At 72.9% G+C, this 41,656-nt stretch carries 32 protein-coding genes; 6 read left to right on the forward strand and 26 right to left on the reverse strand.

The genetic code is table 11. The annotated features are described in order from the left end of the window. Window positions 1-123: 123 nt before the first annotated feature. The 6 genes from ACFQ6N_RS32650 to ACFQ6N_RS32675 all read right to left on the reverse strand — a co-directional run bounded on the left by ACFQ6N_RS32650 (window position 124) and on the right by ACFQ6N_RS32675 (window position 8,882). Window positions 124-1,383: an MFS transporter gene (locus ACFQ6N_RS32650; RefSeq protein WP_380657049.1), complete on the reverse strand. Its 1,260-nt coding sequence runs from the start codon at window positions 1,381-1,383 to the stop codon at window positions 124-126. Beyond that, on the reverse strand, window positions 1,376-2,095 hold the full coding sequence (locus tag ACFQ6N_RS32655) for an HAD family hydrolase (protein WP_380657052.1): 720 nt from the start codon (window positions 2,093-2,095) through the stop codon (window positions 1,376-1,378). The genes ACFQ6N_RS32650 and ACFQ6N_RS32655 overlap by 8 nt, the downstream gene beginning before the upstream one ends. A gap of 159 nt (window positions 2,096-2,254) precedes the next feature. Then, window positions 2,255-3,994, reverse strand: a complete 1,740-nt coding sequence (locus tag ACFQ6N_RS32660; protein ID WP_380657055.1) for a carbamoyltransferase — start codon at window positions 3,992-3,994, stop codon at window positions 2,255-2,257. A gap of 549 nt (window positions 3,995-4,543) precedes the next feature. Next, a complete protein-coding gene (locus ACFQ6N_RS32665; protein WP_380657057.1) occupies window positions 4,544-5,131 on the reverse strand; it encodes a dienelactone hydrolase family protein in 588 nt (195 codons plus the stop codon). Between the two features lie 119 nt (window positions 5,132-5,250). Then, complete coding sequence (locus ACFQ6N_RS32670; protein WP_380657059.1) at window positions 5,251-6,108, reverse strand: ABC transporter permease; 858 nt, start codon at window positions 6,106-6,108, stop codon at window positions 5,251-5,253. Beyond that, a complete protein-coding gene (locus ACFQ6N_RS32675; protein WP_380657061.1) occupies window positions 6,105-8,882 on the reverse strand; it encodes an alpha/beta fold hydrolase in 2,778 nt (925 codons plus the stop codon). The genes ACFQ6N_RS32670 and ACFQ6N_RS32675 overlap by 4 nt, the downstream gene beginning before the upstream one ends. Before the next feature lie 185 nt (window positions 8,883-9,067). Here ACFQ6N_RS32675 and ACFQ6N_RS32680 point away from each other — a divergent pair, with 185 nt between their 5' ends. Next, on the forward strand, window positions 9,068-10,087 hold the full coding sequence (locus ACFQ6N_RS32680; protein ID WP_380657064.1) for a mechanosensitive ion channel family protein: 1,020 nt from the start codon (window positions 9,068-9,070) through the stop codon (window positions 10,085-10,087). 71 nt (window positions 10,088-10,158) lie between these two features. Here the strand turns inward: ACFQ6N_RS32680 and ACFQ6N_RS32685 are convergent, their stop codons facing one another. The 4 genes from ACFQ6N_RS32685 to ACFQ6N_RS32700 form a co-directional block, all read right to left on the reverse strand. Beyond that, on the reverse strand, window positions 10,159-10,620 hold the full coding sequence (locus ACFQ6N_RS32685; RefSeq protein ID WP_380657067.1) for a GNAT family N-acetyltransferase: 462 nt from the start codon (window positions 10,618-10,620) through the stop codon (window positions 10,159-10,161). Window position 10,621: 1 nt separating this feature from the next. After that, window positions 10,622-11,560, reverse strand: coding sequence for an RluA family pseudouridine synthase (locus tag ACFQ6N_RS32690; RefSeq protein WP_380657070.1), 939 nt, complete (start codon window positions 11,558-11,560; stop codon window positions 10,622-10,624). A gap of 105 nt (window positions 11,561-11,665) precedes the next feature. Then, window positions 11,666-12,301: a signal peptidase II gene (lspA, locus tag ACFQ6N_RS32695; protein ID WP_380657122.1), complete on the reverse strand. Its 636-nt coding sequence runs from the start codon at window positions 12,299-12,301 to the stop codon at window positions 11,666-11,668. A 159-nt stretch (window positions 12,302-12,460) separates the two neighbouring features. Further along, complete coding sequence (locus ACFQ6N_RS32700) at window positions 12,461-12,925, reverse strand: TraR/DksA family transcriptional regulator (protein ID WP_380657073.1); 465 nt, start codon at window positions 12,923-12,925, stop codon at window positions 12,461-12,463. 651 nt (window positions 12,926-13,576) lie between these two features. Between ACFQ6N_RS32700 and ileS the strand changes: the two genes are divergently transcribed. Further along, a complete protein-coding gene (gene ileS / locus ACFQ6N_RS32705) occupies window positions 13,577-16,708 on the forward strand; it encodes an isoleucine--tRNA ligase (RefSeq protein ID WP_380657075.1) in 3,132 nt (1,043 codons plus the stop codon). Window positions 16,709-16,887: 179 nt separating this feature from the next. Here the strand turns inward: ileS and ACFQ6N_RS32710 are convergent, their stop codons facing one another. From ACFQ6N_RS32710 to rsmH, 16 genes are all read right to left on the reverse strand, one after another. Next, window positions 16,888-18,285, reverse strand: coding sequence for a DivIVA domain-containing protein (locus ACFQ6N_RS32710; protein ID WP_380657077.1), 1,398 nt, complete (start codon window positions 18,283-18,285; stop codon window positions 16,888-16,890). A gap of 59 nt (window positions 18,286-18,344) precedes the next feature. Beyond that, window positions 18,345-18,626, reverse strand: coding sequence for a YggT family protein (locus ACFQ6N_RS32715; RefSeq protein ID WP_030060143.1), 282 nt, complete (start codon window positions 18,624-18,626; stop codon window positions 18,345-18,347). Window positions 18,627-18,725: 99 nt separating this feature from the next. Beyond that, complete coding sequence (locus tag ACFQ6N_RS32720) at window positions 18,726-19,340, reverse strand: cell division protein SepF (RefSeq protein WP_207815484.1); 615 nt, start codon at window positions 19,338-19,340, stop codon at window positions 18,726-18,728. 228 nt (window positions 19,341-19,568) lie between these two features. Next, window positions 19,569-20,357, reverse strand: a complete 789-nt coding sequence (locus ACFQ6N_RS32725; protein ID WP_380657080.1) for a YggS family pyridoxal phosphate-dependent enzyme — start codon at window positions 20,355-20,357, stop codon at window positions 19,569-19,571. After that, a complete protein-coding gene (gene pgeF, locus ACFQ6N_RS32730; RefSeq protein WP_380657083.1) occupies window positions 20,357-21,088 on the reverse strand; it encodes a peptidoglycan editing factor PgeF in 732 nt (243 codons plus the stop codon). Before pgeF ends, ACFQ6N_RS32725 begins: the two co-directional genes overlap by 1 nt. Then, on the reverse strand, window positions 21,085-22,311 hold the full coding sequence (ftsZ, locus tag ACFQ6N_RS32735; RefSeq protein WP_380657086.1) for a cell division protein FtsZ: 1,227 nt from the start codon (window positions 22,309-22,311) through the stop codon (window positions 21,085-21,087). Before ftsZ ends, pgeF begins: the two co-directional genes overlap by 4 nt. Before the next feature lie 364 nt (window positions 22,312-22,675). Further along, window positions 22,676-23,452: a cell division protein FtsQ/DivIB gene (locus ACFQ6N_RS32740; protein WP_380657089.1), complete on the reverse strand. Its 777-nt coding sequence runs from the start codon at window positions 23,450-23,452 to the stop codon at window positions 22,676-22,678. Further along, window positions 23,445-24,551, reverse strand: coding sequence for an undecaprenyldiphospho-muramoylpentapeptide beta-N-acetylglucosaminyltransferase (murG, locus tag ACFQ6N_RS32745; protein WP_380657091.1), 1,107 nt, complete (start codon window positions 24,549-24,551; stop codon window positions 23,445-23,447). Before murG ends, ACFQ6N_RS32740 begins: the two co-directional genes overlap by 8 nt. Before the next feature lie 6 nt (window positions 24,552-24,557). Beyond that, window positions 24,558-25,865 (reverse strand): putative lipid II flippase FtsW, encoded by a 1,308-nt coding sequence (ftsW, locus tag ACFQ6N_RS32750; protein ID WP_380657093.1) that lies wholly within the window; start codon window positions 25,863-25,865, stop codon window positions 24,558-24,560. 127 nt (window positions 25,866-25,992) lie between these two features. Then, window positions 25,993-27,450, reverse strand: a complete 1,458-nt coding sequence (murD, locus tag ACFQ6N_RS32755; protein WP_380657096.1) for a UDP-N-acetylmuramoyl-L-alanine--D-glutamate ligase — start codon at window positions 27,448-27,450, stop codon at window positions 25,993-25,995. Then, the gene (gene mraY, locus ACFQ6N_RS32760; RefSeq protein WP_380657125.1) at window positions 27,447-28,508 is read right to left on the reverse strand and encodes a phospho-N-acetylmuramoyl-pentapeptide-transferase; all 1,062 of its coding nucleotides are present in this window, start codon (window positions 28,506-28,508) and stop codon (window positions 27,447-27,449) included. The genes murD and mraY overlap by 4 nt, the downstream gene beginning before the upstream one ends. Beyond that, window positions 28,508-29,911: a UDP-N-acetylmuramoyl-tripeptide--D-alanyl-D-alanine ligase gene (gene murF, locus ACFQ6N_RS32765; protein ID WP_380657099.1), complete on the reverse strand. Its 1,404-nt coding sequence runs from the start codon at window positions 29,909-29,911 to the stop codon at window positions 28,508-28,510. Before murF ends, mraY begins: the two co-directional genes overlap by 1 nt. Then, the gene (locus ACFQ6N_RS32770; protein WP_380657102.1) at window positions 29,908-31,473 is read right to left on the reverse strand and encodes a UDP-N-acetylmuramoyl-L-alanyl-D-glutamate--2,6-diaminopimelate ligase; all 1,566 of its coding nucleotides are present in this window, start codon (window positions 31,471-31,473) and stop codon (window positions 29,908-29,910) included. Before ACFQ6N_RS32770 ends, murF begins: the two co-directional genes overlap by 4 nt. A gap of 93 nt (window positions 31,474-31,566) precedes the next feature. Then, a complete protein-coding gene (locus ACFQ6N_RS32775) occupies window positions 31,567-33,786 on the reverse strand; it encodes a penicillin-binding transpeptidase domain-containing protein (protein WP_380657105.1) in 2,220 nt (739 codons plus the stop codon). A gap of 73 nt (window positions 33,787-33,859) precedes the next feature. Continuing rightward, window positions 33,860-34,363, reverse strand: coding sequence for a hypothetical protein (locus ACFQ6N_RS32780; RefSeq protein WP_380657108.1), 504 nt, complete (start codon window positions 34,361-34,363; stop codon window positions 33,860-33,862). Between the two features lie 156 nt (window positions 34,364-34,519). After that, window positions 34,520-35,494, reverse strand: coding sequence for a 16S rRNA (cytosine(1402)-N(4))-methyltransferase RsmH (rsmH, locus tag ACFQ6N_RS32785; RefSeq protein WP_380657111.1), 975 nt, complete (start codon window positions 35,492-35,494; stop codon window positions 34,520-34,522). 538 nt (window positions 35,495-36,032) lie between these two features. On the opposite strand from rsmH, the gene ACFQ6N_RS32790 reads away from it, so the two are divergent. The 4 genes from ACFQ6N_RS32790 to ACFQ6N_RS32805 all read left to right on the forward strand — a co-directional run bounded on the left by ACFQ6N_RS32790 (window position 36,033) and on the right by ACFQ6N_RS32805 (window position 41,588). Further along, window positions 36,033-36,575 (forward strand): beta-class carbonic anhydrase, encoded by a 543-nt coding sequence (locus ACFQ6N_RS32790; protein ID WP_380657114.1) that lies wholly within the window; start codon window positions 36,033-36,035, stop codon window positions 36,573-36,575. Window positions 36,576-36,899: 324 nt separating this feature from the next. Next, window positions 36,900-37,844, forward strand: a complete 945-nt coding sequence (locus tag ACFQ6N_RS32795) for an AAA family ATPase (protein ID WP_380657128.1) — start codon at window positions 36,900-36,902, stop codon at window positions 37,842-37,844. A gap of 1 nt (window position 37,845) precedes the next feature. Further along, complete coding sequence (locus ACFQ6N_RS32800; RefSeq protein WP_380657117.1) at window positions 37,846-39,168, forward strand: DUF58 domain-containing protein; 1,323 nt, start codon at window positions 37,846-37,848, stop codon at window positions 39,166-39,168. Beyond that, window positions 39,165-41,588, forward strand: coding sequence for a transglutaminaseTgpA domain-containing protein (locus ACFQ6N_RS32805; RefSeq protein ID WP_380657120.1), 2,424 nt, complete (start codon window positions 39,165-39,167; stop codon window positions 41,586-41,588). Before ACFQ6N_RS32800 ends, ACFQ6N_RS32805 begins: the two co-directional genes overlap by 4 nt. Window positions 41,589-41,656: the final 68 nt, after the last annotated feature.

The raw sequence follows: 41,656 nt of genomic DNA on the forward strand, positions 1-41,656 counted from the left end.
ACCCGCCCCCCCCCGAGGTCCCCCCGCCCCCCCCCCCGCCCGTTCCCGCCCCCCCGCCGCACCGCGGTGCCCTGGAAGTCGGCCCGTCCGACTTCCTGCGCACCCGCGCCTACCGCCTACCGCCTACCGGCGAGCGGCCCGCAGCCACACCGCGAGCCCGAGGCAGAGCAGGCACGCCCCGGCCAGCACCACCGGGATCACCACCGCCCCGCCCGACCCGCTGAGCGCCCCGACCACGGCCGGTACGACCGCGTTGCCGAGCATGCAGCAGAGCGTCAGCACGGAGGTCGCCCGCTGCGGCACCTCCGCCACGCCGGAGACCCACGCGATCAGGGTCGGCAGCACCGGCGCCAGCGCCAGCCCTGCCAGCGGGTAGGCGACCACCGCGAAGTGCGGCACCGCCGCGAGCGCCAACGCGCCGAGCCCGGCCGCCAGGTAGGCCGGCAGGGTGGTGCGGCCCGGGATCCGCCTGGTCAGCTGCGGGACGACCAGGCGCCCGATGGCCATCCCGGCCCAGAACCCGGAGGCCGCCGTGGTGGCGGCCTGGGTGCTCCAGCCGTCGCGGACCAGTTGGGTCGACTGCCAGGTGCCGATGCTGGTCTCCATGCCCGCGTACACCAGGCCCACCAGCAGGAACGGGAGCAGCTCCAGCCCGGCCCCGGCCCGCCGGCCCTCCCGCCGGCCCTCCCGCGGGCCCGAGCCGGACCGCTCGGGCGCGGCCCGCTCCGGTGCGGTCGCGAGCACCGCCCCCGCCCGCCCGACCAGGAAGCACGGCAGCGCGCAGACCGCGGCCGCCAGGGCGAGGAGCCGGATGTCCGTGTGCCCGACGGCCCCCGCGGCCAGCGGGCCCAGCATCGCGCCGATCCCGAAGACCGCGTTCAGCCGGTTGACCATCACCACGCTGTTCCCGGCGAACCCCCGCGCGAACGCGGTGTTGAGGGTGAGCGCCAGCCCGCCGTACCCGATGCCGGTGACCGCCGCGCAGCCGAGGTAGGCCGTCCAGCCGGGGCTGGCCGCCATCCCGGCCGCGCCCGCCGCGAAGACCGCGAGCAGGACGGGCGGCGCGGCCCGGACGTTCAGCCGCCGACCGAGCAGTCCGATGCAGACAGTCGCGGCGAGCGCGCCGAGGTTGTACGCGGAGACCACCCGGCCGACCTCGTGCTCGGCGCCGAACCGCTCCCGCAGGAAGGGGAGCGAGGCACCGAGCGAGGCGGTGAGCACGCCCAGGACGAGGAACACGCCGAACGCCGAGACCGCCGCCGACCGGGCCATCACCGGCGCGGCCGCCGCGCCGGCCCGCTCCGGGGCGGGGGCGGCGGGCTCCCGCTCCGGCACGGAGTCGGCGAGCACCGGGTCCGGTGCGGCCCGGCCGGCCTCAGCCACCGTCGGGCCCGAGGGCGAGCTCCACGGTGACCAGCCCGTCCGGGTCGGCCAGCGTGATGGAGCCGCCGCCGCCCGCCACCACCAGCGCGGTGAAGTCCGGTACGGAGACGACCGCGCCGGCGTCCACCAGGGCGGCCCCGCCGATCCCGACGCACACCGCTCCCGCCGCGACCGCCGAGCGGACCCCGCTGACCGAATCCTCGAAGACCAGGGTGCGCTGCGGGCGGATCCCGAGCTCCCGGCAGGCCGCCAGGTACGGGTCCGGGTGCGGCTTGCCGTGCTCGACGTCGTCCCGGGTGACCCGCACCCGGAAGACGTCGAGCAGCCCGAGGCCGCCCAGCGCGTTGTCGATCTTCCGGGTCCAGCTGCTGGTGGCCAGGCCGACCGGCACGCCCGCGTGCCAGAGCCGGGTGGCGAGCCCGTCGGCGCCGGGAACGGCCTGGTAGGGGGCCTCTTCCTCGACGGTGTCGACCTCGGCCCAGATGGCCTTCCGGTCGGCGTCCGAGTGGTCCGGGAAGATCAGCCGTACCGTCTGGTCGCCGGTCCGCCCGTGGACGTACTCCTCGACCTCCGGGTCGGCCAGCACCCGGCCGTGGCGCCGGGCCACCGACCGCCAGGCCTCCTCGATCACGGGCCTGGAGTCGATCAGGACGCCGTCCATGTCGAAGACGACGGCCTCGACCTCGTACCGCGTTCCGGCTTGCGGCTGCATCGGTCTCCTCACTCGGCGCTTACGCCATACGGTCTGACGATAGTTCAATTCTCACCGGCCAGAGGGGTCAAGTGGACTGGACCTCGCCACTTGACCCCCCGGGCCGACCGACCGGCCAAGCGATCAGCCGATCAGCCGACCGACCAAGCGATCAGCCGGTCAGGACGCCGCCTGGCCCGCCTGCGCCGCCATGAAGCTGTTGGCCGAGTCCTTCCAGACCAGGTACACGTCGTCGACCAGCAGCAGGTCGATCACCTCGTCGTCCAGCGGGTCGAGCGCGTCGCGGTGCGACCCGACGATCGGCTCCTCGTGCTTGTTGAACGAAGTGTTCACCAGCGCCGCCTGGCCGCTGCGGTCGTACCAGGCCATCAGCAGCCGGTGCAGGAACGGGTCGTCCTGGGCCCGGACGATCTGCGGACGGGCCGTGTTGTCGACGTGCACGACGGCCGGGCAGGCCTTGGCGAACGCCTCGTGGCAGTCGTAGGTGAGCGTCATGAACAGCGCGGCCGGCTGCTCGGGCTCCCAGCCCACGTAGCAGTCGGACGCCAGGTCCTCCGCGGTGATCGGCGCGAAGGGCATGAACTCGGTACGGTTCAGCCGCTTGTTGAGCCAGTCGTTCATGGTCACGTCGGCGGTGCCGTAGATGACGCTGCGCCGGCCGAGCGCGCGCGGGCCGAACTCCATCCGGCCCCGGTAGGTGCCGATGACCTGGTCGGCGGCCAGCGCGGCGAGCAGCACCTCCTGCATGTCCTCGCCGACCCGCCGGTAGCGCAGCTCGGGGTAGTCCTGGAGGACCTCCTCCAGCCGGCCCTCGGAGATGGCCGCGTCCGGCCCGAGCGCCATCGAGGGCACCCGGGGCCGCTCGCCGGTCTCCCGGTGGGCCACGATCACGGCGGTCTGGAGCGGCAGGCCGCCGTCGCCCATCGGCGGCAGCACGTAGATGTTCCGCACGCCCGCGGTCTCGAAGATCCGCTGGTTGAGCTTGACGTTGGCGAACACGCCGCCGGACAGGCAGACGTTGCCGCTGGTCACCCGGCCGATGTGGCGCGCCACCACGGCCGTCAGCAGGTTCTCCACGTGCCGCTGGGCCGCGGCCGCGACGTCGGCGGGCTCGTGGGTGGCGATCTCGGCCAGCAGTTCCTCGGAGTAGCCCTCGTAGGACGGCTGGTACCAGTCGCCGCAGCGGGCGCGGATCGCGCCGTTCTCCTCGACGTCGATCATCCGGCGCATCAGCGGGAGCAGCTTGTCCGGGTCGCCGTTGGCGGCCAGGCCGGTGATCTTGCCCTCGTGGCGGTTGGGGCGGAAGCCGAGCAGCTTGGTGATCCGGCCGTAGAAGTAGCCGAGGCTGTCGATCGAGGTCTCGCGCTGGAGCACCTCCTCGCCGCCGGGGAAGTAGTGCGTGACGGTCAGGGACTGGAAGTCCCCGCGGCCGTCGCAGGTGACCACGAGGGAGTCGTCGAACGGGGAGCAGAGGAAGGCACCCAGGCCGTGCGACTCGTGGTGGTCGACGTGAACCACCTTGCCGCGCAGCCCGTTCTCTTCAATGAAGGCATCGAACTCGCCGCGCTTCTCGCGGTCGTTCTGAATTTCGTCGGATATCCGCTTGCGAAGGTGCGGAAGCGCCTCGGGGCGCAGCCGGGCCTCCTCCGCAATGCGGTCCACATAGAGCAGCAGGTGCTTTTCGGCGCTGAATCCCGCCTGCCATCCGTAGGCCACCCGGTCGACATCGGAAAGGCTGACCCCGGCCTCCTTCAGGACGTAGTCGATCGACTGCTCCGGCCAGGCCTTGTGGTCCTTGACCCGGGAGAACCGCTCCTCGCTGACGGCCGCGAGGACCGTTCCGTCCTGAACCAGGCAGGCGCCGGCCAGGTCGTTGTTGGTGATTCCGAGAACAAGCATGTGCCGCTCCATTTGCTTGAGTCACGGGAAATGGCTCGACGGCATTTCCACGGATTAGACGAGCTGGTGAGGTCGGAGTGCACGGCGACTCTATGGAGTGTTTTCCCGGGAGATCAACGACGCCCTAGGCAATCCGGTCAACCTGACCTGCCGTCAGACTGTGACGCCGGGGCGGCCGTTCGGTTAACAACAGTTCGTAGTGTGATCATCACTGCTGGCAGGGTGGCATATGCCCGACAAGAGGTCTGGACCACTCCCCTGTCGATCACTGTGGGTAGCTGTCCGGAAACAGTCCTTCCGGCCTGCAACCGGTCGGCGACCGGCACTTCCGCCGCCTCCCGACCGTCCGCCCGGCGGCTCGTCACACCCGTCCCACAGGCCTCACCGGCCCCTCGACGACACCCCCGCCGCACCCCCGGCGGCACCCGACAACACCCCGGCAGCACCCCGGAAACGCCGAAGGCCAGGCCGGGCTTCCGCCTCGACCTGGCCTTCCGGGCCCCGCCCGGAGAGCGCCCGCGGAGCAACCGCGCAGCGCCCGGAGAAGACCTACTCCTCCTGCTCGTCGACCTCGGCCAGGAAGTCCAGCGACGCCGCCCAGGCCCGCTCCGCCGCCTCGGCGTCGTGGTCCGGCAGCTCCGCGTCGGTGAACAGGTGCCCGGCGCCCCGGTAGCGGTGCACCTCGACCTCGGCCCCGGCCCGGCGCATCCGCAGGTACCAGGCGTTCAGCCAGTCCTCCGGCTCGAACGGGTCGGGCTCCGCGATGTGCAGCTGCACCGGGATCGAGGTGGCGGCGTCCTCCCGCAGGTCGGAGGTGCCGTGCAGGAGCAGCAGCCCGCGCGCCTTCTCGTCGGCCAGGGCCAGGTTCTGCGCGATCGCGCCGCCGAGCGAGAAGCCCGCGTACACCAGCCCGCCCTCGGACAGCGGCGCCGCCGCCGTCACCGCGCGCCGGAGCATCTCCTCGCTGCCCCCGGCCTCCTCCTGGTAGGCGCCGCCGTCCTCGATCGAGTCGAAGGTCCGCCCCTCGAAGAGGTCCGGGGTGTGCACGGTGTGCCCGGCGGCGCGCAGCCGGCCGGCGGCGGCGTGCACGGCGGGGCGCAGTCCGTAGGCGGAGTGGAAGAGGACGATCTGGGCCACGGTTTCGGGTCCTTCACCAGCGGGGGTCAGCTACCCACCCATGATCCCCCATGTCCCACCCGCCCCACCGCACCACGACGCGGCCCCCGGCCCGACACCGCCACCCACCGGCCCCGCCGCTAGGACACCACGTCCTTGCGGGCGAACCCCCGGAACGCCAGCGCCAGCAGCACCGCCGCGTACGAGAGCGACAGCGAGACGCCCTGCACCATGCCGCCCCACTCCAGCTGCGGCTGCAACGCGTCCGCCCACGCGTACTGCCAGTGCGCCGGCAGCCACTCCCGCAGGTCCCCGAGCGCGGTGACGGCGTCCAGCACCCCGGTGATGATCGACACGAACACCGCGCCGCCGACCGCGCCCAGCGGCGCGTCCGTGGCCGTCGAGAGCCAGAACGCCAGCGCCGCGATCACGATCTCGGCGAGGAACACGAAGGCCACCGCGATCGCGATCCGGGGCAGCGCCTGCCCGGCCGGCAGGCTGACCCCGGCGGGCAGCTTGAGGTCGCCCCACCCGTAGGCGGCGGTCCCCACGGCGAGCCCGATCAGGGGCAGCATGACCACCGCGACCGCCGAGAACGCCAGCCCGACCGCGAACTTGCGCACGAGCAGCCGCGCCCGGGGCACCGGCGCCGCCAGCAGGTACCGCAGCGAGGACCAGCTGGCCTCGGAGGCGACGGTGTCCCCGCAGAACAGCGCGACCGGGATCACCAGCATGAAGCCGGTGCCGACGAACAGCATGGTGACCGCGAAGTTGGCCCCCGAGGCGGTGGCCAGGTCGATGAAGGTGGTCCGGTCCGGGCGGCCGGGGGTGCCGCCGATCTGGAAGGCGGCCAGGATGACGAACGGCATGGCGGCCAGCACCGCGCCGATCACCAGCGTGCGGCGGCGGCGCAGTTGCCGCATCGCCTCGACCCGCAGCGGCAGGGTCCGGCTCGCCCGGTACCCCTGCGCGTGGTCGGCGGAGACCGTCTGACTCACTCTGCACCACCTCCGATCAACGACAGGAACGCGTCTTCCAGGCGCCTCTGCGGTCCGGCGCTCTCCACCGGCACCTCCAGCCGCACCAGTTCGGCCAGCAGGCCGCTCGCCGCCAGGCCGTCCAGCCGGACGAGCAGTCCGCCGTCGACCGCCTCCGCCGAACCGACCCCGGCCAGCGCGGCCACCTTCCCGGCGACCGCCGCCGGGTCGTACGGGTCGGCGATGCCGATCATCAGCAGTTCGCCGGCGCCGACGATCTCCCCGACGGGGCCCGCCGTGACCAGCTGCCCCCGGTCCATCACGACCAGGTCCGTGCAGCTCTGCTCGACCTCGGACAGCAGGTGACTCGAAACGATCACCGTCCGCCCGCCCGCCGCGTACCGGATCATCACCTCGCGCATCTCACGGATCTGCGGCGGGTCAAGCCCGTTGGTCGGCTCGTCCAGGATCAGCAGGTCCGGCATCCCGAGCATCGCCTGCGCGATCGCCAGCCGCTGCCGCATGCCCTGCGAGTACGTCCGCACCGCGCGGTCCAGCGCCTCCCCGAGCCCGGCGATGGCCAGCGCCTCGTCGAAGCACGCGTCGGCCTCCGGCCGCCCGGTCGCCTGCCAGTACAGCCGCAGGTTGGCCCGCCCGGTGAGGTGCGGCAGGAAGCCGGCGCCCTCCACGAACGCCCCGACCCGCGACAGCACCGGCGCACCGGGCCGCACCAGGTGTCCGAAGATCCGGATCTCCCCGGCGTCCGGCCGGATCAGCCCCATCAGCATCCGCAGGGTGGTGGTCTTGCCCGCGCCGTTCGGCCCGAGCAGTCCGAGCACCTGGCCCCGCTCCACCCGGAAGCCCAACTCCCGTACGGCGTAGCGGTCCTGGGCGCCCTTGTAGCGCTTGCTCAGCCCGCTGATCAGCAGCGGCACCCCGGCCAGCTCCGGGTCGAAGGCCGGCCCGCCGGCCGCCCGGCGGCGGCGCAGCCGGGGCGAGAGCACCAGGCCCGCGGCCAGCACCACGGCGATCACCGGCAGCAGCCAGGTCCGCGAGGGCAGCGGCGCCGACTCGGTGACCAACTGATCGACGGTCGGCACGGTGAGCACCCCGGCCGGCGCGACCTGGTAGGTGGCCGGCTCGACGGGCGAGGCGTACGCCAGGTCGGTGCTCGCCAGCACCAGCCGCACCCGGTGCCCGGCCGGGAAGGTGTGGTCCACCGTCGGCAGCGCCACGGTGACGGTCCGCCCGGCGTCCGCGCCGGTGACCCTCAGCGGCGCCGCGAGCTGCTGCGGCAGCACCGACTTGCCGTCCGGCCCGACGTCGTACAGCTTCGCGAACAGCACCGCGTCCGGCCGGTCCGCCGTCACCCGCACCGGGACGGTCGGCTGCCCGGTCAGGTGCAGCGGCGAGTCCAGCGGCGCCGAGTCGAAGGCGGCGTTCTGCCCGGGGAAGTCGAGTGACAGCCCGGCGCCCAGCGAGGCCGCCTGGCTCAGCGCGCCGATGCCCGGCAGCGTGGAGATCCCGGGCGGCGCCCCGCCGGGCGGGTTGGCGATGGTCTTCTCCCCGCCGGTCAGCGCGACGGAGCGGGTGCCCGTCCCGCCCAGCCCCGGGTAGCGGTCGGCGGTGGCGCCGCGCAGCACGGCCTGGAAGCCGGTCGAGTCCACCCCGCCGGTCCGGGTCACCCGGAACCCCGGGCCGGTGTCGTTGCCGCGTCCCCGCAAGTAGTGGTCGAACCAGGCCGTCACCCGGTCGTCGACCCGGGCACTGGTGTCCGTCCCGCCGTCGTGCCCGCCCGCGAACCAGTCCACCGCGACCGGCGCGCCGTTCGCGGCGATCGCCTGCGCGATCCGGTCGCCCTGGTCCAGCGGGAACAGCGAGTCCTGCTGCCCCTGCACCACCAGCGTGGGCGCCTTCAGCTGCGCGGCCACCGAGGACGGGCTGGAGCGGTCCAGCAGCGCGACGGCCTCCGGGTCGGCGTGCCCGGCGGTCGCGACCCGGTCGTACATCTGGCAGAGCGAGTCCAGGAACCGCCCGCAGCCGACCTGCCCGTCCGCCTGCGGCTTGGCCTCCCCGCCCTCCCGCGGCGCACCGCCGGACGGCCCGAGGTCACCTGCCGAGCCCGTGGTGAAGAAGATCCCGGCCCACAGCTTCTTGAACACGCCGTCCGACGCCCCGGAGCCCTGGACACCCTGCGGGAACAGCGCGTCGGCCAGGTTCCACCAGGTGATCTGGGTCGCCACCGCGTCGATCCGGTGGTCGTACGCGGAGGCGAGCAGCGAGATCGCCCCGCCGTACGAGGCGCCGGTGATGCCGACCCTCGGGTCGCCGGGGCCGTCGAGCTGCACCTCGGGCCGCTGGGCCAGCCAGTCCACCAGGTGCCGGACGTCCTCGACCTCGCGGTCGGGCGCGTTGAGGCCGATCTTGCCGCCCGAGCGTCCGAACCCGCGCGCCGACCACGTCAGTACCGCGTACCCCTGCCGGGCGAGCTGCTGGGCGCGTTCGCGCTCGCCCTCCTTGGAGCCGCCGAAGCCGTGCGCGAGGAGCACGGCCGGCCGCGGACTGCTGCCGGTGGTGAAGAACGAGGTGTCCACCTGCACCTGTTGCGCGCTTCCGGGCGTCTCCGGCATGCCGAGGAAACGGTCCTCCTCGCGGACCGTCTGCTCACCGCCGGACGCCATCGTCGCCGTACCGACTCCGGCCACCACCACCAGGGCGACCGCACCGGCCACCACCCTGCGTCCGACCGTCGTACCCCGGCCGCGCCAACGGCGCCATGCCCCACCGAACTCCATGGCCGCTGATCGTATCCGCCGTCCGGGTATGCGCCCGATAAGACCACCCCCGAAGCCGCCCCCGAAGCCGCCGCCGAGGCCGCCGCCGAGGCCCCCGCCGCCCCCCGCCCCCGAAGCCACCGACGCCGGGCCCGACGCACCTTCAAGCCCGTTTCGCCCCACTGTGCCCGAGTATCGTACGCCCCATGCTCTGGCCGCTGATCATTCTGCTCGCCACCGTCGCCGCCACCCTGGCGATCGGCTGGGCCGTCGACCAGGCCCTCCAGCGCGTCGGCGCCCGCCACCCCGACGTGCCCGTCTGGGCACTGCTCCGCCGCTGCCGGATCCCCCTCCAACTCACCGTGGTGTCGGCCCTGCTGCTCGCCGCCGACCCGCTCAGGCGGATCTTCCACGTCCAGGGGGAGGAGGGCCCGCGCCACCTGGTCCTGCTGCTCCTGCTCGCCTCCCTCGGCTGGCTCACCGTCCGCGTGGTGGCCGCCGTCCTGGAGGGCCTGCTCGACCGCTACGAGGCCCGCGTCGACGACCCCGCCCGCGTCCAGCGGGTGCACACCCAGATCAGCATGCTGCGCCGGGTGGTCAGCGCGGTCATCGTCGTGGTCACCGTCGCCGTGATGCTGCTGACCTTCTCCGCCATGCGCAGCATCGGCGCCAGCCTGCTCGCCTCGGCGGGCCTCATCGGCATCGTGGCCGGCATCGCCGCCCAGAGCACCCTCGGCAACTTCTTCGCCGGCCTGCAGATCGCCTTCGGCGACACCGTCCGGATCGGCGACACCGTGGTGGTGGACGGCCAGCAGGGCACGGTCGAGGAGATCACCCTCACCTGCCTGGTGGTCCGGCTCTGGGACTACCGCCGGCTGATCGTCCCGGTCTCCTACTTCGTCAACAAGCCCTTCGAGAACTGGACCCGCCGCGACCCGGGCCTGCTCGCCGCAGTCCTGCTCCACCTGGACCACACCACCCCGGTGGACGAGCTGCGCACCGCCCTGCGCACCCGGCTCGACGGCCACCCGCTCTGGGACGGCGCCGAGTGGGCCCTCGACGTCACCGACACCACCCCCAGCACCATCGTCGTCCGGGCCACCATGACCGCCCGCTCCCCCGACGACGCCGCCCGGCTGCGCTTCGACATCCGCGAGCAGCTCATCGCCTACCTGCGCGACGAGCACCCGCAGGCCCTCCCCCGGCTGCGCACCACCGGCACCTGACACCCCCCGAAACGCGTGTTCCCCGTGCCCCCGAGGAGGCACGGGGAACACCCGTCGTCGGTACCGGCGCCCTACAGCGCCCGCGTCATCGTCCGGTGCGGCATCCCGGCGTCGTCGTACACCGGCCCCTCGGCCGCGTACCCCAGCCGCTCGTAGAACCCGAGCGCCTGCACCTGGGCGTGCAGCTCCACCTCCACGGCCCCGCGCTCGGCCGCCGCGGCCTCGATGGCCCGCACCAGCCCGGCGCCGAGCCCGGTGCCCCGGGCCGCCGCCAGCACGGCGAGCCGCCCGAGCAGCGCCCGTCTCTCGACGCCCCCGGTCAGCTGCCGCGCCTGGTCCCCGAAGATGAGCCGTCCGGTGCCCAGTCCGGTCCCGTCGGCGCCCACCGCCAGCAGGTGCACCGAGGTCCCGTCGTACTGGTCGTACTCCAGCTCCTCGGGCACGTTCTGCTCGACGATGAACACCTCGCGCCGGACCGCCCGCACCAGCTCCAGGTCGGACTCCCCCCGGGCGACCCGGATGTCGACGCTCATGTCAGCTCTCCGCCGCGATGATGTCCAGCGAGTTGCGCAGGTCCTCCGGGTACTCGCTGGAGAACTCGACCCACTGGCCGTCCGCCGGGTGCTCGAAGCCGAGCGAGACCGCGTGCAGCCACTGCCGGGTGAGCCCGAGCCGCTTGGCGAGCGTCGGGTCGGCGCCGTACGTCAGGTCGCCCACGCAGGGGTGGCGCAGCGCGGACATGTGGACGCGGATCTGGTGGGTGCGCCCGGTCTCCAGCTTGATCGCGAGCAGCGACGCGGCCCGGTACGCCTCGATCAGGTCGTAGTGCGTGATGGACGGCTTGCCCTCCTGGGTCACCGCCCACTTCCAGTCGGAGCTGGGGTGGCGCCCGATCGGCGCGTCCACGGTCCCGCTCATCGGGTCCGGGTGCCCCTGCACCAGCGTGTGGTAGCGCTTCTCGGTGATCCGGTCGTGGAACTGCCGCTTGAGGTCGGTGTACGCGCGCTCGGACTTGGCGACGACCATCAGGCCCGAGGTGCCGACGTCCAGCCGGTGCACGACGCCCTGGCGCTCGGCCGCGCCCGAGGTGGAGATCCGGTACCCGGCCGCGGCGAGCCCGCCGATCACGGTCGGGCCGGTCCAGCCGGGGCTGGGGTGTGCGGCGACGCCGACCGGCTTGTCGACCAGCACGATGTCCTCGTCGTCGTGGACGATCCGCATGCCCTCGACGTGCTCGGCGACGATCTGCACCGGCGCGGCCGGGGCGGGGATCTCGACCTCCAGCCAGGAGCCGGCGGTCACCCGGTCCGACTTGCCGGCCACGGCGCCGTCGAGCGTCACCTTGCCGTCGGCGGCCAGTTCGGCGGCCTTGGTGCGGGAGAAGCCGAACATCCGGGCCAGGGCGGCGTCGAGACGCTCGCCCTCCAGGCCGTCGGGTACGGGGAGGCTTCGGATCTGCGCTGCGGTACTCACCCGTACGAGTATGCCGGAAACACGGCCCTCCCCCGCCCGCCGCACTCCCGGCCCGCCCCTCCGGGAGGGGACGGGGACGGCGCGGGGGCCGGTCCGGGGCCGGGGCTACTCCCCCTTGCCGCCCTGCTGGTGGACGGTCCCGTCCGGGTTGCTGCCCCGGAAGGAGAGCAGGACCACGAGGATCCCGCCGCAGACGATCGCCGAGTCGGCGAGGTTGAACACCGCGAAGTGCTGGACCGAGATGAAGTCCACGACGTGCCCGCGGAAGACGCTCGGCGCGCGGAACAGCCGGTCGGTGAGGTTGCCGAGCGCCCCGCCGAGCAGCAGCCCGAGCGCGATCGCCCAGGGCAGGCTGTACAGCCTGCGGGCGATCCGCCAGATCACCACGATGACGGCCGAGGCGATCATCGTGAAGACCACGGTCAGCGCCTGCCCCATCCCGAAGGCCGCACCCGAGTTGCGGATCACCTGGAGGGTGACGACGTCGCCGACCACCTTGATCGCCGCGTGGTTCTCCAGCCTCGCGACGACCAGCAGCTTGCTGCCGAGGTCGATCAGGAAGGCGAGCAGCGCGACGGCCAGCAGCACGCCGATCCGCCGGGGACCCATCGGCTTCTCCGCCACCGCCGGTTCGTCCACGGATGCCGCCTCGGACGGTTCGGCCACGGGCACCTCCACGGCATCGCCGGGGGACGGGACGGCGTCGTCCCGGGTCTGGGGGGAACCTTGCGTACTGATGATCCGCTCCGCTGCCGATGGAGCTCCCCCGGCCGTAGGAGGGGGAGGGTGGTGGGCCGGTGACGGCCTGGACGCGTCCGCAGCCGTGCGGGCGCGTCAGGCGACGTTACGGGGTCGAGCGTACGGCAAGCCCGACCCCCTGCGTCGCTTCGGCCGCCCTGTTCAGCGGCGTTCCTGCTTGGCCTTGCACTGCACGCAGAGCGTCGCCCGGGGGAAGGCCTGCATCCGGGCCTTGCCGATGGCCTGCCCGCAGGACTCGCAGGTGCCGAAGCCGACGCCCTCCAGCCGGTTCAGGGCGCGCTCGGTCTGGGCGAGGCTGTCCCTGGCGTTGTTGGCCAGCGCCAGCTCGCTCTCCCGCGAGATGTTCTTCGTACCGGCGTCCACCTGGTCGTCGCCGGCTCCGTCGTTGGAGTCGCGCATCAGGCCGGAGATGGCCGCCTCCGCGGCGTCGATCTCGCCCTGCAGCCGCTCCAGCTCGCTGATCAGCTCGGTGTGCAGCTCGTGGACCTCCTCGGCGGTCCACGGGTCCTCGCCCGGTCGGACCGGCAGCGTGGCCGGGTCCACCGATTCGGCCCCCCGCGGCACCGTGACGGTGTCGGTGCTGCTCTTCGGTGCGGTAGTGGTCATGGTCCCCTCCCCTGGATCGACCGCCACGGCCTTGCGTGCCCGCTTGGTGGCGGTACCCGCGCCGGTTCCCTTCTCAGCCATGGCTTCGACCCCATCTACGAACGAATCGAGCCGCCGGTTCCCGGCGGCTCCCAGTGCCGGAACGATAATCCCGATCAAAACCGGTCACAACATGACATACCGGCTCCTCACGACGATCCCACCCAGGCAGCCGCCCCAGCCGCCACGCCCCGCACACTCACAGGGTTGTGCCCAGATCACCCCCGCCTAACCACCACCCGGGCACCGCCCTGACCAGCCCCGTCGGGCTCCCGGCAGCCGCCCGGCCGAAACGGTTTGGACAAACCGACTCGCCCGGCCGATACACTGGCCGTGCAAGGCGCAGATGGGACGAGTACCGACGTACGCAGCCACCAGCGACCCGGGGACGGTGCGAGCCCGGGGGTGTGCACGGCGGGAAGATCACCCCGGAGCCGCCGGAAGAACGGCCGCAGCGAAGCCCGCGACGGCCCGGTAGACCCGGCAGCAAGCCCAAACAAGAGGGCCGCAACGCAGCACCGCGGCCAAGGAGGGTGGTACCGCGGGGCGGCTCGCCGCCTCGTCCCTCCGGAGGATCCAGTCCCACGTATCCGCCGGAGGTCGACGCCCGCGATGAGCAGCACCTACAACTCCGTCCCCGCACAGGTGGACCTGCCTGCCCTGGAGCACGGCATCCTGTCGTTCTGGCAGGACAACAAGATCTTCCAGCGCAGCCTGGAGCAGTCCGAGGGCCGCCCCGAGTGGGTGTTCTACGAGGGCCCGCCGACCGCCAACGGCATGCCCGGCGCGCACCACATCGAGGCCCGCGTCTTCAAGGACGTCTTCCCCCGCTTCCGGACGATGAAGGGCTACCACGTCGCCCGCAAGGCCGGCTGGGACTGCCACGGCCTCCCGGTCGAGCTCGCCGTCGAGAAGGAGCTCGGCTTCTCCGGCAAGCAGGACATCGAGGCCTACGGCATCGCCGAGTTCAACGACAAGTGCCGCGACTCGGTGACCCGCCACACCGACGCCTTCAGCGAGCTCACCACCCGCATGGGCTACTGGGTGGACCTGGACGAGGCCTACCGGACGATGGACCCCTCGTACGTCCAGTCCGTCTGGTGGTCGCTGAAGCAGATCTTCGACAAGGGCCTGCTGGTCCAGGACCACCGGGTCGCCCCCTGGTGCCCGCGCTGCGGCACCGGCCTGTCCGACCACGAGCTGGCCCAGGGCTACGAGACCGTGGTCGACCCCTCGGTCTTCGTCCGCTTCCCGCTGACCAGCGGCCCGCTGGCCGGCCGGGCCGCCCTGCTGGTCTGGACCACCACCCCGTGGACCCTGGTCTCCAACACCGCCGCCGCCGTCCACCCGGACGTCACCTACGTGGTGGCCACCGACGGCGAGGAGCGGCTGGTCGTCGCCGAGCCGCTGCTCGCCAAGGCCCTCGGCGAGGGGTGGGAGGCCACCGGCGAGTCCTTCACCGGCGCCGAGATGGAGCGCTGGGCCTACCGCCGCCCCTTCGACCTGGTCGAGATCGAGGACGCGCACTACGTCCTCAACGCCGACTACGTCACCACCGAGGACGGCACCGGCATCGTCCACCAGTCGCCCGCCTTCGGCGCGGACGACCTCGCGACCTGCCGCAAGTACGGCCTGCCGGTGGTCAACCCGGTGCTCGCCGACGGCACCTTCGCCCCCGAGGTCCCGCTGGTCGGCGGCCAGTTCTTCAAGAAGGCCGACGAGGCCCTGGTCGCGGACCTCAAGGAGCGCGGCCTGCTCTTCCGCCACCTGCCGTACGAGCACAGCTACCCGCACTGCTGGCGCTGCCACACCGCGCTGCTCTACTACGCGCAGCCGTCCTGGTACATCCGGACCACCGCCGTCAAGGACGCGCTGATCCGCGAGAACGAGGCCACCAACTGGTACCCGGAGACGGTCAAGCACGGCCGCTTCGGCGACTGGCTGAACAACAACATCGACTGGGCGCTCAGCCGCAACCGCTACTGGGGCACCCCGCTGCCGATCTGGCGCTGCGAGGAGGGCCACCTCACCTGCGTCGGCTCGCTGGCCGAGCTGTCCGAGCTCACCGGCACCGACCAGAGCGGCCTCGACCCGCACCGCCCGTTCATCGACGCGGTGACCTTCGACTGCCGCGACTGCGGCGGCACCGCCACCCGCGTGAGCGAGGTCATCGACGCCTGGTACGACTCGGGTTCGATGCCCTTCGCCCAGTACGGCTACCCGTACCAGAACAAGGAGCTGTTCGAGAAGCGCTACCCGGCGCAGTTCATCTCGGAGGCGATCGACCAGACCCGCGGCTGGTTCTACACGCTGATGGCGATCGGCACCCTGGTGTTCGACAAGAACAGCTACGAGAACGTCGTCTGCCTGGGCCACATCCTGGCCGAGGACGGCCGCAAGATGTCCAAGCACCTGGGCAACACCCTGGAGCCGATCCAGCTGATGGACCAGCACGGCGCCGACGCCGTCCGCTGGTTCATGGCGGCCGGCGGCTCGCCCTGGTCGGCCCGCCGGGTCGGCCACGGCACCATCCAGGAGGTGGTCCGCAAGACCCTCCTCACCTACTGGAACACCGTCGCCTTCCAGGCCCTGTACGCCCGCACCTCGGGCTGGGCCCCGTCCGCGGCCGACCCGGCCCCGGCCGACCGCCCGCAGCTGGACCGCTGGGTGCTCTCCGAGCTGAACACCCTGGTCCGCGAGGTCGACGCGGCCTTCGAGGCGTACGACACCCAGCGCGCCGGCAAGCTGCTCTCCGGCTTCGTCGACGACCTGTCCAACTGGTACGTCCGCCGCGGCCGCCGCCGCTTCTGGCAGGGCGACGCCGCCGCGCTGGCCACCCTGCACGAGGCGCTGGAGACAGTCACCCGTCTGATGGCCCCGCTCACCCCGTTCATCACCGAGCAGGTCTGGCAGGACCTGGTCGTCCCGGTCACCCCGGACGCCCCGGCCTCGGTCCACCTGGCCGGCTGGCCGGTCGCCGACGAGTCGCTGGTCGACACCGACCTCTCCCGGCACATGGCGCTGGTCCGCCGCCTGGTCGAGCTCGGCCGGGCCACCCGCGCCGAGTCCGGCGTGAAGACCCGTCAGCCGCTCTCCCGCGCGCTGGTCGCCGCCCAGGGCTGGGAGGAGCTGCCCGCCGACCTGCGCGCGCAGATCGCCGAGGAGCTCAACGTCTCCACCCTGGAGTCGCTGGCCGAGGTCGGCGGTTCACTGGTCGACACCAGCGCCAAGGCCAACTTCCGCGCGCTGGGCAAGCGTTTCGGCAAGGGCGTGCAGGACGTCGCCAAGGCGGTCGCCGCCACCGACGCCGCCCGGCTGGCCGCCGAGCTGCGCGCGAGCGGCGAGACCTCGGTCGAGCTGAACGGCGAGACGGTGACCCTCTCCCCGGACGAGGTGATCATCACCGAGACCCCGCGCGAGGGCTGGGCCGTCGCCAACGAGTCCGGGGCCACCGTCGCCCTCGACCTGGCCATCACCCCGGAGCTCAAGCGCCTCGGCATCGCCCGCGACGCCATCCGCCAGATCCAGGAGGCCCGCAAGAACTCCGGCCTGGACGTCGCCGACCGGATCGTCCTGCGCTGGCGCGCCACCTCGGAGGAGACCGCCGAGGCCATCGCCGAGCACGGCCCCCTGGTCGCCGAGGAGGTCCTGGCCACCGACTTCGCCGCCGGCGCGGCCGACTGGGACTCCGAGAGCTTCGCCGACGAATCCCTCGGCCTCGCCTTCCAGCTCCGCAAGGCCTGACCGACCGGCGAAGCCGCCGTCACCCCGTGGGTGGCGGCGGCTTCGCCGTACCCGGCACCAGGACGCCCGGCGCCAGGCCCCCGTCGCGACAGCCCCGGCCACGCGGACACACGAAGAAGCGCCCCCGCCCGGACCCGTGGGTCCGAGCGGAGGCGCTCTCAAAAGGCCGTGCTACAACCTCAGTTGTCGCCGTCCTCGTCGATCAGGAAGCCGCGCATCGGCGCCGGGGCCTGCTGCATCGGCTGCGGCGGCTGCGGACGGACGGCCGCCATCGGCTGGGTCATCCCGGCCGGCTGCATCTGCGGAGCACCGCTGTTGCCGCCGTTCGACTGCCCGCCGAAGCTCGGCGCCGAGGAGTTGCCACCGAAGGAGGTGTTCCCGCCGAAGGACGGCTGGCCGCCGCCGAAGGACTGCTGGCTGCCACCGAAGCTCGGCGCACCGCTGCCCATCGCGCTCGCACCGGCGGGCGCCATCGACGAGGCCGCCGGCGGCAGCGACGCGGTGGCGGGGATCCGCGGCGGGGCGAGCGAGTCGTCGGCCTGCGACTCCAGCTGGCGCAGCTGGGTCTCCAGGTACGACTTCAGACGCGTGCGGTACTCACGCTCGAACGCCCGCAGGTCCTCGACCTTGCGCTCCAGCGTGGCGCGAGCGGACTCCAGCGAGCCCATCGCGACGCGGTGCTTCTCCTGCGCGTCCCGCTCCAGGGCGTCCGCCTTGGCACGGGCGTCGCGCTCCAGGCCCTCGGCCCGGCTGCGCGCCTCGCCGACGATCTTGTTGGCCTCGGAACGGGCCTCGGAGATCGCCTGGTCGGCGGTCTGCTGAGCGAGCGCCAGCACCCGGGCGGCGCTGTCGCCACCGGGGCCCTGCTGCTGCATCGGGGCACCCATCGGGTTGCCCATCTGCTGCTGCGGACCGCCCATGGGGCCGCCCATCTGCTGCTGGCCCATGCCCTGGCCCATGCCCTGCTGGCCCATGCCCTGGCCCATACCCTGCTGGCCCATACCCTGGCCCATCGGGTTGCCCATCTGCTGCGGGCCACCGGGACCGCCCATGGGCTGGAGCATCTGACCGCCCATCGGCTGGACCAGCTGCTGCTGGCCGCCCATGGTCTGGTTCATCTGCTGCTGCTGGCCGCCGGCCGGCGGGAGCTGCGGCGCGGAACCGGCGGGCAGGCCGAGGGGCTGGTTGCCCATCTGCTGCTGCTGCGGGCCGGGACCCATCTGCTGCTGCGGACCACCCGGGCCCATCTGCTGCGGGCCGCCGGGGCCCATCTGCTGCGGGCCGCCCGGGCCCTGCTGGCCGGGGACCGGCGGGCCGGATATGGCGGCCGGCACCGGGGCGCCGCCCTGGCGGGGGGCGTCCTGCTGCGGCTCCTTGCGCAGGTTGGCCTGGTTCTGCGCGGCGGCACGAGTCGCGGCGGCCAGCTTGGCGCGCAGGTCCTCGTTCTCCCGGAGGAGGCGGGTCAGCTCCGCCTCGACCTCGTCGAGGAAGGCATCGACCTCGTCCTCGTCATAGCCTTCACGCAGGCGGACGGTCGTGAACTGCTTGTTCCGAACGTCCTCGGGGGTCAATGGCATCTCTTCACCTCAACGTGATCGTCGGCACACCGGCATCCTGTCGCATCGCTCACCTACGACTAGGGGTGCACAAGCGAGATCAGGACATACACAATGATCATCAGTACGAAGAAGGACAGGTCGAGCGCCACGCCCCCGAAACGCAACGGCGGAATGAGCCGCCGAAGAAGCTTGAGCGGCGGATCCGTGACAGTGTACGTGGCCTCCAGGACCAGGACCATGGCCTTGCCGGGCCGCCACGAACGCGCGAACTGGAAGACCCAGTCCATGACCAGTCGCACGAGCAGGAACACCAGGAAGACGGTCAGGGCGTAGTAGAGCACCGCCCACACGATGTCCATCGCGTTTTCCCTCTCCCCGGTCCCGGGCCCTCGGGCCCGCCGCTCGTCACCTGTCGCCAACCACTGTTGATCAGATCCACACGTAAAGTCGTGGCCGGGTCAGCTCTGGTTGAAGAACCCACCCTCGGCGATCCGAGCCTTGTCCTCCGCCGTGACATCGACGTTAGCAGGCGACAGCAGGAACACCTTCTGTGTCACGCGCTCGATACTGCCGTGCAGACCGAAGACGAGTCCAGCCGCGAAGTCTACGAGCCGCTTGGCGTCGGTGTCGTCCATCTCGGTCAGATTCATGATCACGGGAGTGCCGCCACGGAACTGTTCCCCGATGGTACGGGCCTCGTTGTAGGTCCGGGGGTGCAGCGTGGTGATGCGGTAGGGCTCTCGTTCGTTCACTACCTTGGGCATGATCACCGGGGCGCTCTTCTCCAGGTTGTGGCGGCGTTCGGGTGTGATGGACGACACGGGGGCCATCCTCGGGGTCTCCTGTCGGATCGGCACCGCCGCCGGCACCGGCTGGGGTGTGATCGAGGAGACCGGGGCGGGCGCCGCCGCGGCCGCGGCGGCCGGCCGGGGGATGTCCTCGGTCCGCTGTCCCGTCCGGATCGGCTCGGGGTCGGCGTCGTAGTCGTCGTCGGGGTCGTACCCCTGGCCGTCGTACGTCTCGTCCTCCACGAGGCCGAGGTAGACCGCCATCTTGCGCATTGCGCCGGCCATGCTCCTGTCTCCTCCGCTGTGGTGGACCGGCTCCGTCCCGGCGGCCAGGCCGCACGGCCCTGCCTGCGGATTCCGCGGTCCATCCACGACGGCGCGTCAGGCCGACGGCCTGTCAGGATTCGTGGAGTGGGGGCCGCGGAGCTGCGATCCACGGTTCACTAGCGCTCCGGAGAGCTGCTAGATTCTGTCCTATTTTGTCCTGCAGTCTGATCTACTTACCCGGTGACGTTACCTGAGGGGTGACCTCACTCCGAGTACCGCCGTTCCGACGCGCACATGTGTCGCCCCGGCGGCAATCGCCTGCTCAAGGTCACCGCTCATCCCTGCGGAAACCATGGTGGCAGCAGGATGGGCCGTCCGTACGGCGGTTGCGATTTCCGTCAGCCGATCGAAGGCCCGGGCCGGGTCCCCGGCCAGCGGACCGGCCAGCGGAGCGACGGTCATCACACCGTCCAGCCGCAGCCCGGGCGTGTCGGCGATGGCGTCGACCAGTTGCGCGACGTCCTCCGGTGCGACCCCCGCCCGGTGCGCGCCCTCCCCGTGCTCCTTGTCCAGCGCGACCTGCACCAGGCAACCGAGCTCCGGGCGCTCCGACTTGAGCACCGCCGCGGAGAGCGACTCGACGAGCCTCAGCCGGTCCACCGAGTGCACGTGGTCGGCGTACGAGACCACCGAGCGGACCTTGTTGGTCTGCAACTGTCCGACGAAGTGCCAGTCAAGAGGAAGGTTTCTGCACTGTTCCGCCTTGGGTGCGGCGTCCTGGTCGCGGTTCTCCGCGACATCCGTCACACCCAGTCCGGCCAGCAGCGCGGTGTCCTCGGCGGGGTAGGTCTTGGTGACGACGATCAGGGTGACCTCGTCCCGGGCGCGCCCGGCGGCCGCACAGGCGGCCGCGATCCGGCGCTCGACCACCTCCAGATTGGTGCCGAGCTCCTCGTACCGGGCCCGCCGGCCCTCCGTCAGCCCCGCGAGGAACTCAGGGCCACCCGGGAACGGTCCGTAGATGTCGTTCGTCATCAGTGATCAGAGCCCAACCAGACGTAGCTCGCGAGTCGGCCGGTGCGCTGCTCGCGACGGTAGGAGTAGTGATCGGCGGATTCGAGGGTGCAGACCGGTGAGCGCACCGGCTCGCTGACCCCCAGCGCGGCCAGCTGGGCCGCGACTCCCCCCGCCACGTCCAGGGCCGGCGTCCCCCATGACGTCTCGGCGAAGGCCTCGGGCACCACGGCGGCGACCTCGGCCCGCAGGTCCGCCGGCACCTCGTAGCAGCTGCCGCAGACGGCGGGGCCGGTCGCGGCGGTGATCCGCCCGGGCTCGGCCCCCAGTGCGACCATGGCCCGCACGACGGCGGGCACCACCCCGGCCGCCAGTCCGGGCCGGCCCGCGTGGGCCGCGCCCACGACGCCCGCCACCGGGTCGGCCAGCAGCACCGGCGTGCAGTCGGCGGTCAGCACCGCCAGCGCGAGCGGCCGGTCGGTGACCACCGCGTCCACCATCGGGGCCTGCCCTTGCGGCTGGCGCTGCGTCACCACGGCGACCTCGGCGCCGTGCACCTGGTTCATCCACACCACGTCGGCCGGTTCGAGCCCCAGCTCGCGGGCGACGAGCGCCCGGTTCGCCCGGACGGCCTCCGGGTCGTCCCCGACCGCCCCGCCGAGGTTGAGCTCGCCGTACGGCGAAGTGCTCACCCCGCCCCACCGGTCGGTGAAGGCGAAGTGAGCACCCGCGTGTGCCGAGCGATCGATCACTTAAGGAAGTCCGGGACGTCGAGCTCCTCGGCCGGGCTCTCCACGAACGGCTGACGGGCCGGCTGCACCTGCGGCGGGACCGGGGCCGAGGCGGTCGCGGCCGGGGCCTCGCTCTGCCGGCCCGCGGCCGGGGACTCGCCCTCCGAGCGGGAGGTCACCGAGCCGATGGTCCCGTAGGCCGGACGGCCGGACGGACGGTCCGGGGCGGCCGGCGGCGCGGCCGGGCGGTCCGGGGTGGTCGACTTGACCACCGGGTCGCGGACGATCGCCGGCGGCTGCCCGCCGTCGAAGCCGGCCGCGATGACGGTGACCCGGACCTCGTCGCCGAGCGCGTCGTCGATGACCGCGCCGAAGATGATGTTGGCCTCGGGGTGCGCGGCCTCGCTGACCAGCTGGGCCGACTCGTTGATCTCGAACAGGCCGAGGTCGGAGCCGCCCGAGATGGAGAGCAGCACGCCGCGGGCGCCGTCGATCGAGGCCTCCAGCAGCGGCGAGGAGATCGCCATCACGGCGGCGGCCTTGGCGCGGTCCTCACCGCGGGCCGAGCCGATGCCCATGAGCGCCGAGCCGGCCTCCGACATGACGGACTTGACGTCCGCGAAGTCGAGGTTGATCAGGCCCGGGGTGGTGATCAGGTCGGTGATGCCCTGGACGCCGGACAGCAGGACCTGGTCGGCCGAGCGGAACGCGTCGAGGACGCTGACCTGGCGGTCCGAGATGGACAGCAGCCGGTCGTTGGGGATCACGATGAGGGTGTCGACCTCTTCGCGCAGGCTCGCGATGCCGTCCTCGGCCTGGTTGGCCCGGCGGCGGCCCTCGAAGGTGAAGGGGCGGGTGACCACGCCGATGGTCAGGGCGCCCAGCGAGCGCGCGATGTTGGCGACGACGGGCGCGCCGCCCGTGCCCGTGCCACCGCCCTCACCGGCGGTCACGAAGACCATGTCGGCCCCCTTGAGGACCTCCTCGATCTCCTCGCGGTGGTCCTCGGCGGCCTTGCGGCCGACCTCGGGGTTGGCGCCGGCGCCGAGGCCCCGGGTGAGTTCACGGCCCACATCGAGCTTGACGTCGGCGTCGCTCATGAGGAGGGCCTGCGCATCGGTGTTGATCGCGATGAACTCGACGCCCTTGAGACCGACCTCGATCATCCGGTTGATGGCGTTGACACCACCGCCGCCGATACCGACGACCTTGATGACTGCGAGGTAGTTCTGCGGTGCTGCCACGTCGAAGGCCTCTCGCCTCGAATTTCCGGGTCGGCACGGCCCGGCGAGGGTCCGTTCCGACGGATGTCGATGGGTAGGGAGCCTGGTTTCTGACTGAATGTCCGAAATGCCGACCGCCGACCCCAACCCTAAACTTGACCTTTAGGGTTAGTCCTGTGCCTCCGTCACATCACCAACGGACACAGCCTGGTGACACAGGACACTAGGTCGCCCCGGGCACGTGTTTCAACGAACACGCCGAGCTTCCCTTTTTCTTTTGAGCCTATGTGATCATCAGCCGGCTTAGGAAACCGGGGGTGACCACCAAGGGTCGGGCCGACACTTCGAAGCGTCAACCCCTCCCTCAGGGACTGAACCTACCGGATCATCCGGACACCGCCGGCGCCTCCGGCGCCGTCACGTCGAAGTTCGTGCCCTTCTGAGCCATCAGCGCGACCAGGACCCGGGCCTTGCGGTCGATCTGCTCCGGACTCCCCCAGCGCACCGTCGCACCCCCGCTGAGCTGCAGCTCGATGTCGTCGTACGAGTGCACCAGCACCGCCCCGGCCCGCTTGGCGACCTCCGGAGGCAGCCCGGCGGCCACCGCGACCGCGCCCTGGACCAACTGCGGACGGGAGATCACCCCGTCCGCGTCGTTCGCCTGCTGACTGAGCCGCAGCTCCACCACCGGCACCCCCGCCGGCGGGGCCGCCTCGGTGGCGAAGCTCACTCCCCCGGCATCCACCTGGGTGAACTGCCCGTCATCCCCCTTGACGGCGGCCACCGCCGTGCGCTGGGCGACCTTCACCTGAAGGGTGTGCGGCCAGCCCCGCCACACCTCGGCCTTCGCCACCCGGGGGATCGCCTCCACCCGGTGCCGGACGACGTCCAGGTCCACCCGGGCCAGCGGGCCGTCGCCGAGCCCGCCGATCACCTCGCGGACCTGGACCGCCGTCAGCTTGTCGTCGGTCGTTCCCTGGACGGCGACGCTGCGCACGTCCAGCACCGACGAGAAGAACACCAACCAGGCCAGCACGCCGAGCACCGCGGCGCCGAGCGCGCCCAGCACCGCGATGCCCCGCCGGGAGAGCCGGAGGCGAGGAGCGGACTCCTCGTCCTCCAGCTCCGCTTCGAGCGGGTCGGCGAGCCGGCCGTCAGCCACGGCGGCGGCCGCCGCGGTGTGCCTGGATAGCCTCGTAGACCATGCCGACCAGCAGGTCGTCGGCGTCCCGGCGGCCGAACTCGGCGGCCGCGCGGCTCATGTCCCAGAGCCGCTGCGGGTCGGTGAGCACCGGCAGCACGTTCTGCAGCACCCAGTCCGGGGTCAGCTCGGCGTCGTCCACCAGCAGGCCACCGCCGGCCTTGACCATCGGCTGGGCGTTCAGCCGCTGCTCGCCGTTGCCGATCGGCAGCGGGACGAAGGCGGCGGGCAGGCCGACGGCCGCCAGCTCGGCCACCGTCATGGCGCCGGCCCGGCAGAGCATCATGTCGGCCGCCGCGTAGGCGAGGTCCATCCGGTCCAGGTACGGCACCGGGCGGTACGGCGGCATCCCGGGGACGTCCGCGACCTGCGGCAGCTCGTTCTTCGGGCCGACCGCGTGCAGGATCTGGACGCCGTACTGCTGGAGCCGCGGGGCGATCGCGGTGATCGTCTCGTTGAGCCGGCGGGCGCCCTGGGAGCCGCCGGTGACCAGCAGGGTGGGCAGCCGCTGGTCGAGGCCGAAGTAGTGCCGGGCCTCCGGGCGGGCCGCGTTGCGGTCCAGCGTCGCGATGGTCCGGCGCAGCGGGATGCCGATGTACCGGGAGTCGCGCAGCTTGCTGTCGGGCGTGGAGACCGCCACGAAGTCGCTGTAGCGGGCGCCGATCTTGTTGGCCAGGCCCGGACGGGCGTTCGCCTCGTGCACCACGATCGGCACGCCGGCCCGCTTGGCGGCCAGGTAGGCCGGCATCGCGACGTAGCCGCCGAAGCCGACCACGGCGTCCGCGTTCACCCGCTCGATGATCTCCTGGGCGGCCCGCACGGTGCCGCGCAGCCGGCCGGGAACGGTGATCAGTTCCGGGGTGGGCTTGCGCGGCAGCGGGACGGCCGGGATGAGCTCCAACTGGTAGCCGCGCTCGGGTACCAGCCGGGTCTCCAGACCGCGCTCGGTGCCCAGGGCGGTGATCCCGATGGACGGGTCGTGCCTGCGGAGTGCGTCCGCGAGGGCCATGGCCGGCTCGATGTGACCGGCGGTCCCCCCGCCGGCGAGTACGACATGCACCGAAATTCACCGCTCCCTGCGTGCCGGCCCCGGGGCCGGGCGCGCTGTGGTTCGTCGTCGTGGCAGCACCCGGGCCAGTCGCTTCCTGATCCGGGAGTTCTTGCTCCGGGCGGCCAGGGCCGCCTTCGCTCCGGAGGTGCTGCGTGCCAGGCACAGCAGCACACCGATCGCGGACATGGCCGACAGCATGGCGGAACCGCCGTAGGAGAACAGCGGGAGCGGGACGCCCGCGATGGGCAGCAGTCCCAGCGCCGACCCCAGGTTGACCATGGCCTGCGCCATGATCCAGGTGGTGGCGGCTCCCGCGGCGTACCTGACGAAGGGATCCTTCGTGCCGATGGCCACACGGATACCCGCGTAGCCTAGTGCCGCGAAGAGACCGATCACCGACAGCGTCCCCACCAGGCCCAGTTCCTCGCCGGTCGCGGCGAAGATGAAGTCGGTGTGCGCCTCGGGCAGCTGGCCCCACTTCTCGACGCCGGCGCCGAGGCCGGTGCCGAAGCCGCCGCCGTTCGCGAACGCGAAGACGCCGTGCAGGGCCTGGAAGCAGGCGCCCTCGGGGTCGAGCTTGGTGACGCCGATGCAGCCCAGCCGCTCGGCGCGGTGCGGGACGGTGACCACCAGGGCGGTGCAGACCACCACCGCCACCCCGAGGGTGGCCACGAACAGCCGCAGCGGCGCGCCGACCATCCACAGCAGCGCGAACACCATCGCCACCAGGATCATCGAGGTGCCCATGTCGCCGCCGAACATGATCAGCGCGAGCAGCAGCAGGGCGCCCGGGACCAGCGGCACCAGCAGGTGCTTCCAGGAGTTCAGGGTGCCGGCCTTCTGCTTGCGGGCGAGCAGGTCGGCGGCCCACAGCACCAGGGCCAGCTTGGCGAACTCGGACGGCTGGAACTGGAAGAAGCCGAAGTCCAGCCAGTTCTGGTTGCCGTTGATCCGCACCCCGATGCCGGGGATGGCGACCAGGGTGAGCGCGCCGATCACCGCGAGCATCACCGGGTAGACGATCACCCGCAGCACCGCCACCGGGACGGAGGCGAAGCCGATCAGCAGGACCAGGCCGAGGATGGCCGCGATCGACTGCTTGAGGAAGTAGTACTGCGCGGTGTGGTGCTGGTTCAGGGCCAGGATCTGCGAGGCCGAGAAGACCATCATCAGGCCCAGCACCACCAGCAGCAGCGTGCTGCCGACGATCAGCAGGTAGGGCGTGAGCGGCCGGTCCAGCCAGTACCCGATCCGGGCCCGGAAGGCCTGGACGCGGGCCAGCGGACCGGCCGACTTGTACTTGGTCGTGGTGGCGGAGATCACTCGCCACGGCTCGGCGGAGTCCCGCTTGCCAACGCCGGAATCCGTCCTGCCCTGCCCCGCCACCGCTCCCCGCTCCCATCATTTGCGGCTCGTCCGCCTCCGGGCCGCTCCGACCCGACGCTTCGGCTCACGAGCCGGGAGGGTTCGCCAGCTCCCGGACGGCCGCCGCGAACAGGTCGCCGCGCTCGCCGTAGTTGGTGAACATGTCCATCGAGGCGCAGGCCGGGGCCAGCAGCACCGTGTCACCCGATCGGGCGAGCGACGCGGCCGTGCGGACGACCTCGGCCATCGCCACCGCGCCAGTCTGGCCCTCGGCCGCCTCGATCACCGGCACATCCGGAGCGTGTCGCTCCAGCGCCTCCCTGATCAGCGCCCGGTCCTGGCCGATCAGCACCACGGCCCGCAGCCGCTCGGCCGCGCCCTGGACCAGGTCGTCGAAGGTCGCGCCCTTGGCGAGGCCGCCGGCGATCCAGACGACCGGCCGGAAGGCCGCCAGCGAGGCGGCCGCGGCGTGGGTGTTGGTGGCCTTGGAGTCGTCGACGTACGTGACCTCGCGGACCACGCCGACCTCGGCGATCCGGTGGGCGTCCGGGCGGAAGGCCCGCAGGCCCTCCCGAACGGCCTTGGTGTCGACGCCGTACGCCCGGGCCAGCGCCGCCGCGGCGAGCGCGTTGGCGATGTTGTGCGGCGCCGGCGGGTTCACGTCCTCGATGGCGCCCAGCTCGGCCGCGTTCTTGGCCCGGTCCGCGACGAAGGCGCGGTCCACCAGCAGGCCGTCCACCACGCCGAAGTTCGATGGGCTCGGCGCGCCGAGTCCGAAGCCGATCGCCCGGCAGCCCTCCTCGACGTCGGCCGCCATGACCAGCGCCTCGGTGGCCGGGTCGGCCAGGTTGTACACGCAGGCGACCTGGTTGCCCTCGTAGATCCGGCCCTTGTCGGCGGCGTACGCCTCCATCGAGCCGTGCCAGTCGAGGTGGTCGGGCGCCAGGTTGAGCACCGCGGCCGAGTGCGGGCGCAGCGAGGGCGCCCAGTGCAGCTGGTAGCTGGAGAGCTCGACGGCGAGCACGTCGTACGGCTCCTCGGCGAGCACCGCGTCCAGCACCGAGACCCCGACGTTGCCGACGGCGGCGGTGCGCTTGCCGGCGGCGGTGAGGATCGAGGCGAGCATCTGGACGGTGGTGGTCTTGCCGTTGGTTCCGGTGACGGCCAGCCAGGGCGCGGGCTCGCCGGTGCCGGGCAGCGGCTTGCGCAGCCGCCAGGCGAGTTCGACGTCGCCCCAGACCGGCACCCCGGCCGCCCCGGCGGCGGCGAACAGCGGGCTGTCCGGTGCCCAGCCGGGCGAGGTGACGACCAGCTCGGTGCCCTCGGGCAGGCTCGCGCCGTCGCCGAGGCGCACGGTGACCCCGTGCGCCTCCAGTTCGGCGGCCCGGGCGGCCAGGCCGGGCCCGCTGCCGCCGTCCACGACGGTGACGCGGGCGCCGAGGCCGTGCAGGACGCGCGCGGCGCTGATGCCCGAGACACCGAGTCCGGCGACGACCACGGGCAGGTCGGTGAACTGCGGATTGGTCAGCTGGGAGTTCGTCATCCGGTCCGGTATCCCGCGTAGAAGAGGCCGAGGCCGACGGCCACGCAGAGGCCCTGGATGATCCAGAAGCGGACCACGACCAGGACTTCGCTCCAGCCCTTGAGTTCGAAGTGGTGCTGCAGTGGTGCCATCTTGAACACGCGCTTGCCGGTCATCCGGAAGGAGCCGACCTGGATGATCACCGACAGGGTGATCACCATGAAGAGGCCGCCGAGCATGATGAGCAGCAGCTCGGTGCGGGAGCAGATCGCCAGGCCGGCCAGGGCGCCGCCGAGGGCGAGCGAGCCGGTGTCGCCCATGAAGATCTTGGCGGGCGAGGTGTTCCACCACAGGAAGCCGAAGCAGGAGCCCATCAGGGCTGCCGCGACCACCGCGAGGTCGAGTGGGTCCCTGACGTCGTAGCAGGCGCCGGTGGCGGTGTAGACGTACGCGCAGCTCTGCGTGTACTCCCAGACGCCGATGAAGGTGTAGGCGCCGAAGGCCATCACCGAGGCACCGGTGGCGAGGCCGTCCAGACCGTCCGTCAGGTTCACGCCGTTGGAGGTCGCCGCGATCATGAAGTACGCGAAGATGACGAACAGCACGGGGCCGACCGACCACTTGAAGTCGCGCACGAAGGACAGCGACTGGGAGGCCGGGCTGAGCCCGCGGTCGTCGTGGAACTGGAGCGCCAGGACGGCGAAGACCAGGCCGACGATGGACTGGCCCGCCAGCTTCGCCTTGGCCCGCAGGCCGAGCGAGCGGCGCTTGACCACCTTGATGTAGTCGTCCAGGAAGCCGACCAGGCCCAGGCCCGCGGTCAGGAAGAGCACCAGCAGCCCGGAGGCCGTCGGGCTCTCGCCCGTTATCGCCTTGGTGGCGAAGTACGCGATGAGGGTCGCCAGGATGAAGGCGATGCCGCCCATCGTGGGCGTGCCCTTCTTGCTGTGGTGCGCCTTGGGACCGTCGTCGCGGATGTACTGGCCGTAGCCCTGCCGGGCGAGCAGCTTGATCAGGGCGGGCGTACCGGCCAGCGAGAGGATCAGGCCGATCATCCCGGAGAAGAGGATCTGCTTCATCATCGGGCAGCACCGTCCGCCAGGAGCGCTTCGGCCACCTTCTCCAGCCCCACCGAACGGGATGCCTTCACCAGGACCACATCCCCCGGCCGCAGCTGACTGCGCAGCAACTCGACCGCCGCGTCCGCGTCGGACACCAGCACCGACTCCTCACCCCACGAACCTTCGTTCCTCGCGCCGAGTTCCATGCAGGCCGCCTCGCGTCCGCCGACCGCCACCAGCTTGGTGACGTCCAGCCGGACGGCGAGCCGCCCGATGGCGTCGTGCTCGGCCAGGCTCTCCTCGCCGAGCTCCCGCATCTCGCCGAGCACCGCCCAGGTGCGTCGACGCTCCGGGCCGCGCCCCCCCATCGAGACCAGCGCCCGCAGCGCGGCCCGCATCGAGTCGGGGTTCGCGTTGTAGGCGTCGTTGACGACGGTGACACCATCGGCCCGGTCGACGACCTCCATGCGCCAGCGGGACAGCGCACCCGCCTCGCCCAGGGCGGCGGCGGTGTCGTCGACGGACATCCCGAGCTCCACCGCCACCGCGGCGGCGGCGAGGGCGTTCGAGACGTGGTGCTCACCGTACAGGCGCAGCTGCACGGTCGCGGAACCGGCCGGGGTGGTGAGCGTGAAGGATGGCCTCCCGGTGGCGTCCAGGCGAACGTCCGTGGCCCGGACGTGGGCGTCCGGGGACTCCCCGAACAGGACCACCCTGGCCTTGGTGCGGGCGGCCATCGCGCGCACCAGCCGGTCGTCGGCGTTGAGGATCGCGGCCCCGTCGGCGGGCAGTGCCTCGACGAGCTCGCCCTTGGCCTCGGCGATCGCCTCCTGGGAGCCGAACTCGCCGACGTGGGCGGTGCCGACGTTCAGCACCACGCCGACCCGGGGCGGGGTGATCGAGGTGAGGTACTCGATGTCGCCCTTGTGCCGGGCGCCCATCTCCATGACCAGGTGCCGGGTGTCGGCCTCGACCCGCAGCGCGGTCATCGGGTGGCCGATCTCGTTGTTGAGCGAGCCCGGCGGGTAGACGGTCGCGCCGTGGCGGCCGAGCAGCTGGGCGATCAGGTCCTTGGTGCTGGTCTTGCCGGCCGAGCCGGTCAGCGCGACCACCGCGGTGCCCTCGGCGCGGGCGACCACGGTACGGGCCAGCCTGCCGAGCGCCTCCACCACGCTGTCGACCAGGACGGCGGGCACGCCGACCGGGCGGGAGGCGAGCACCGCGACGGCGCCGGCCCCGACGGCCGTGGCCGCGTAGTCGTGGCCGTCCACGTGCTCGCCGACGAAGGCCGCGAACAGGCCGCCGGGGACCACCTTGCGCGAGTCGACCTCGACCGGGCCGGTGACCAGGGTGTCCGGGTCGGCGCCGTCCAGGGTGCCTCCGACGGCGGCGGCCACCTCGGCGAGGGTCAGTGCGATCACTGCTGCTCTACTCCTCGGTCGCCCCGTGCGGCCGTGGTCCGCGCGACGGACTCGCGCAGCACCTCCCGGTCGTCGAAGGGGCGGATCTCGTCTCGTACGTACTGGCCGAGCTCGTGGCCCTTGCCGGCCACCAGCACGGTGTCCCCCGCGCGGGCGCGGGCCACCGCGAGCCGGATCGCCTCGGCCCGGTCGGGAACGACCAGGACGTCTCCGCGCTCGGCCTCGGGCACCGCGGCGGCGCCGGTCAGCATGCTGGCGAGGATCGCCAGCGGGTCCTCGCTGCGCGGGTTGTCGCTGGTCAGCAGGGCGGTGTCGGCGAGGCGGGCGGCGATGTCGCCCATCGGGCCGCGCTTGTGCGGGTCGCGGTCGCCGCCGCAGCCGACGACGACGTGGAGCCGGCCCTCGGTGACCTCGCGCAGCGAGGCGAGGACGGCCCGCAGGGCGTCCGGCTTGTGCGCGTAGTCCACGACGGCCACGAACGGCTGTCCGGCGTCCACCCGCTCCAGCCGGCCCGGCACCCCGGGGACGGCGGCGACGCCGGCCACGGCCCGGTCCAGCGGCAGCCCGGCGGCGACCAGCACGGTGATCGCGGCGAGCGCGTTGGCGACGTTGAAGGGGCCGGGCAGCGGGACGGCCGCGTCGGCCTCGGCGCCGTCCGGGCCGAGCACCCGGAAGGTCGAGCCGACCGGCCCGAGCCGCACGTCCACGGCCCGCCAGTCGGCTTCGGCGGCGCCGGTCGCGGAGAAGGTGGTCACCGGGATCTTGGCCTCGGCGGCCAGCCGGCGGCCGTACTCGTCGTCCAGGTTGACCACGCCGTGGCGGGACTTGCCGGGCTGGAAGAGCCGGGCCTTCGCCTGGAAGTAGTCCTCCATGTCCGGGTGGAAGTCGAGGTGCTCGGGCGTGAGGTTGTTGAACAGCGCCACGTCGTACGCGACGCCGTCGGTGCGGCCGAAGACCAGGGCGTGGCTGGAGACCTCCATGGTCACCGCGTCGGCGCCGCGCTCGGCCATCACGCCGAGGATCGCGTGCAGGTCGGTGGCCTCGGGGGTGGTGCGCTCGCTCTTGATCCGCTCGTCACCGACCCGCATCTCGACGGTGCCGATCACGCCGGGCGTGCGCTCGGCACCGCGCAGGCCGCCCTCGACCAGGTACGAGGTGGTGGTCTTGCCGTTGGTGCCGGTCAGCCCGATCATCAGCAGCCGCTCGGACGGACGGCCGTAGACGATCGCGGCGAGCTCGCCCATGGCGGCGCGCGGCCGGTCCACGACCAGCAGCGGCAGGCCGGTGGGGGCGGCCAGTTCGGCGCCGGCCGGGTCGGTGAGCACGGCCACCGCGCCGGAGTCGGCGGCCTTGGCCGCGAAGGCCGCGCCGTGGTGGTTGGCGCCGGGGAAGGCCACGTACACGTCGCCCGGGCGGACCGCGCGGGAGTCGTGGGTGACGCCGGTGACGGCACCGCCCTCGACGGGCGCGAGACCCAGCCGGACGGCCAGCTCGGCGAGCGGCAGGGCGGTGGTCCCGGTCGGGCGGGGCGGACTCACGGTGGTTTGATCGGGTTTCGGCACGGCGGGAAGGCTATCCGCCGAAGGGTGTCCAGGGCCAAACCGGCCCTTCGCCGCGCCGTCGTCCAGCCCGGCCCGCTCGTTGCTCATGCTCGCTCACGGCTTCCAGTCGACGGCCAGGTTGGGCGCCTGGCTGCCGCTCGGCGGGACCTGCATGGTCTTCAGGGTGAACTCCATCACCTGCTTGAACACCGGGCCGCACAGCTGGCCGCCGAAGTGGCCGTTGACGGGGCCCTGGAGAGTACAGGAGACGGTGTACCGGGGGGCGTCGGCGGGGGCGAAGCCGATGAAGGAGGCGGTGTAGCCGTCGTAGCCGACGCCGTTGGCGGCGCCCCGGTTGGCGGTGCCGGTCTTGCCGGCGACCCGGTAGCCGGGGATGGCGGCCTTGCCGCCGGTGCCCTGCTCGTCGTCGACGACCGACTCCAGCATCGAGGTGAGGGTCTTGGCCGTCTCCTCGCTGACCACCCTGGTCTGCTCCCCCGCCGGGTTCGGGCTGTACTTGCCGTCCGGGCTGGTGACGCCCTGCACGATGCTGGGCGCGACCCGGACGCCGCCGTTGGCGATGGTCGAGTAGACCGAGGTGGCCTGCAGCGCGTTCATCTGCATCGGGCCCTGGCCGAAGGCGATGTTGTACTTCTCCGAGGCGACCAGGTCCTCGGGCTTCTTGAGCTTCCCCGAGGTCTCGCCGGGGAAGTTCAGCCCGGTCGGCTGGGCCACCCCGAACTTGCGCATGTAGCCGTCCAGGGCCTTGTTGGCGGTCAGCTGGTCGCCGCCGCCGAGGGTCTCCACGGCCTCGATGGTGCCGATGTTGGACGACTTGGCCAGCACCCCGGCCAGCGTCAGGTACCAGGTGTCGTGGTCGACGTCGTCCTTGAACTGCTGCCCGGCGCGGACCAGCCGGTTGGGGACGGTGACCTTGGTGTCCCAGGTGGCCTTGCCGGAGTCCAGTACGGCGGCCATGCTCATCAGCTTGGCGGTGCTGCCCGGTTCGTACGCGTCCTGGAGCGCGGCGTTGCCCAGCTGGGCCTGCTTGGAGAGGCTGAGGTCGTTCGGGTTGAAGCCGGGCGCGGTGGCCATCGCGAGGACCTGGCCGGTCTTCACGTCCTGGACCACCACGTAGCCCTTCTCCGCCCCGGAGTTGGCGACCTGGTCGGTGATCGCCCGTTGGGCGGCCCACTGGATGTCACGGTTGACGGTCAGCCTGACGTCGCTGCCCGGCACCGCCGGGTCCCGCGAGCCCCCGGCGGTGGGCACCAGCCGCCCGCCCGCCTGGGCGTAGCTGCTGTGGCCGTCCTTGCCGGCCAGCTGCTGCTGGTACTGGAGTTCCAGGCCCCCGGCGCCGGCGCCCTCGCCGTTGACGAAGCCGACCAGGTTCGCGGCCAGCCCGTCCGCCGGGTAGATCCGCTTCTGGGTCTCCCGGTTGAACACGCCGGCCAGCGGGTTGGCGCACTCGTTGTCCACCCGGGTCCGCCCGCCCTGCTCGGCGGGCTTGCCGAGCAGCTTCTTCTGGGCCTGGCAGGCCCGCGAGCCGGCCTGCTTCTCCAGGCTCGCCTTGAGGTCGCTGATCTGGCTCTTGGCGGCCGGGGTCTGCTGGGGTGCGAGCCGCTTGTAGCGGGTCTTGGGGGTGTGCAGGTCGGCGGCGATCTTCTCCTTGGGCACGCCGAGGATCGGCGACAGCAGCGCGGCCGCCTGCTCGGGCGCGTCCGGGATGCCGGTCGCCTCCGGGGTGAACATCGCCGGGTCGGCGGTGATGTCGTACGCGTCGACGGTGGCGGCCAGCGCCACCCCGTCGGAGGACGTTATCGAGCCGCGCTCGGCGGTGATCGGGATGTTCAGGTAGCGGTTGGTGTTGGCGTCGGCGGCCAGCGCGTCCGCGTCGACCAGCTGGAGCTGGACCAGGCGGCCCGCGAAGACCGAGAACACCAGCGACATCACCACGGTGATCACCCGCAGCCGGCGCTTCGGCTCGGCCAGCCTGAGCGCCTTGGGGCGCTGCGGCGGCCGGGTCTTCGGGCGCGGCCGCACCGCCGCCTGGCTGCGGGCCGGCGGCCGGCCCTCGGGGCGGCGCTGCTGCGGCGCGCGCGGGGTGCGGGCGGCGGCGGTCTTGGCGGGCTGGACCTTCGCGGGCTGGGCCTTGGCCGACTGGCCGCGCACCGGCTGGGCCTTGGCCGGCTGCCCCTTCACGGGCTGTCCCTTGGCCGACTGGCCGCGGCCGGCGGCGGACTGGCCGCGCGGCGCGGCGCCCCTGGGGACCGGGCGGCGGCCGTTGCCGGAGCCGGACCCGGAGCCGCCGGAGGGCTGACGAGGCGTGCTCATACGACCGCCTCGCTACGTTCGGCGGGCGCTTCGCACACTGGGTACCCCTCGATGGTTCGCTCGTTCCACTCGCTCACCGGCCGGCACCCCCGGCGGGCTGCCCGGGCGCGGCCGGGTTGAGCTGGATCACCGAGTCGCCGGCCGAGGCCGCGGTCGTCGGCGTGGCCGGCACGGCCGGCGGGGCGGCCGGCGGGACCGCGGGCTGGGCGGCCGGGGACTGCCCCGCGCTCGGCTGGGCGGCGCTCGGCACCGGCTTGGTGGGCCACGGCTCGGCCGTCGAGCGCTTGACCGGCGGGCTGTCCTGCGCCGGGCCGGGCGTGCCGACCACCTTGCCCCCGTTGGGGACGTCCAGGAAGGCCATCCCGCCGGCCGGGACCATGCCCAGCTCGGCGGCGCGCCTGGCCAGCGCGTCCGGGGCCGAGTTCTGGTCGATCTGGTGCTGGAGGCTCTGCTGCTCGTCGGTCGCCACGGTGGTCTGCTTCTGGAGCCGGGACAGCTCGAAGGATCCCTCGTTGAGCGCGGTGTTCAGCGCCAGCAGCCCGAGCAGCCCCGCCGCCAGCAGCACCACCACGAGCACCGCGAACGGCGTGCGCCCCCGGACCGGGCGCCTGCCCGGCCGGACCGTGATCCGCGCCCTGCCCTGTCCGGGGAGACTCCCCCGCCCCGCCCGGACCCCACCGGCCACCGGCCCCACCGCTTTCCTCCGCCCTTCGGACCCCGCCGGGCCGGTTCGTCAGCCCCGCTTGCTTCGGTCCCTGATCCTCTCCGCCACCCGCAGCCGTACGGGCGCGGCGCGCCGGTTCTCCTCGATCTCCTCCTCGGTGGCCTGCTCGGCACCGCGGGTGATCAGTTTGAGCCAGGGCTGGTGCTCCTCCGGGATGAACGGCAGCCCCGGCGGGGCGGTGTTGGTCGCCCCGGCGGCGAAGTACTGCTTCACCAGGCGGTCCTCCAGCGACTGGTAGGACATCACGACCATCCGTCCGCCGATCGCCAGGGCGTCCAGCGCCCCGGGGATCGCCCGGTCCAGGACCTCCAGCTCGCCGTTGACCTCGATCCGCAGCGCCTGGAACGTCCGCTTGGCCGGGTTCCCGCCGGTGCGGCGGGTCGCCGCCGGAATGGCGTTGCGCACCAGATCGACCAGACGCGCGCTCGTGGTGAACGGTTCCTTCTCGCGCTCCCGCAGGATCACCGAGGCGATCTTCCCGGCGAACCGCTCCTCGCCGTAGAACTTGAGGATCCGGGCCAGCTCGCCGTGGCTGTAGGTGTTCAGCACCTCGGCCGCGCTGATCCCCCGGGTCTGGTCCATCCGCATGTCCAGCGGCGCGTCCTGCGCGTACGCGAAGCCGCGGTCCGCCTCGTCCAGCTGCATCGAGGAGACACCCAGGTCGAACAGCACGCCGTCGACCCGGTCGATGCCCAGGTCCTCCAGCACCTCGGGGATCTCGTCGTAGACCGCGTGCACCAGGGTGGCCCGGTCGCCGAACGGGGCCAGCCGCTCGCCGGAGAGCTTCAGCGCCTGCGGGTCTCGGTCCACCGCGACCAGCCGGACCTCGGGGAACTGGGTGAGCAGCGCCTCGCTGTGCCCGCCGAGGCCGAGCGTGGCGTCCACCACGACGGCGCCGGGGCGCGAGATCGCCGGGGCCAGTGCGTCCATGCACCGCTGCAGCATCACCGGAACGTGCTTGGGTCCCGGTTCGTTGGTGGTCATGCGCGGTGGCGCCCTTCCTCGGTGCGGAGCAGCCCGACGTCCGGGAGCTGCCACCATTCTCGCCCACCGGCCCCCGGCACGACGAAGCGGCCCGTGGTCCCCGCCCGCTCGGGGGGAAGGTCGCGACCGCCCGGCACCGGGGAAGGTGCGCCAGGAGGGCACGGAGCGGGTGGAGGCCACGGGCCGCTTCGACCGGGCCGCACCGGCCGGGAACGCCCGGTTGACGGGCTCCGGCGGGTGTGCTCGACTGCGCCGTAACTCTAGCGCGCGGGCCCTGCCAGTCAATGCTCCGCTCCGGCGCACCACCCGGGCGGCGGTACGGATCACCGCAGGTCGCGGCCGCCGGGGCGGCTCCACGGCAGCCGGACTCGGGGGCCCTCGCGATCCGCCGCGCGCCCCCTCTCCGCGACCGTGTGCGGCCCACCTCGGGACCAGCCCGGACAAACCCTCCCGTTGTGGCTATGCGCTCGATCACAGCGGTCGGTTCTGTAGCTCTCCACCCCACCGCGGGCACCCGATCCGCACTAACGTCGCCCGCATGACAGTGACTCCCGGCCGGCCCACGCCGAACGCCGCTGCCGATCCCGCCCGACCCACCATCATCGACCGCTTCGTCGCGGCCAACCGCGAGTACGCGGTGACCTTCCGGGACGGCGGCATGGACGCCCGCCCGGTGCAGAAGATCGCCGTGGTGGCCTGCATGGACGCCCGGCTCGACCTGTTCGCGGCACTCGGCCTCGAACTCGGCGACGCCCACGTCATCCGCAACGCCGGCGGCGTCGTCACCGACGACACCATCCGCTCCCTGACCATCAGCCAGCGCGCCCTCGGCACCCGCTCGATCGCGCTCATCCACCACACCGGCTGCGGCCTGCTCGGGCTCACCGAGGACTTCCGCCGCGAACTGGAACTGGAGGTCGGCCAGCGCCCGCAGTGGGCGGTGGAGGCCTTCGTCGACCTGGACGGCGACGTCCGCCAGTCCATGCAGCGCGTCCGCACCTCGCCCTTCCTGCCGCACACCGACGACGTCCGGGGCTTCGTCTTCGACGTCCACACCGGCCTGCTGCGCGAAGTCGGGTAGCACCGGCCGGGCATTCGGGGTCGGCCGAATGGTGACTTCTGGCCACCGCGCAGGGGAGAATGCGCCTGCCGGTCAGACCCCGAACCACCTGGGGCGGCCGGGCCGCAGGCCGCCTCCCGACGCCGGATCCTCCCTCGGAACCGTCCCCGGGACGGCCGCGTCAAGCATGGGGTGGGGTCCGGCCTCGGGACGGGGCGGGCACAGGGTGCCAGGGAGCGTAAACGGGTGACGAGTTACAACGATCAGGCGGGTCTCGGCGGTCCGGGGGGCGGGCAGCGGGCGAACGGGTACCAGCAGGTCGGTCTCCCCGAGCTCGCCGCGGTCGTGGACCGCGTCCGCGCCAACATCGAGAGCGTGATCGAGGGCAAGCCGGAGGCCGTCCGGATCGCCCTGACCGTCCTGCTCGCCGAGGGCCACCTCCTGCTGGAGGACGTGCCCGGCGTCGGCAAGACCATGCTGGCCAAGGCGCTCGCCCGCTCGGTCGACTGCACCGTGCGGCGCATCCAGTTCACGCCCGACCTGCTGCCCTCGGACGTCACCGGCACCAACATCTACGACCAGCAGCAGCACGACTTCGAGTTCCGCCCGGGCGCGATCTTCGCGCAGATCGTGGTCGGCGACGAGATCAACCGCGCCTCGCCCAAGACCCAGTCCGCGCTGCTGGAGTCCATGGAGGAGCGCCAGGTCACCATCGACGGCACCAGCTACGAACTGCCCTCGCCGTTCATGGTCGTGGCCACCCAGAACCCGGTCGAGATGGAGGGCACCTACGCCCTCCCGGAGGCCCAGCGCGACCGCTTCATGGCCCGGATCTCGATCGGCTACCCCAGCCCCGAGGCCGAACTGGCGATGCTGGACGTGCACGGCGGCGCCAGCCCGCTGGAGGACCTCCAGCCGGTCGCGCACGCCTCCGACATCCTCAAGCTGATCGACCTGGTCCGCACCGTGCACATCGCCGACCCGGTCCGCCGCTACGCCGTCGACCTGGTCGGCGCCACCCGCACCAGCCCCGAACTGCGCCTGGGCGCCTCGCCCCGCGCCACCCTCCACCTGGTCCGGGCCGCCCGCTCCGCCGCCGCGCTGGACGGGCGCGACTACGTCACCCCGGACGACATCCAGCGCCTCGCCGTCCCGGTCCTCGCGCACCGCCTGATGCCGACCGCCGAGACCCAGCTCAGCCGCCGCACCTCCGAGCAGATCGTGACCGAGCTGGTCGCCCGGCTGCCGCTGCCGCGCCCGCAGGGCGGCCCGGCCGTCCGGAGGGGCTGAGGTGACCCAGTCCGATCCGGCGTCGGGGCTGCGGGCCGGGTTCCGCGGCCTCACCACCCGGGGCCGGTCCTTCCTCGCGGCCGGGGTCACCGCGGTGGTCTGCTCCTACCTGCTCGACCAGGACGCCCTGCTGCGCGTCGGCGTGCTGCTCGCCGCACTGCCGCTGGCGGCCGTGGCGGTGGTCGCCAACACCCGCTACCGGGTGGCCAGCGGCCGCCGGCTCAGCCCGCGCCGGGCCGTCGCCGGCCAGGAGGCCCGGGTCCACCTGCGGCTCGACAACGTCTCGCGGGTGCCCACCGGGGTGCTCCTGCTGGAGGACAAGGTCCCGTACGTGCTCGGGCCGCGCCCGCGCTTCGTGCTGGACCGGGTCGAGCCGCGCGGCCACCGCGAGGTCTCCTACCGGGTCCGCTCCGACCTGCGCGGCCGCTACCCGCTCGGCCCACTCCAGCTGCGGCTGGCCGACCCGTTCGGGATGTGCGAGGTCACCCGCGCCTTCACCGCCTCCGACGTCCTCACCGTCGTCCCGCAGATCCAGGCCCTGCCGCACGTCCGGCTCAGCGGCGAGTGGCTCGGCCAGGGCGAGAGCCACAGCCGCACCCTGGCGCTGGCCGGCGACGACGACGTGATCCTGCGCGAGTACCGGCCCGGCGACGACCTGCGCCGGGTGCACTGGCGCTCCACCGCCAAGTACGGCGAGCTGATGGTGCGCCGCGAGGAGCAGCCGCAGCGGGCCCGGGCCACCGTCCTGCTGGACACCCGCGAGATCGGCCACCGGGGCAGCGGCCCCGCCTCCTCCTTCGAGTGGGCGGTCGGCTGCGCCGCCTCGGTCACCGCGCACCTGCTGGAGCGCGGCTACCAGACCCGGCTGCTCACCGACACCGGCCTCGCCGTGCCCGGGCCCGGCGCCGGCGGCCGCAACAGCACCGCCGAGACCTCCGGGCTGGTCCTGGACGCCCTCGCGGTCGTCGACCTGTCCGACGGCGGCACGCTCTCCCGCGCCGAGGAGCCCCTGCGCGCGGCCGGCGAGGGCCTGCTGGTCGCCGTGCTCGGCGAGCTGGACGACACCCAGACCGCGCGGATGGGCCGGCTGCGCAACCGGACCGGCGGGGCGATCGCCTTCCTGCTGGACAGCGGCACCTGGGCCGGGCTGCGGATGCTCGCCCCGGACACCGGCGGCGAGGAGTTCCGGGCCCGGGTCCGGCAACTGCGCGAAGCCGGCTGGACGGTGATCCCGGTGCGCGCCGGCGACTCCGTACCGGACCTGTGGCGGGCCGCCGAAGGCGCCAAGACGACCGCCCCCAACCGAGAAGAGGCCGGCGCGTGACCACCCGGGCCAAACTGACCGTCTACTCGGCGCTGGCCACCGCCCTCGCCTCGCTCTGCATGATGCCGCTGCTGACCACGCGCAGCTGGCTGACCCACGCCCTCCTGGTGATCGTCGTCATCGGCGCGGTCGGCGCGGGCCTGCGCCGCCTCCCGCTGTACCGCTGGACGGTGCCGCTCGGGCAGCTGCTGGTGCTGTTCCTGCTGATGCTGCTCGGCTTCGCCGGGGCCGGCGGGTTCCTGCCCGGGCCGTCCACGATGCGGGTCCTGGACCACGTCTTCGCCTCCGGTCTGGACGACATAGCGCAGTACGCGATCCCGGCGCCGCCCACCCCCGGCCTGCGCCTGATCCTGGTCTCCGCAGTCGGCCTGGTCGCCATCGTGGTGGACACCATCGCGGTGACCTACCGGCACTCGGCGCTGGCCGGGCTGCCGCTGCTCGCGCTCTACTCGGTCGGCAACGGCCTGGCCGGGGAGCACAGCAGCTGGTTCTGGTTCGCCACCGCCGCGGCCGGCTACCTGCTGCTGCTCTTCGCCGAGGGCCAGGACCGGGTCTCCCGCTGGGGCCGGGTCTTCCGCGGCACCAACCGCGGCAGCACGGGCTCCGCCGAGGTCAGCCCCGGCGGCCGGCAGGTCGGCGTCCTGGCCCTGGCCGTGGCGATGCTGCTGCCGGTCGTCCTGCCGCACTGGGACCTCGGGCTGGTGCACTCCGGCTCCGGCGGGAAGGGCGGAACGGGCGCCGGGAGCCTGACGACCAGCCTCGACCCGCTGGTCAGCCTGGAAGCCGCGATCACCAAGCCGACCGACGCCGAACTGCTCAGCTACACGCTGGACGGCGACCTCGCCGACCAGACCTACCTGCGGACCGGCTCGCTCGACCAGTTCGACGGCGCCAACTGGAAGCTCGGCAGCACCGTGGTCAGCGACCTGCCGGCCGCGCTGCCTCCCCCGGAGGGCCTGCGCAACACCAACGTCCCCCGGATCGAGGGCGACTTCCGGATCAGCGACCAGCTGGAGAAGAGCTGGCTGCCGATGCCCTACCCGGCCGCCTCCGTCCAGGTCCCCAACCGCGGCGACTGGAAGCTCGACCCGCTGACCCGCACGGTCATGCCGACCGGCGACAAGGCGATCCGCGGCCTGCGCTACCACGTCAGCGCCCTGGACCTGCGGCCCACCGCCAACGAGCTGCGCCTGGCGTCCGCCGCGCCGCAGGACATCCGGGAGCGCTACACCGCCGTCCCGCCCGACCTGCCGGGCGAGGTCGCCGAACAGGCCAAGGCGGTCACCGGCAACGCGAAGAACGACTACGACCGGGCGATGGCCCTGGTGAACTGGTTCACCGGGCCGGACTTCAAGTACGACACCTCGGTCAACGCCGGCACCGGCAACAACGCGATAGCGGTCTTCCTGCGCGACCGCCGGGGCTTCTGCGTGCACTTCGCCTCCACCATGGCGGCGATGGCCCGGACGCTGAAGATCCCGGCCCGGGTCGCCGTCGGCTTCACCCCCGGCGACAACAAGGGCGGGAACGTCTACTCGGTGAACGGCCGGATGTACCACGCCTGGCCCGAGCTGTACTTCGCGGGCTACGGCTGGATGCGCTTCGAGCCGACCCCGAGCCGGGGCCTGCCGACCCGCTACACCGAGGCCTCCGGCGCCGCGACCAGCGCGCCGACCCAGCACGCGACCACCGCCCCGCAGACCGCGTCGGCCGCCCCGGCGCCGTCCGCGAGCTCGGACTGTGCCGCCAAGCAGCGCCAGCTGGGCGACTGCGGTCCCCAGGGCAAGACCGCCGCGCACGCCGCCGAGGAGTCCTGGCTGCTGTCCGGGCAGGTGCTCGGCACCCTCGCCGCCGTGATCGCGGTGATCGTGCTGCTGCTCGTCCCGATGCTCTGGCGCACGGCCCTGCGCCGCCGCCGGCTCGGCGGCGGACGGCGCCGGCCCGACGGGAGCGGTCCCGAGCTGACGGACGCCCAGGTGCTGGCCGCCTGGGACGAGCTGGTCGACTCCGCCTGGGACCTCGGAATTCCCCCGGACGAGTCACGCACTCCGCGCTCGGCCGCGCGACGGATCACCGAGAAGGCGGACCTGGACGCGGACGCGGCGGCAGCCGCCGGCCGGCTGGCACTGGCCACCGAGCGGGTGCTGTACGCGCCTCCCGGGCAGCTCTCCTCGGCCCCGCTGGCCGCCGACGTCCACGCCGCCCGACGCGGCCTGCGGGCGCACGCCGGCCGGGCCGGGCGCACCAGGGCGCTGCTGCTGCCGCCGTCCTCGGCGCAGCTGTGGTGGTGGATCTCCGACGCCGTACGGGCGGCCCGGACGGCCGTCCGCACCCGGGTGGCCCGGGTGGTCGAGGCGGTCTCCGCCCCGGTGCGGCGGGTCCTCACCCGGCGGCCCAAGCCGGACACCCCGGAGTCCTGACCTCCGGGGTGTCCCGGCCCACGGGCCCGGACACGGCGGACGCCGGGGGCGGGCAGTCGACTCGACTG

The organism is Kitasatospora sp. NPDC056446 (assembly GCF_042796115.1).
GTDB lineage: Bacteria > Actinomycetota > Actinomycetes > Streptomycetales > Streptomycetaceae > Kitasatospora.

Excerpts from the sequence above, each read along its gene's own strand:
- ACFQ6N_RS32720 (WP_207815484.1), bottom strand. The coding sequence starts at position 19,340 with ATGGCCGGCGCAATGCGCAAGATGGCGGTCTACCTCGGCCTCGTGGAG.
- ACFQ6N_RS32675 (WP_380657061.1), bottom strand. The coding sequence starts at position 8,882 with ATGGAGTTCGGTGGGGCATGGCGCCGTTGGCGCGGCCGGGGTACGACG.
- ACFQ6N_RS32715 (WP_030060143.1), bottom strand. The coding sequence starts at position 18,626 with ATGGACATCGTGTGGGCGGTGCTCTACTACGCCCTGACCGTCTTCCTG.
- ACFQ6N_RS32790 (WP_380657114.1), top strand. The coding sequence starts at position 36,033 with ATGACAGTGACTCCCGGCCGGCCCACGCCGAACGCCGCTGCCGATCCC.
- ACFQ6N_RS32655 (WP_380657052.1), bottom strand. The coding sequence starts at position 2,095 with ATGCAGCCGCAAGCCGGAACGCGGTACGAGGTCGAGGCCGTCGTCTTC.
- ACFQ6N_RS32775 (WP_380657105.1), bottom strand. The coding sequence starts at position 33,786 with ATGAGCACGCCTCGTCAGCCCTCCGGCGGCTCCGGGTCCGGCTCCGGC.
- murD (WP_380657096.1), bottom strand. The coding sequence starts at position 27,450 with ATGACGAACTCCCAGCTGACCAATCCGCAGTTCACCGACCTGCCCGTG.
- mraY (WP_380657125.1), bottom strand. The coding sequence starts at position 28,508 with ATGAAGCAGATCCTCTTCTCCGGGATGATCGGCCTGATCCTCTCGCTG.
- ACFQ6N_RS32660 (WP_380657055.1), bottom strand. The coding sequence starts at position 3,994 with ATGCTTGTTCTCGGAATCACCAACAACGACCTGGCCGGCGCCTGCCTG.
- rsmH (WP_380657111.1), bottom strand. The coding sequence starts at position 35,494 with ATGACCACCAACGAACCGGGACCCAAGCACGTTCCGGTGATGCTGCAG.
- ACFQ6N_RS32700 (WP_380657073.1), bottom strand. The coding sequence starts at position 12,925 with ATGACCACTACCGCACCGAAGAGCAGCACCGACACCGTCACGGTGCCG.
- ACFQ6N_RS32685 (WP_380657067.1), bottom strand. The coding sequence starts at position 10,620 with ATGAGCGTCGACATCCGGGTCGCCCGGGGGGAGTCCGACCTGGAGCTG.
- ACFQ6N_RS32725 (WP_380657080.1), bottom strand. The coding sequence starts at position 20,357 with ATGACGAACGACATCTACGGACCGTTCCCGGGTGGCCCTGAGTTCCTC.
- ACFQ6N_RS32680 (WP_380657064.1), top strand. The coding sequence starts at position 9,068 with ATGCTCTGGCCGCTGATCATTCTGCTCGCCACCGTCGCCGCCACCCTG.
- ileS (WP_380657075.1), top strand. The coding sequence starts at position 13,577 with ATGAGCAGCACCTACAACTCCGTCCCCGCACAGGTGGACCTGCCTGCC.
- ACFQ6N_RS32710 (WP_380657077.1), bottom strand. The coding sequence starts at position 18,285 with ATGCCATTGACCCCCGAGGACGTTCGGAACAAGCAGTTCACGACCGTC.